Origin of the sequence: Sphingomonas sp. CV7422 (assembly GCF_027945725.1) — a bacterium.
In the GTDB taxonomy this organism is placed as follows: Bacteria; Pseudomonadota; Alphaproteobacteria; order Sphingomonadales; family Sphingomonadaceae; genus Sphingomonas; species Sphingomonas kyungheensis.
Genome location: NZ_CP115900.1, coordinates 228,714 through 283,876 on the forward strand (window position 1 = coordinate 228,714; position 55,163 = coordinate 283,876).

The window sequence follows — 55,163 nt, forward strand, 5'->3', positions numbered from 1 at the left end:
CGACGATCATCTGCGTCGACTGGCCGGCAGGGGCGAAGCGCGGCGCGGATTTGTACTTCCTGCGCGCGTCGCCGTTGTCGGCGATCGACGCCTTGACCTCGCCCATCGCGCCCTCGATCCGCGCGCCGTCCTTCTCGGGCGCGAGCCGCTTGAGGCCGCTGACCGTCGGCAGCTCGACGTTGATCGACACGCGATCGGCGTAAAGGCCGGCCTGATGGACCAGCTCGGGATCGGCGTCGGGGATCGTCTTGAGGTGGATGTAGCCGCGGAAGTGATGATCCTCGCGCAGGCTGCGCGCCACCTCGACCATCTGCTCCATCGTATAGTCGGAGGATTTGATGATCCCCGAGGACAGGAACAGCCCCTCGATATAATTGCGCTTGTAGAAGGCGATGGTCAGCTTGACGACCTCGTCGGCGGTGAAGCGGGCGCGGCGGACGTTGCTGCTCTTGCGGTTGATGCAATAATGGCAGTCGAAGATGCAGCTGTTGGTCAGCAGGATCTTGAGCAGGCTGATGCAGCGCCCGTCCGGCGCATAAGCGTGGCAGATGCCCATGCCCTCGGTCGAGCCCAGCCCCTTGCCGTCGCGGCTGTCGCGCTTGGCGGTGCCGGACGACGCGCAGGACGCGTCATATTTCGCTGCGTCGGCGAGGATCGCCAGCTTTTCCCGCGTGTCGAGCTGCGCCATTCGTTCGATATACGTTCCGCATCGGGTGGCGACAAGGTCGGCGGCGGACACATGATATTGATCGAGGGCAATATCACCGCAATGCGCGCGGTGCAGAACGCGTCTGGCAGGGGCTGGAGGAGGACGAGACCATGATCCGCAGCGACACGCCCTATCTGTCCGACCGGTCGTTCACCGAAGCGGTGCGCGCTATCCAGGCGGACCATCCCGCCGCCGCCGCGGTGCATCAGGAGATGTGTTTGCTCTACACCAGCCGTGTGATCGCGGGCCTGCTGCGCCGACCGCGGCTGCGCGGCCGGGCCTGACGCGCCGGCGGCGCGGCCCGTCACTCCGCGGTGAGCAGCTCGGTCGCGCCGCCGAGATCGACCGAGACCAGCCGGCTGACGCCGCGCTCGACCATCGTCACGCCGAACAGCCGGTGCATGCGGCTCATCGTCACCGCATTGTGCGTGACGACCAGATAGCGGGTATCCGTATCCCGCGACATCCGTTCGAGCAGGTCGCAGAAACGTTCGATATTGGCGTCGTCGAGCGGCGCGTCGACCTCGTCGAGCACGCAGATCGGCGCGGGGTTGGTGAGGAACAGCGCGAAGATCAGCGCCACTGCGGTCAGCGCCTGCTCGCCGCCGGACAATAGGGTCAGCGACTGGAGACGCTTGCCCGGCGGCTGGGCGAGGATCTCCAGCCCGGCCTCGAGCGGATCGTCCGAGTCGACGAGTTGCAGGTGCGCCGCGCCGCCGTCGAACAGGGTGGCGAACAGCCGGCGGAAATGGCCGTCGACCGCGGCGAAGGCGGCGAGCAGCCGCTGGCGGCCTTCGCGGTTGAGCGTGCCGATCGAGCCGCGCAGCCGGTTGACTGCCTCGCCGATCTCGTCGCGCTCGGCGGCATTGGCGGCGTGGCTCGCCTCGATCTCGGCGAGTTCGCGCTCGGCGACGAGGTTGACCGGGCCGATCCGCTCGCGATCGGCGACGAGCCGGTCGTGCGCCGCGCTTTCCTGATCGGGCGTCCGGACCTCGGCGACGGCGAAGGCGAGCCGCTCGGGCAGCACCGGCGCGGGGCAGCCGAACCGCTCGCCCGACAGGCGACCGAACTCGAGGCGGCGCTGCTCGTGATGCTCGCGCCGCGCGGTGCTGCCGGCGCGCGATTCGCGGGCGCGGCTCAGCGTCTCGATCGCCGCGCGCTGCGCCGCCTCCGCCGCGCGGGAGCGCTGCTCGGCATCGCGTTCGGCCGCCGCCTGCGTCTCAGCGTCGCGGCGGGCGGCGTCATGTCCGGCCGCTTGCGTCAGGATCGCTGCGTCGAGCGCGGCCGGGCGACCCTCCGCCTCCGCGACCTCCACGGCGAGGGCGGTATCGCGCGCGTCCATCGCGGTGATCCGTTTCGCCGCCTCGCCGGCGCGGGCGCGCCAGCTGCGCACGTCGGCCTGCGCCGCGGCGAGCCGCTCGCGCTGCGCCTGGACGCTGCGATCGAGCGTCGTGCGCCGGTCGCGCGCGGCCGCGACGGCGGCGCGGTGCCGGTCGGCGATCTGCGCCAGCGCCGCGACCGCGGCGGCACCGTCGCGGCCATCGGGCAGCGCATCGCGCGCCGCCTGCGCCGCGGCTTGGTCGGCGCGGGCCTCGTCGCGTTCGCCGCCGATCCGGGCGGCGCGCGCGTCGAGGTCGGCGCGCTGGCCGGCGAGCCGTTCGAGCGCGGTCGCGGCACGATCTTCCGTGCGCGCGGCGTCGCGCCCCGCGGTCTCCGCCTGCGCCAGCGCCGACCGTGCCTGCTGCGCCGTGCGCCGGGCCGCGGCGATCCGCTCCTCGACCGCCCGGCGCGCCGTCTCGGCCGCGTCGAGCGCCGCGGCGGCGGCAGGACGCGCGGCGGCCAGCGCCTGCAGGCGGTTGAGCCGTTCGAGCCGCTCCGCCGCCGCGGCGCCGCTGTTGCGCGCGACATAGCCGTCCCACCGCCGCAGCCGCCCGTCCGGCGTCACCAAGCGCTGCCCGACCGCGAGCGGCTGGCCCTTCTCGCTGCCGACGAACACCTGCGCCAGCCGCCGCGCCAGTGCTGCGGGCGCGGCGACATGCGCGCCGAGCGGCTCGGTCGCGGCGGGCGGCGGCGGATCATCGCCAGCGACTGCCGCACCGGTCCAGGCGGAGAGGTCGCGATCGAGATCGTCGCCCAGCGCCGCGGCGAGCGCGCGTTCATAGCCGGCGGCCGGCGCGACATGATCGAGCAGCCGGTCACGCCCGCTGCGCTGCGTCGCCTTGGCCAGCGCCGCCGCCTCGCTGTCGAGCGCGGCGAGCTCGGCGCGGGCGGCGGCACGCGCGCTCTCCGCGGCGTCGCGATCGGCGGCGGCGGTGCGCTCGGCATCCTCGGCAGCGGCGAGCGTCGCGCGGGCCGCTTCCGCAGCGGCGATCGCCTCGCGACGGTGCACCGCGGCCGCGTCGCGCGCCGCCGTGAGCGGTTCCGCATCCCCCAGCGCGGCGAGCGCCTGCGCGACCTGTGCCGCCTCGCGCTCCGCCCGATCGGCGCGCGCGCGGGCCGCGGCGAGCGCCGCGTCGGCGACGCGCGCCTCCGCCGCCTCGCTCGCCTGCCGCGCCATGCCCTGCGCGAGCGCGACCTCGGCATCGCGCGCGTCGCGCTCCGCCGCCGCCAGCGCCGCATCGCAATCGGGCATGGCCGCCGCCGCCGCGGCGATCGCGGCATCGAGCGTCGCGACCTCGTCCGCCAGCCGGGTGAGCGCGGCGGCGGCATCGGCGGCGAGCGTGCCTTCGCGGGCACGATCCTCGGCAATGCGCCGGCGGGCCTCGGCGAGCTCGCTGACGCGCCGGGCCGCGGCGGCGCGCTCGCTGCGCAGGCCGGCGAGGCGATGGCCTGCCTCGCCCGCCGCGTCGCGGGCGGCGAGTGCAGCGCTGCGGGCGAGCGCGACGGCGGCGGCGGCCTCGGCCTGCGCGGCGGCGGCCGCCTGTTCGGCGGCGGTGGCGGCGGCGACCGCGGCGTCGGCGGCCTCCGCCTCGGCGCGCGCGGCGTCGGCGGCGGCGGCGGCCTCGCGCCAGCGCGCGAAGATCGTCCGCGCCTCGGCGACGCGGATCTGGTCGGACAGCGAGCGATAGCGTTCGGCGGCACGCGCCTGCCGCCGCAGATGGCCGGCGCGCGAATCCTGATCGGCGATCAGCTCGTCGAGCCGCAGCAGATTGGCCTCGGTCGCGCGCAATTTCTGTTCGGCATCGCGGCGGCGGACGTGCAGGCCGGCGATCCCCGCCGCATCCTCCAGCATCGCGCGCCGTTCGGCCGGCTTGGCGGCGATCACCGCGCCGATCCGGTTCTGGCTGACCAGCGCCGGACTGTGCGCGCCGGTCGCCGCATCGGCGAAGAGCAGGCCGACGTCCTTGGCGCGGACGTCGCGCCCGTCGATGCGATAGGCGCTGCCGGCGCCGCGTTCGATGCGGCGCACGACCTCGCGCTCGGTGACCTCGCCGCCGGGGACGGGCGCGTCGAGCAGGATCGACACTTCGGCGAAATCGCGCGGCGGCCGCGTCGCGGTGCCGGCGAAGATGACGTCCTCCATCCCCGCGCCGCGCAGCGACTTGGCGCTGTTCTCGCCCATCGTCCAGCGCAGCGCTTCGAGCAGGTTGGACTTGCCGCAGCCGTTCGGCCCGACGACGCCGGTCAGCCCGCGCTCGATGACGAGGTCGACCGGATCGACGAAGCTCTTGAACCCGGCGATGCGAAGCCGCTTGATCTGCACCGGCTGCGGGTGCCGCTTCTGACGTGGCGTGGCAAGAGGGTGGCGTGTGGCCGCGGGGGATAGGGGTTCACGCAGAGGCGCGGAGGCGCGGAGAAGAAGGGCCGCGCCCGCAGAGGCGTAGAGAGCGCAGAGGATACGCGCGTGACGCGCTTTCCGAGCTCAAAGGTCGGGCACCACCTTTACCATCCCGTTCGCCCTCCGCTTGTCGAAGGGCATGAGACTCACCCGCCTTCGACAAGCGGAGGGCGAACGGTCGGGTAGGGCGGGCCGGCTCGAGGCGAGGCCGTCGGGACGACCCTATGCCTCTGCGGCCTCTGCGCCTCTGCGCGAAAAACCTTCGTCGCCGCGCCTCCGCGCGAACCCATATCGTCGCGCCCGCACGCCAATCGACACGACCGGTCAGGGGAAGTCGAGGCCGGCGAAACCTACCGCTTCCCCCGTACCCGCGCTTACGCCCCCGCCGCCTTGAGCAGCGGCTCGAGCTGGCCCCAGCTCAGCGCGTCGATCTTCTTGCCGTTGAGGATCAGCGTCGGCGTGCCGGTGACGGTGCCGTCGGCGCTCTTGTCCTGCGTCTGCTTGGTCCAGCGGTCGATCTGCTTCATATCGCCGAGGCACTGGCGCGCCTTGGCTTCGGGAATGCCGCGCTGCTTGGCGAAGTCGATCAGGCCCATCTGCTCGGCCATCATGCGGATCGCATCGACCGGCTTGGCGCTCTGCAACTGCTGCTGCATCGCCGCCGGCATCGCCTGCAGCTTGGTGTTGAAGCCTTCCTGCGCCTGATACATCTGTTCGAGGATCGGGAAGAAGGCGCTCGCATCGGTGCAATTGCCGAGCAGCGCCGGCGGCAGGTCGGGTGCGCCGTGGACGAGGAATTCGCGATATTCGAAGCTGACCTTGCCCGGCTTGACGTACTTTTCGAGCAACGGCGCGAAGCCCTCGCGCGCCAGCGCGCCGCAGGTCGGGCACAGCCGCGAGCCGTATTCGACGAGCTTGATCGGCGCATTGGGGTTGCCGACGATCGTCCCCTCGGCAGTGCGCGAGGCGGTCTCGGTCCAGCTCTGGCCGGCGGGTGCGGCGACCGCGGCGGCGGGGCTGGCCGGGGCGGACGGCGTACCGGCCTCCTTCGAACAGCCCGCCAGCGCGAGCGACAGCACGGCGAGCGAGGCAAACATCTTCATGAAAGGCTCCGTTATTGTGCGCCCGTGGCGCGCCTGTCTCTTATCGCGCGCCCTTGGCGCGCAGGGCGGGTTCGAGCTTGTCCCAGCCGGCAGGCGGCTGGAGTTCGCCGTTGATGTAGAAGGTCGGCGTGCTGTTGACCTCGATCGGCGCGTCGCCGGTCATCGCGGTGATCCGCGCCACCTCCGCCTTGTCGGCGAAACAGGCGTTGACCTTCGCCGGGGTGAGGCCGCGCTTGAGCATCGCCGCGGTGAGTCCGCTCGCATCGGCATAGCTGCGCGCCTGGACGATCAGCGGCTTGGCGGCGATGTCGGGATGCGCCTGCTGATAGGCGCCGGCCTTGTCCAGCCATGTCGCCTGCGTCGCAAAGATCATCGCATGCGCGCCGGCGAAACCGCGGGCGCCGCCGCATCGCGCGAGGATCGCCGCGCCGAGGTCGGCGGGGTCGCGGATCAGATGGCGATATTCCAGGCTGACCTTGCCCGAAGGGATCATCTGCCCCTTCAGCACGGGCGCGCTCTTTTCGGCGAAGTCGGCGCAATGCGAACAGGTGTAGCTGCCATATTCGATCAGCTTGACCGGCGCGGTCGGGCTGCCGATCACATAGGCGCCCTTGGCGGTCTGGCGCACGGTCTGGCCGCTGTCGGCGGCGGGCGCGGCGGCGACGAGCAGCAGGGCGAGCGGAGCGAGGCGGGGCAGGGTCGTCATGGCGATCATCCTATCCTGGGAAGGCCGCGGCTGGCGTGGACGCCCGCGGCGAGCGATTCGAGCACGGCGCGCAATTCGGGATCGGCGATCCGCTTCAGCCCCTCGCCGATCTCGGCGGGGGCGGGCTTGAGCGACGCAGGCGCGCTGCGCGGCATCGGCTTGGCGACCTCGCCCTGGCGGATGGTCAGCCGGGCCACCGCAACATAGCCGAAGAAGCGGTTGACCCGCTCGATGATCTCGGGCGCGATATGCTGCATCATCGGCGCATGGGCGCCGCGCACGACGATGGTCAGCACGCCGTCCGCCTTCTTGCCCGGCGGGAAGCGCAGCGATTCGGGGGCGGAGGCCGCGGCCCAGCGGGTGCCGACGATCTCCGGCCAGCGCGTGACCAAGGCACTCTGCACGAAGCCGAATCGCTTGAATGCGGCGCCGTGGATGGCGGGCAGCAGCTCGCTCACCGCGCGGGCGCGATTCTGGCGGGGGGGCTCGGCTTCGGGGGCGCGGATGCGCTTGCTCATCGCCGGCTCCATGCCATAGCCAAGTCGTGGACGCTACTCGCTCTTATCCCGATGCCGCGGCGATATCCGCGGTGCTGCTTGCCTGGTACGACCGGCACCGCCGCCTGCTGCCGTGGCGCGCGCTGCCCGGCGAGACCGCCGATCCCTATCGCGTCTGGCTGTCGGAGGTGATGCTGCAGCAGACGACGGTGGCGGCGGTGCGGCCGCGGTTCGCGGCATGGGTGGCGCGCTGGCCCGATTTCGCCAGCCTTGCCGCCGCCGAGGAAGCGGAGGTGATGGCCGCCTGGGCGGGGCTCGGCTATTATGCCCGCGCACGCAACCTCGTCGCCGCGGCGAAGGCGGTGGTCGCCGATCACGGCGGCGTCTTTCCGCAGGACGAGGCGGTGCTGCGGACCTTGCCGGGGCTCGGCGCCTATACCGCGGCGGCGGTGGCGGCGATCGCCTTCGGCCGGCGCGCGGTGGTGGTCGACGCCAATGTCGAGCGCGTCGTCGCGCGGCTGTTCGCGATCCGCCAGCCGCTGCCGCAGGCGCGCGTCGCCATCCGCGCCGCCGCCGACACGATCACGCCCGACGCGCGCGCCGGCGACTTCGCGCAGGCGATGATGGACCTCGGCTCGGCTATCTGCACGCCGAAGAAACCGTCCTGCCTGCTCTGCCCGCTCGCCGCCGAATGCCGCGCCCGCCACGAAGGATCGCCGGACGCGCTGCCGGTCAAGGCGGCGAAGAAGGCCAAGCCGCAGCGCCACGGCACGATCTTCTGGCTCGAACGCGACGGCGCGGTGCTGCTCGTCACCCGACCGGGCAAGGGTCTGCTCGGCGGCATGCGCGCGTTGCCGACCGGACCGTGGAGCGATGCGCCGCCGGGCCTCGCCGACGCACCGGTCACCGCCGACTGGCAGATGCGCAACGCGACGGTTGCGCATGGCTTCACGCATTTCGACCTCGAACTCGCGCTTGCCGTCGCCGGGGGGCAGGCGCATCAGGCGGCGGAGGGCGAATGGTGGCCGATCGCGGAACTCGACCGTGCCGGCCTGCCGACGCTGTTCGCCAAGGCCGCCGCGGCGATCATGAGGAAGGACGGATGACGCGATTGCACCGGATTGTCGGATCGACGCTCGGCCTCGGCCTCGTCGCGCTGCTCACCGCCGCCGCGCCGGGCGGGCCGCTGCCGTCCCCTGCGACGGCGACGGGAACCGCAACGGAGAACGCCGCCCTGCCGCAGACGCAGGCGCTGTTCGACGGCTATGTCCGGGACGGCAAGATGCCGGGCATCGTCGCCGCCTTCGGCATCGGCGACCAGCCGACGCGCTTCGTCGCGGCGGGCCGGCTCGCCAGCGATGACGATGCCGCCGCGGTCTCACCCGACAGCCTGTGGCGCGTCTATTCGATGACCAAGCCGATCACCGCGATGGCGGCGATGCTGCTGATCGAGGAAGGCAGGATCGGCCTCGACGATCCGGTCGCGCGCTACATTCCCGCCTTCGCGCATATGACGGTGGCGACGCATCCCGAAACCAGCCTTGCCGGCGTGCCGGCGGAACGCCCGATCACGATCCGCATGCTGCTCACCCACACTTCGGGGCTGAGCTATAACATCCTCGCCAAGGGGGCGCTGCTCAGGGAATATGAGCGGCTCGGCATCCTGCCCGCCGCGGTCAGCGCGAGCATCGAGCCGGCGATGCGCCGCACCCGCCCGGCGACGCTCGCCGCCTTCGCCGATCGCGTCGCGCAGGCGCCGCTGATCGCGCAGCCGGGCACCGCATGGCATTATTCGGTCGGGCTCGACGTGATCGGTCGGGTGATCGAGGTCGCCGGCGGCATGCCGTTCGACCAGTTCGTCAATCGCCGCATCCTCGCGCCGCTCGGCATGACCTCGACCTATTGGACGGTGCCGCGCGCGGAGGCGGGGCGGCTCGCGACCAATTACGCCTTCACCGGCGAGGCGCTGGTGCCGCTCGATCCCGCCGCGACTTCGGTCTTCCTCCAGCCGCCGAGCTTTCCCTATGGCGGCGCCGGGCTGGTCAGTTCGGCGCGCGATTACGACCGTTTCCTCCATATGCTGAGCGACGAGGGCACGCTCGACGGCGTGCGCATCCTCAAGCCGGAGACGGTGCGGCTCGCCCTGTCCAACCTGCTCCCCGCCGGCGTCAGCTATGGCGGCGTGCGCGGCGCGACCGGCGGGGCGAGCGGTCAGGCGACGCCGATGGGCTATGGCGCGGGCGGCTCGGTCTATCTCGCCGACGGGCCGGGCGGCATTCCGTCTAAGGGCACTTATGGCTGGGGCGGGGCGGCGGGGACGATCGCCTTCGTCGATCCGGTGAAGAAGATACGGGGTACGATCATGGTCAATTACTTCCCGGCCGACCGCTGGCCGGTGCGCGAACAGACGGTGCGCGCGTTCATCGCCGATATGGCGCGGGGGCAGCGATGACCCCCGGCTTCACCGGCGGCACGCTCGATCGTGCCGATGCGCTGCGCCACGATGCCGAAGCGCTCGCCGCCAAGCTTGCCGATGCGCGGGTGCTGGCGCTCGACGGGCTGATGCCGGCGGTCGCCGCGGACGGGCAGCTCGCCTGGATCGCGCGCGACGCGGTGCCCGCCGATGCCGAGCTGGTCCTGCTCGGGCTCGACGCGCAGGGCCGGGCGCATGCCGCGGTGCTGCCCGCGGCGGGCGAGGAGGGGACGGCGCCGGCGATGCGCTCGCCGGCGCTGATGGCGGTGCTCGCCGCGTTGCAGCCGGGCGAGGCAGCGACCTATGCGACGGCGCGCAGCCTGCTCGACTGGCATGCGCGGCATCGCTTCTGCGCGCGCTGCGGCGCGACGACGCACGCCTTCCGCGCCGGCTGGGGGCGGCTGTGCGATGCCTGCGGCACCGAACATTTCCCGCGTGTCGACCCGGTGGTGATCATGATCGCCGAACATGACGGGCGCGCGCTGCTCGGCCGCGGCAAGGGCTGGCCCGAGGGGCGCTATTCGGCGCTCGCCGGCTTCCTCGAACCCGGTGAATCGATCGAGGAGGCGGTGGCGCGCGAGATCGGCGAGGAAGCCGGCGTGCGCGTCGGCCAGGTCCGCTATGTCGCCAGCCAGCCCTGGCCCTTCCCCTCGTCGCTGATGATCGCCTGTGTCGGCGTCGCCGAGGACGATGCGATCACGCTCGACACCAACGAGCTGGAGGATGCGATGTGGGTGCCGCGCGAGATGGTCCGCGCGGTGCTGGCGGGCGAAGCGGGGCCGTTCCTGCCGCCGCCGCCCTATGCGATCGCGCACACGCTGCTGACCGTCTGGGCGGCGGAGCCGGCCGCCGGCTGAACCGCGGGCGACCCGTCACCGCATCGCCGCGACCAGTTCGTCGAGCGATGCGGTGGCGAAGCTCGTCATGTCGTCGGCGAGCGCATAGGGCAGCAGCAGCGTCCGCCCACGCACCAGCGCGCCGCAGGAATAGACGACGTTGGGCACGTAGCCGTCCCACGTCTCGCCGTCCGGCGCGATCAGCGGTTCGGGCAGGCGGCCGAGCACCTTGGTCGGATCGTCGCGATCGAGCAGCGCGGCGCCGATGCAATAGCTGCGCACCACGCCCACCCCATGGGTCAGCACCAGCCAGCCCTCGTCGATCTCGATCGGCGAGCCGCAATTGCCGATCTGCACGAACTCCCACGGATATTCGGGCGTCATGATCCGCACCGGATCGTCCCAGGCGAGCGGCGTGTCGCTGGTCGCATACCAGAGGTTCTCGTTGTCGTGGCGGAACAGCGCCGCGAACTTGCCGTCGATCCGGCGCGGGAACAGCGCCATGCCCTTGCCGCTCGCCACCGGCCCGTCGACCGGATGCATGTGGAACAGGCGGAAATCGTCGGTCTGCAGCACCTCCTGCCGCGCGCCCTGGCCGCCGACCGCGGTATAGGTGCCGATATAGGTCTCGCGATCGTCATCGTCGCGGAAGCGGACGAGGCGCAGATCCTCAATGCCGCGATTCTGGCTCTCGACCACCGGGAACAGCACCGTCTCCGACGGTTCGCGCGCGTCGCGGCAGTTGAGCTGGACCAGCGCCTTCGCACCGATTTCGCGGATCAGCTCGGGCGCGGGCTGCTCGATCACCGGCGGCACGCCCTGACCGCTCGGCGTGTCGATCACCAGCTGATCCTCCCCCGGCCCCCAGATGCCGGTGCGGAAGGTGACCGACGACAGATGCCCCTCGCCGATCCCGCGCAGCGACAGGACGAAGCGGATCGCGCCGTCCGGGCAGTCGCCCTGATCGGGATGGGGGACGATGCTGGGGTTGAACAGCGCCGCCGCCTCGAACGAATATTCGGCGCTGAAATAGGCGCCGATCAGCATCTTGCGCGAATCGGCGAGGGTCGGATCGAGCTTCAGTCCGGGCGCGACCTCGTCGAAGCGGCGCAGCAGCAGTCCGGGGATCTCGCGGTGGCGCGAGCCCAGCCCCTCGACGACGGTGGCGACCTGCGCGTCGATGGCCTCTTCGGGCATCGCCAGCATCCGCTCGACGATCCGGTCGCCGCGGGGCTTGCTCTCGACTCGGAACGGATCGGGGTCTTCGGGTAGGAAGGGGCGGATGACGGTGCGTTTGGGATCGGGCAGCAGCGTGGGCGTGAGGTGGCGGACGAAGGAAGCGGCCAAGGGACCCTCCGGATAAGCGATCCCGCCGGCGGCTGCCGGCGTCCCACGTCAGACGCGTAACCGGCCCGGTGGGTCCCTTTCTACCACGTCTGGTGTGTCAGGAATGATTGCCGGCGAGCAGGGCGTGCCAGTCGCGTGCGTCCGCGGCACGCGCCGCGGCGGTGATCGCGTCGAGCAAAGGCGGATCGCCGGCGATCTGCGGCGGCAGGCCGATGCCGGCTTCGGCGAGGCGGCGGACCAAGGTCGCCGGCTCCGCGCCCTGTGCCGCGGCGGTGAGCTGGGCCGCCGCCGGATCGATGATCGCGACCCCTTCACGGCTGCGCTGGAGCAGGAAGGCGATCCAGCCGCCGAGCGCGGCGACGACATGGCGCGGCATCCGTCCGGCGGCGCGATGCGCGGCGAGCGTGTCGCCGAGCCGGTAGGGCAGCTTCTGCGACCCGTCGATCGCGATCTGGTCGAGCCGGTGGACGATCGCCGGGTTGCGGAAGCGCGCGAGCACCGCGGCGCGATAGCCGTCGAGGTCGAGCCCCGGCACCGTCGGCAGCATCGGCATGATGTCGTCGCGGATCATCGCGTCGACGAACCGGGCGAGCGCCTCGTCCGCCATCGCCGCCGCGACGCTGGCATGGCCGCGCAGCAGCCCGAGATAGGCGAGCGTCGAATGCGCGCCGTTGAGGATGCGCAGCTTGGCCTTCTCATATCCCGCGACGTCGCCGGTCAGCGTCGCGCCCGCCGCGGCGAGATCGGGTCCCGCCTGCCCGACATCCTCGATCACCCATTGGGTGAACCGCTCGCGCTGGACCGCGGCGCGATCCTCCAGCCGGATTTCCGCGGCGACGCTGGCGTATAGCGCCTCGTCGGCTGCCGGGGTGATCGAATCGACCATCGTCGACGGCACCCGCACCTCGCCCGCGATCCAGTCGGCCAGTCCCGCGTCGCGCCTCCGCGCAAAGGCGACCAGCGCGGCGTGGAGCTTGGCGCCGTTGCTGGCGAGATTGTCGCACGGCATCGGCACGAACGGCCGCACACCCGCGTCGCGCCGCGCGGCGAGCCCGGCGACGATCCAGCCGACCACGCTCGCCGGCACTGCCGCCCCGGCGAGATCGTGGACGATATCGGGATGCGCCACGTCCAGCGTGCCGTCGCCGGCGAGGCAATAGCCCTTCTCCGTCACCGTCGTCGTCACCAGCGCGACGGCGGGATCGGCGAGCAGCCGGTGCGTCTCCGCCGCGGCATCGGGGGCGAGGAAGCGGCGGTGCGCGCCGATCACCCGCAGCGCCGGCTCGGCATCGCGGATCGCCAGCGTGTAGAGCCCGTCCTGCGCGGCGAGCGCGTCGATCGTCGAGCGGCTGCGCATCGACACCGCGGCGATCCCCCAGCGCGGATCATGGTGCAGGATCGTGTCGATATAGGCGGCCTGGTGCGCGCGGTGGAAGGCACCGGGGCCGAAGTGGACGATGCCGACGCCGTCGCCCGGCGGCGCGGGCGGCGTGACGCCGGCGGGCAGACGGTCGATCGTGCTGCGGGTCAATCGGGTCACAGGGCCTGCCTCTCGTCACTGTCCCGTCGCCGCGGGCGTAGATACCGGTGTCATCGCTCATGACGCACCGCCGCGGCGGGCGCAAGCCGCGGCGCTGGCGAAGCCCGCCGCGCGTCGCTACGGTCGCGCGATGCGCAGCTCCGGCCAGCCGACGATCAACGATGTGGCGCGGCTGGCGGGCGTGTCGAAGAAGACGGTGAGCCGCGTCATCAACGATTCGCCGCTGCTCCATGCCGAGACGCGCCGCCGGGTCGAGACGGTGATCCGCGAGCTTGGCTACGTCCCCAACCCGCAGGCGCGCGCGCTGGCGCTGCGGCGCAACTTCCTGATCGGCCTGGTCCACGACAACCCCAATGCGCAGACGGTGATGAACGTCCAGCAGGGGATGCTCGACGGCTTGCGCGGCACCGAATTCGAGCTGGTCGTCCGGCCGATCGACCGCGCCGCGCCGGCGATGCTCGACGATCTGCGCCACGTGCTCGAGCGCCAGCGGCTGTTCGGCGTGCTGCTGATGCCGCCGATCAGCGAGGATGACGCGATCGCCCGGCTGTGCGAGGCGCTCGGCTGCCGCTACGTGCGGATGGGGTCGGCGCTGCTCGACACGCCGGCGCGGATGGTCGCCTCCAACGACCGCGTCGCGGTGGCGGAGGCGGCGGCGCATCTGCTCGCCAGCGGCCATCGCCGCATCGGCTTCATCGGCGGCCCGGCCGGATTCCGCTCGGCGCACGAACGCCGTGCCGGCTTCGAGGCGGCGCTTGCCGCAGCCGGGCTGGCGTTGGGCGAGGCGCAGGTCGCGGCGGGCGACTATAGCTTCGCCGGCGGGCAGGCGGCGGCGGCGCGGCTGCTCGACGCCGATCCGCGACCGACCGCGATCTTCGCCTGCAACGACGAGATGGCGGCGGGCGCGCTGCACGCGGCGCGGGCGCGCGGGCTGGCGGTGCCCGACGATCTGTCGATCATCGGCTTCGACGACAGCGCGATCGCCGCGCACCTCTGGCCGCCGCTCACCACCGTCCGCTGGCCGAGCCGGACGATGGCCGCCGCCGCCGCGCGCAAGCTGATCGAGGACGAGGCCACCGTACCGACGCATTTCCCGTCGGCGCTGATCCCGCGTGGATCGGTCGCGCCGCCGCGGTGCTAGCTCGCCCCGGCACCATTGCCCTGACCCTCCTGCGCGCCGCAAGCCGGTTGCGCACCAACCTGACACCGGTTACCACGCCGGCCCATAACGCGACGGAGAGTGCGTCATGACCCGCAGCCTCGATCTGCATCCCGACCGGCTGTTCCCTGCCGACCCCGATACCCGCGCCATCGCGCGCACGCTCTACGCGACGGTCGCGGACCTGCCGATCGTCAGCCCGCACGGCCATACCGATCCTCTGTGGTTTGCCGACGACCGGCCGTGGACCGACGCGACCAGCCTGCTGCTCTCGCCCGACCATTATCTATTCCGCATGCTCTACAGCCAGGGCGTCGACCTCGACGCGCTAGCGATCCCGCGCAAGGACGGATCGGTCAGCGCCGATCCGCGCGCGGCGTGGCGCCTGCTCGCCGATCACTATCATCTGTTCCGCGGTACGCCGTCGCGGATGTGGCTCGACCACGTCTTCGCCGAGGTGTTCGGCTTCGACGTCGCCTTCGAGCCGGCCACCGCCGATCTCTATTACGACATGATCGCCGAGAAGCTCGCCACCGATGCCTTCCGGCCGCGTGCGCTGTTCGACCGTTTCCGCATCGACTTCCTCGCCACCACCGAAGGCGCGCACGACAGTCTCGACGCGCACCGGCGCATTCGGGAGAGCGGCTGGGGCGGGCGGGTCGTCACCACCTATCGGCCCGATGGCGTGATCGACGTCGAGCACGAGCAATTCCCCGCCGCGCTGCGCCGCTTCGCCGAGCTGACCGGCGAGGATGTCTATGGCTGGCAGGGCTATCTCGCCGCGCACCGCAAGCGCCGCGCCGATTTCCGCGCCGCCGGTGCGACCGCGACCGATCATGGCCACCCCACCGCCGCCACCGCCAATCTGACTCCGGCCGAATGCGAGGCGCTGTTCGCCCGCATCACCGGCGGCAGCTGGACGCCGGCCGATGCCGAGCTGTTCCGCGCGCAGATGCTCACCGAAATGGCGGCGATGAGCGTCGAGGACGGCATGGTGATGCAGATCCACCCCGGATCGGTGCGCAACCACAATGCCGGACTGTTCGCCAGCCACGGCCGCGACAAGGGTGCCGACATCCCCGGTCGCACCGACTACGTCCATGCCTTGAAGCCGTTGCTCGACCGGTTCGGCACCTCGACCGACCTGTCGATCATCCTCTTCACGCTCGACGAGAGCGTCTATGCCCGCGAACTTGCGCCGCTCGCCGGTCATTATCCGTGCCTCAAGCTCGGTCCGGCCTGGTGGTTCCACGACAGTCCGGAGGGGATGCGCCGCTTCCGCGAGATGACCACCGAGACCGCCGGTTTCTACAATAGCGTCGGCTTCAACGACGATACGCGCGCCTTCCTGTCGATCCCGGCGCGGCACGACGTCGCGCGGCGGGTTGATTGCGGCTTCCTCGCCCGCCTCGTCGCCGAGCACCGGCTCGCGGACTGGGAGGCGGCGGAGCTGGCGCAGGAGCTGACCAGCGGCCTCGTCCGCCGCGCCTATCGTATCGATCGCTGAGGGAACGACCATGGGCAAGCTGCTCGCCTTCGGGGAAATCATGCTGCGGCTGTCGCCGCCGGGGCGCGAATTGCTGCTCCAGTCGCCGCGTTTCGACGTGTGGGTCGCCGGGGCGGAGGCGAATGTCGTGACCGCGCTGGCGCGGCTCGACCATGACGTCGGGCTGGTCAGCATGGTGCCGGACAATGATCTCGGCCGCTCGGCGATCGCGACCTTGCGCGGCCATGGCGTCGACACGCGGACGATCCAGGTCGGCGGCGAGCGGATGGGGTTGTATTTCGTCACCTCGGGCGCGGGGATGCGCGCCACCGACGTCGTCTACGATCGCGCGCATTCGAGCTTCGCCGCGGCGCCGGTCGCGGCATGGGACTGGGATGCGCTGTTCGACGGCGTCGACTGGTTCCATTTGTCCGGCATCACCCCGGCGCTCGGCCCGGTGCCGGCGGAGAGTGCGATCGCGGCGGCCCGCGCCGCGGCGGCACGCGGCATCCCGATCTCGTTCGACGGCAATTACCGCGCCAAATTGTGGGAGCGGTGGGACAGCGACCCGCGCGGCATCCTCACCCGTCTGGTCGAACAGGCCGATCTGGTGTTCGGCAATCATCGCGACATCGCGCTGCTGCTGGATCGCGACTTCACCGGTCATGACGGCGAGCAACGCCGCCGCGACGCGGCCGAGGCCGCCTTTGCCGCTTTCCCCAAGCTGACCACGATCGCCTCGACCGCGCGGCATGTCGAGACGGTCGACCTGCACCGCATCTCGGCGCGGGTCGACACGCGCGACGGCCATGCGCAGACCGACGAGGTGGTGCTCGCGGGGATCGTCGACCGGATCGGCGGCGGCGACGCCTTTGCCGCGGGTGTGCTGCACGCGTTGCGCGGCGGCGGCGACAGTGCCGCGGCGGCGGCGACGGGCCTCGCGCTGACCGCGCTCAAACATTCGCTGCCCGGCGATGCGGCGCTGTTCCGCCAGGCGGACATCGACGCCTATCTCGCCGGCGGGCTCGACGTCCGCCGCTAGGCGGCGCGCGCCCGCTGGATGCTGCTCCATGCGTAGAGGCCGCAGCCGAGCCAGATCAGCGCGAAGGTGGCGAGCTGCGTCGCGGTGATCGGCTCGCGATAGACCAGCACCGCTTCGAGGAATTGCAGCGTCGGCGCGATGAACTGGAGCAGCCCCATCGTCGTATAGCGCAGCCGCTTCGCCCCCGCCGCGAACAGCAACAGCGGCGCGGCGGTGACCGGGCCGGCGAGCAGCAGCAGCGCGGTCAGCCAGCCGTCATGCCACAGCACCGCGCTGCCGCTCCGCTCCGCCTGGACGAGGATCGCCAGCGCGAAAGGCGTGAGGATCAGCGTCTCCAGCGTCAGCCCGCCGAGCGCGTCGATGTGCGCGACCTTGCGGATCAGCCCGTAGAATCCGAAGCTCAGCGCCAGCACCAACGACACCCACAGCGCCCCGCCGCCACCCGCCGCGAGGATCGCGACGCCGATCCCGGCGACGATCACCGCCGCCGCCTGCACGCGGCTGAGCCGCTCGCCGAGCAGCACCATGCCGAGCGCGACGTTGAGCAGCGGATTGATGAAATAGCCGAGGCTCGCCTCGACCAGATGATCGTTGCTGATCGCCCAGATATAGACGAACCAGTTGACCGCGATCAGCGCCGCGCTCGCCGCCAGCAACATCAGCACCCGCCCGCGCGCCGCGGCGAGCAGCGCCGGCCCGCGGCGCGTCGCGACGACGATCGCGAGGAGCAGCAGCAGCGACCAGAGGATGCGGTTGGCGAGCACCTGCACCGGCGCCACCGCCGCCAGCATGTGCAGATAGAAGGGCAGCAGCCCCCAGAGGATATAGGCGCCGCCGCCGTAGAGGAGGCCCTGGCGCGCGTCGGACGGTCCGGTCATGCGCCGGCTGTGCGACGTTCGTTGCCGCCGCGCAACAAAGTCCGACATGGCACTGGCGTTGGTTGACTTTGCCGCCCGCGCTTTTCCTCGATCCGATAGCCGTCTAGGGCGACCGGCATGACCAGCGGCATGCTCCACGACCTGTTCCTGTCGACGCTGATCAAGCAGGCGGGCGGCAACCGCCGTCGCTGGCGATTGGTGATCGGCGAAATCCGCCTCTACGATCCGGCGACACACGCGCATTGCAACTGGGCGGTGACGCCGACGGGCTCGGCGACCGAGAACGACATCGTCGAGCGGATCGCGGACGACCTGCGCCTGCGCCACCCGATCGTCACCGCCGGCTGACCGACGGCCGCGACGCGCGCGGTTCGTCGCCGAGGCCGCTACAATGATCCCGTGGGGCCGGCAGGGATCAGGTCGTCGCGAAAATCGGCAAGTTGTTGAGAGATGCCGTCTTGGTCATGGCGTCGGCCGGAGTCGCCGGTCTGATCGTGGTCTGTTCGACGGAACGCTATCAAGGGATGATCGGCGAGGTCGATCCGGACGGCAGCCGGCTGACCCCATGCACCATCCCGACGGATCCGGATTCGTCGCGCATGCCGGTATCCGTCGTGGTGCTGATACCCGCGCTGATGCTGGCGGGAATTAGCGCCCGTCCGGTGCGGCGCCGATATCGCATCGCTATCAGCCTGGCCGTGCTGGCGCTGTGGATTTATTGATTCTTCGTCCGGTTCGCCGGCTGTGCCGCGTGAGGGCACAGGCGGTCGTCCGCGGCGAGCGGGTCACGCATCCGACACAGGCCGGATGCGCCAGCCGCGGGGGATCAGCGGTCGAGCGACTCGCGCAGCGGCAGTGCCGCGATCTCGCCGAGCCAGGTGCGGATCGTGCTGCGGCCGAGCGGGCTCAGCGCCAGCATCGTCACGCGGCGGTCGCTGATGTCGTCGCTGCCATCGACCAGCCCGCGATCCTGCAACAGCTTGATCCACCGCAGCGCGGTGGTGCGCGGCACGCCGGCGGCGGCGCAGCAGGCGTTGGTCGTCACCGTCGCGCCGTCGATCCCCTCGGCGAACAGGAACAGCATGATGTCGAGCCCGGGATTGGCGAACAGCGACGCCTCGAGATGCGTGCCGAGCTTGCGCCGCGCCGCGGTGATGCTCGTCGCCAGCGTCGCGAGCCGGGCGACCTCCGGGTCCTGCCCGTCGATCATCGGCGAAGCGGGCAGGCCGGCGAACGATCTGCTACCGGCGTCGACACCGCCAGGAAATGTAAAATCGTCGCGTACTCCGGCACCCATCGTGATCGTCGCTCCCGTAGACGCAGCAGGGCATAGCCGGAGCAGGTCCGAAATCAAGCTGCTACGTCAGTATCGGCGCAGCGCGACCGTCGTGTCTGGCGGTCGCTGCCGTGCGAATCATAGTGCTAACGCTACCAGACGCCGCTGTCACCCGCTTGCTGCACTGGACGCCAAGGATGGCAAGGGATTACCGCCCGTTTGGCCGGATCGCGGCGGTGGGGAGGGTTTCGATGAGCTGTTACCGACTGGATGACGCCGCACCGGCGCTGGGAGAGGATGTATTCGTCGCGCCGGGCGCGCACGTCATCGGCCGGGTGACGCTGGGCGAGCGCGCGTCGGTGTGGTTCGGCGCCGTCATCCGCGGCGACAATGATCCGATCACGATCGGCGCGGAGAGCAATGTCCAGGACGGCGCGATGATCCACGCCGATCCGGGCGCGCCGGCGACGATCGGCTGCGGCGTGACGATCGGCCATCATGCGATCGTCCATGGCGCGACGGTCGGTGACCATAGTCTGATCGGCATGGGGGCGACGCTGCTCAACCGTGCGGTGATCGGTGCGGAATCGATCGTCGGCGCGCAGGCGCTCGTCACCGAGGGCAAGGTCTTTCCGCCGCGCACGCTGATCGTCGGGGCGCCCGCCAAGGCGGTGCGGCCGCTGACCGAGGCGGAGGTCGCGGGGCTGCGCGCCTCGGCGGCGACCTATGTCGCCAATGCGCGCCGCTATGCCGCGGGGCTGTCGCCGGCATAATGCGCCGCGGCGTCGCGGATGAAGGCGGCGGTGCGGTCGGGCTGGGTGATCGGCAGCATATGGCCGCCGTCGATCAGCTCGATGCGCGCGCCCGGAATCGTCGCCGCGGTGCGCGTGCCGTGCAGCGTCGCGCTGAGGATCGCGTCGCCGCGGCCGAACAGGATCGCCGTCGGCACGGTCAGCGTCGGATAGCGCGCGACGATCGCGGCGATCTCGTCCCCGGCGGCGGCGAGATCGGCGGCGGCGGCGGCGATCGCGGTGGGGCGGAGCGACAGCGCGCCGCCGCCGCGGGTGGCGAAATCGGCGGGTGCCTCCTCCGGCGCGAAGACCGCGGCGACCGTCCGCGCCGTGGTGAGCTGGCCAAGCGGCGTCGCCACCGTCTCCGCGACGATCCGGCGCAGCGCCGGCGGGATCACCGCCAGTCCGACGAAGGCGGCGGGGACGGACTGCGGCTGGGTGAAGGGGGCGATGAGCGCGAGGCCGCGGATCAGCTCGGGCCGCTGCGTCGCCAACGCCAGCGCGACCGCGCCGCCGAGCGAATGGCCGACGATCAGCGGCCGGTCGAGCCCGAGCGTGGCGATGAACCGCCCGACGATCTCTGCCTGCGCCGCGATACCCGGCGTCGTCCCCTCGTCGGCGGTCGAATAGCCCGATCCCGGCCGGTCGAGCAGGAGGACGCGATGCGTCTCGGCGAGCCGGTCGAGCAGGGCATAGCGGAAGTTGCGCAACTGTCCGCCGAGGCCGTGGACCATGACGATCGTCGGCCCGCTGCCGCGATCGACATAATGGAGCCGCGCGCCCTCCACCTCGAGATAGCGGCCGTCGGGCGGCACCCGTCGTTCGACCTCAGCCGCGACGTGGCGCGAATAGAGCGACAGGCCGATGCCGCCCGCGCCTGCGCCGGCCAGTGTTGCGAGACCCCAGCGTAACGCGCGCTTCATGACCCTGGCTCCTGTCGGCGGTGCGAGTCCTTCATTGTAGCAGCCGCGCGGGCTTTGTCAGGCCGGATCGGCTCAGGCGGTGGTGACGATCCCGTCCACGACCGTCACCGGCCAGGCGGTGAGCCGCTGGCCGACGCAGGGGCCGCCGACGCACAGGCCATCGTCGATCGTGAACAGCGCGCCGTGCCAGCTGCACGCGATCAGCGCGCCGGACGGATCGAGATAGTCGTCGAGCGTCTGCGCCAGCGGCACCCCGGCATGCGGGCAGCGATCGACATAGCCGACCACCTGATCGGCGCGGCGGACGACGAAGCCGTGGAAGCGACCGGCGCGCAATTGCAGCACGAAGTTGCGCGCGCCGCCGTCGGCGATGGTGGCGAGCGGCGCGAGCCCGACACCCGGCGGGGTTGCCGACAGCCGTTCGCTCATCGGTCGGCGTCGGGCTGCCGGTCGGGATGCGCCGCCTCGGCCAGCGCCGTGGTCCGCTCCGCCGCGGCGACGCAATGCGGATAGGGCGCGACATCGACCTTGAAGCGCCGCGCCGAATAGAGTGCGGGGACGAGGATGCAATCGGCGAGCGTCGGCCGGTCGCCGTAGGCGAAACCGTCGCCATGCCGCGCGACCAGCGTCTCCGCCGCGGCGAGACCGAGGATGAGCCAATGGCCGGTCCATGCCGCGACCTGCGCGTCGGACGCGCCGAACTGCTCGCGCAGCAGCGACAGGGTGCGCAGATTGTGCAGCGGATGCGTGTCGGTGGCGATCGTCGCGATCGTCGCGCGGACGATCGCCCGGCCCGTCGCATCGGCGGGCAGCAGCGGCGGCGTCGGATAGCGGTCCTCGAGCCATTCGAGGATCGCGACGCTCTGCGTCAGCACCTGTCCGTCGACCTCCAGCGCCGGCACCAGCCGCTGCGGGTTGAGCGCGGCATAGGCGGGGTCGGACTGGCCGCCGGTGCGCAGATCGTGCGTCACCTGCCGATAGGCCAGCCCCTTGAGCGCGAGCGCGATCCGCACGCGATAGGCGGCGCCCGACCGCCAATAGCCGTGCAGGATCACGGCAGCCGCGCCTTGGGGAAGTCCGCCCATACGGTATCATAGTCGAGCTGCGCATGATCGAGCGCGAAGCCGGTCGGGCGATAGGGCCAGCAGCTTTCCAGCATGAACGCCATCGTGCCGTCGATCTTGTGCGGCTTGAGCTCGGCGGCGGAGGCGGCCTGCCAGCTGGCGAGATCGGGGCCGTGGCCGGCCATCAGATTGTGCAGGCTGATCCCGCCCGGCGCGAAGCCGTGCGCCTTGGCGTCATAGGCGCCGGTGATCAGCCCCATCGCCTCCGACATGACGTTGCGATGGAACCACGGCGGGCGGAACGTGTCCTCGGCGACCATCCAGCGCGGCGGGAAGATAACGAAATCGGCATTGGCGCGGCCCGGCACGTCCGACGGGCTGGTCAGCAGCGTGAAGATCGACGGATCGGGATGGTCGAAGCTCACCGTGTTGATCGTGTTGAACCGCGCGAGGTCATAGCGCCACGGCGCGAGATTGCCGTGCCAGGCGACGACGTCGAGCGGGCTGTGGTCGAGCGTCGTCGTCCACAAAGACCCCATGAACTTCTGGATCACCTCGGTCGCCTCGTCGCGATCCTCGAACCAGGCGACGGGGGTTTCGAAGTCGCGCGGATTGGCGAGGCCGTTGGCGCCGATCGGGCCGAGATCGGGCAGGCGGAACAGGCTGCCGTGATTTTCGCAGACATAGCCCGTGGCGCTGCCGTCGGGGAGCCGCGCGCGGAAGCGCACGCCGCGCGGTACCAGCGCGATCTCGCCGGGACCGACGACGATCCGGCCGAGTTCGGTCAGCAGTTCGAGCCGCCCGGCCTGCGGCACGAACAGCAGCTCTCCGTCGGCGTCGGTGAAGACGCGGTGCGTCATGTCGGCGCTCGCCGCATAGACGTGCAGCGCCACGCCCTCCAGATCGGCGGGATCGCGGTTGGCGAGCATCGTCGTCATGCCGTCGATCAGATCGGTGCCCGGCGGTGCCGCGGCGACCGGGTCCCAGCGCAGCCGGTTGGGGGCGAGCGGCCGGTCGGCGGTGCCGGGGGCGAAGCGGGGCGCACCGGCATAGGGCGCATAGGGCGGGTGTTCGGCGGTCGGCCGCATCCGGTAGAGCCACGAGCGCCGGTTCTCGTGCCGCGGCGCGGTGAAGGCGGTGCCCGACAGTTGCTCGGCGTAGAGGCCGAAGGCGGGCCGCTGCGGCGCGTTGCGCCCGACCGGCAGCGCGCCGGCGACCGCCTCGGTCGAGACATGGTTGCCGAAGCCGGGGATATAATCCGGCTCCGCTCGGGGGTGATGGACTGTCATTGTTTTGGCGTCCTCTCCTGCTCCATCACCCCGGTCCGCTACTCAGGCGTCGACGGTGATCACTCCGCGGCGGATCTGGTCGAGCTCGATCGATTCATACAGCGCCTGGAAATTGCCGTTGCCGAAGCCCTGATTGCCCTTGCGCTGGATGATCTCGAAGAAGATCGGCCCGACCATCGTCTCGGTGAAGATCTGCAACAGCAATCCTTCCTCGCCGACGTTGCCGTCGATCAGAATGCGGTTGGCGCGCAGCCGTTCCAGATCCTCGCCGTGACCGGGCACGCGCTTGTCGACCAGCTCGTAATAGGTCTCGATCGTATCCTGCAGGCGGACGCCGCGGGCACGCAGCTTTTCGACCGTGGTGTAGATGTCGTCGGTGGTCAGCGCGAGATGCTGGATGCCTTCGCCGTTATAGTCGCGGATGAACTCCTCGATCTGGCTCTTGTCGTCCTGGCTCTCGTTCAGCGGGATGCGGATCGCGCGATCGGGGGCGATCATCGCCTGGCTGAACAGGCCGGTCGCCTTGCCCTTGATGTCGAAATACTTCTGCTCCTCGAAGCCGAAGATCTGACCATAAAAGGCCGACCAGGTGCGCATCTGGCCACGGCGGACGTTGTGGGTGAGATGGTCGAGCAGGTCGAGCCCGACGTTATTGGCGGCCTCCGCCTCGGCGGCGCCGGGCACCTGATCCCAGTCGTCGTAGAGGCTGCCGGCCGCGCCGTGCGTGTCGACGAGATAGAGCAGCGAGCCGCCGATCCCTTCCAGCGCCGGCAGGCCGTCGAGCGCGGCGCCGACGGGTGCCGGCTTGGCGCCGCGGGCGATCGCCGCGTCATAGGCGGCCCTGGCATCGGCGACGCGGAACGCCATCGCGCTCGCCGACGGGCCGTGTGCGGCGCGGAAGTCGGCGGCATGGCCGCTCGCCTCGCGGTTGAGCAACAGGTTGATGCGGCCCTGCTTGTAGCGGGTCAGCGCCTTGGTCGGATGCGTCGCGGCGGCGACGAAGCCCAGCGCCTCGAACTGCGCGGCGAGCGCATCGGGATCGGGCGAGGTGAATTCACAAAACTCAAAGCCATCGAGGCCCATCGGATTGACGTCGATCTGGTCGGCCGAATGATCGGTCATGGCGGCAGCTCCAAAATGGTATCGTCTGTTACCAAATCCCTGCGCCATTGCCAAACTGGTGTCAACTGATACGAACGGCCGTGGCCCCGACCGACCGCCCCCTCGTCCTCGACGACTTCATTCCCTACCGCCTGTCGGTGACCTCCAATCTCGTCAGCGATTCGATCGCGCGGGCGTATGAATCGCTGTTCGGCCTGACCATTCCCGAATGGCGGCTGATCGCGGTGATCGCAGAGACGGGCGGCATCACCCAGCAGGCGATCGGCGCGCGCACGCTGATGGACAAGGTGACGGTGAGCCGCGCGGCGATCGCGCTGGTCGGGCGCGGCCTGCTCGCGCGGCGCGACAATCCGGAGGATCGCCGCTCGCACCTGCTCGATCTGACCGACGACGGCCGCAGCCTCTATGCGGCGGTCGCGCCCAAGGCGCTCGATCTCGAACGGCGGCTGTTCGCCGCATTCGATCCCGCCGAGGTGGCGCAATTCGTCGCGATGCTGCGCCGGATCGAACGCGTCACGCTCGACCTCAATCGCTGAGTCACCACGCCGCACCGGCATAGTTGTGCGACAATTGCCGGTTAGCAGCGCCGATCCGTGTTCAGGGGTTCAGTCTATGCGTGTGGCGGTGGTGATGATGATGGCGGCGAGCTGGCCGGCGCTGGCGGTGGCGCAGCAGGCGCCGGCACCCGCCGGATCGCAGACGCCGACGCAGACGTCCGCCGCCACGCCCGCATCCCCCGCGACGCCGCCCGCCGCCACCGCGCAGGCCGGCACGCCGCAGAGCGACGCCGCGCCGCCGACGACCCCGACCGCTCCCGCGGCGGCGGATGCCGAGGACGAGGAGACGGACATCGTCGTCACCGGCCGGCGTCCGCCCGGATCGGTGGTCGGCGACATTCCCGCCGAACAGGTGCTCAGCCCCGCCGACATCCGCAGCTATGGCGTCAGCAGCGTCTCCGACCTGCTCACCGAACTCGCGCCGCAGACGACGAGCGGCGCGGGCGGCGCGCCGGTCATCCTGCTCGACGGCAAGCGCATCTCGGGCTTCCAGGAGATCCGCGACATCCCGACCGAGGCGATCCTGCGCGTCGACATCCTGCCCGAGGAGGTGGCGCTCAAATACGGTTACACCGCCGACCAGAAGGTGGTGAATTTCGTGCTGCGCCGCCGCTTCCGCTCGACCACCGTCGAGGCGGCCGACAGTGCCGCGACCGAGGGCGGGCGCAACAGCCCGCAAGGCGACCTCGACCTGCTGACGATCCGCAACGGCGCGCGCTTCAACCTCCACACCAAATATCAGCAGAGTTCGGCGCTGACCGAATCGGAGCGCACCATCGCCGCGGCGAGCACCGAAGGCGCGACGACCAGCTTCGACCAGCGGCCCTATCGCACCTTGCTGCCGTCCACCCGCAACGTCTCGACCAACGCCACTTATGCGCGGCCGATCGGCGGCATCACCGCCTCGATCAACGCCGAGATCGCGTCGAGCGAGAGCACCGGCCTCTACGGCCTGCCGACGACGACGCTGAGCCTGCCGGTCGGCAATCCGTTCAACACCGGCACGGCGGCGACCAGCGTCACCCGCGTGCTCGACGGCGGCGGTTTCAATCCGCTCAGCCAGGCGAGCCAGGGACTGACCGCGCATGTCGGCACCAGCCTCAACGGGCGGATCGGCCCGCGCTGGATGTGGACCGTCACCGGCGCCTATGATCGCGCCGAGACGCGCACCTTCACCGAGACCGGCGTCGACGCGAGCGGTTTCCAGGCGCGGCTCAACGCCAACGATCCGCTCGCCGACCCCAATGGCACGCTCGGCCTCACCGACATCGCCGCCGCCGCCGCCAATCGCGCCCGCTCGACGTCGAGCTCCGGCGAGGTCGAGGCGCTGGTCAACGGGCCGCTGTTCCAGCTGCCCGCCGGCGACGTGTCGACCGCGGTCCGCGTCGGCGGCACGACCAGCGACTTTTCCAGCCGCTCCTATCGCGCCGGGCTGACCAGCGCGGGGTCGGTGTCGCGCGACGATGCCAGCGGGCGGGTCAATCTCGACGTGCCGATCGCCAGCCGTTCCCGCGCGGTGCTCGGCTTCCTCGGCAACCTGTCGGTCAACGGCAATGCCGCGGTCGACCGCCTGTCGGACTATGGCACGCTGACCGCCTATGGCTATGGCCTCAACTGGTCGCCGGTGACGCCGCTGCGCATCATCGGCTCGATCAACCGGCAGGAGAATGCGCCGAGCGCCGCCCAGCTCGGCAATCCGCAGCTGGTGACGCCCAACGTCCGCCTGTTCGACTATGTCCAGGGCGAGACGGTGACGGTGACGACGCTGAGCGGCGGCAATCCCGATCTGCGCTCGAGCGACCGCCGCGTCACCCGGCTGGGGGTGACGCTCAAGCCGTGGAGCGCGACCGACCTGACGCTGATCGCCAATTACACCAAGCAGGACACACGCAACCCGATCCAGAGCTTCCCGTCGCCGACCGCGGCGATCGAGGCGGCCTTCCCCGATCGCTTCACCCGCGATGCGGCGGGCAATCTGATCCGGCTCGACACGCGGCCGATCAATTTCGCGCGCGCGGAGAGCGAGCAGATCCGCTGGGGGATCAACTTCTCCAGGCCGATCAAGTCGAAGGTGCAGAAGGAACTGGAGGCGTTCCGCGCCGGCACCGGGCCCAATCCGTTCGCGGGAATGCGCTTTCCCGGCGGCGGGCGCGGTCCGGGCGGGACGCGCGGCGGCGATGCTGGCGTCGCGCCCCGTGCTGCGGACGGTGCCGCACCGCCGCCGGCGGGTGGCGACGGGCCGCCGCAGGGTGGCGGTGGCGGTGGTCGCGGCTTCGGCGGTGGCGGCGGTGGCGGCGGTGGGCGCGGCTTTGGTGGCGGCGGCCGCGGGCAGGGCGGCGGCCGCATCCAGTTCGCGCTCTACCATACCTGGCATCTCGCCGAGCGGGTCACCGTCGCTGATGGCGGCCCGGTGCTCGACCTGCTCAACGGCGATGCGACCGGATCGAGCGGCGGCCAGCCGCGCCACGAGTTCGAGGCGCAGGCGGGCTATTCCAACAACGGCCTCGGGCTGCGGCTGTCGGCCAATTACGCGACCGGCACGCAGGTCAACGGCGGCACCGCCGCATCGCCGCAGACGCTCAACTTCTCCGGCCTCGCCACCGCCAACCTGCGCCTGTTCGCCGACCTCGGCCAGCAGCTCAAGCTGGTCAAGGCGCATCCCTGGGTGCGCGGCGCGCGGGTGACGCTGTCGGTGACCAACATCCTCAACACGCGCCAGACGGTGCGCAACGATCAGGGCGTGACGCCGGTCAGCTACCAGCCCGACTATCTCGATCCGCTCGGCCGGACGGTGCGGATCAGCCTGCGCAAGCTGTTCTTCTAGCGCGGCGCGGGCAGCGCGAGGCGGCGGGCGAGCCAGTCCGCCGCCTGTTCGGGCGTGCGCTTGGCGGTATCGCGATCGACCTGGTAATTGGCCTCGCGCATCGCCGTGACCGGGATATGGCCGACCAGTGGCGCGAGCGCGGCGGTGAAGGCGGCATCGCCCGCCCGGCGCGGTGCGACGAGCAGCAGCGCGTCATAGCTGGGGATCGCATGGCGCGGATCGGCGAGGACGCGGAGGTGCTCGGCGGCGATCCGCCCGTCGGACGAGAAGGCGGAGATGACGTCCGCCTCGCCGCTCGCTAGTGCGCGATACATGAAGGTCGGCGCATAGGGCGTCGTCTTGGCGAAGCGCAGCGGATAGGCACGGCGCACCGCCGCCCATTCGGGCCGTTCGAGGAATTCGAGATCGCTGGCGAGGCGCAGGTCGGGCGCCGCCGCGACCAGATCGGCGAGGCTGGCGATACCGCGCCGCGCGGCATCGTCGCCGCGCATCGCGAAGGCATAGGCATTCTCGAACCCGAGCGGCCCGAGCGAAGCCACGCCGCTGCTCGCCCGCGTCCAGTCGCCGATCGCGCGCACCATCGTGGCGGGCGCCGGCACGTCGCGGCGGCGCATCGGACCGGTCCACAGGGTGCCGGCATAATCGACATAGACATCGATCGCGCCGCTGGTCAGCGCGCCATAGATCACCGCCGATCCCAGCCCGTCGCGATAGCGGACGCAATAGCCGGCGCGGGTCAGCCGGTCGCCGATCAGCCGGGCGAGGATATATTGTTCGGAGAAGTTCTTGGCGCCGATCGTCACCACATTGCCGTCGTCGCTCCGCCACATGGGCGCAGTCGCCGCGGCGAGGCCGGCGAGCAGCGCCAGCGTCGCGCCGAGCCACAGCCAGCGCCGGCGGCGGGCGATGCCGCGCTCGACCAGCCCGATCAGCGCATCGACGCCAAGCGCGAGCGCGGCGGCAGCGGCACAGCCGGCGAGCACCAATGCCCAATTCTGCGTCTGCAGGCCGGCGAAGATCATGTCGCCGAGGCTCGGCTGACCGACCGTCGTCGACAGCGTCGCCGCGCCGATCGTCCACACCGCGGCGGTGCGGATGCCGGCGATCAGCACCGGCGCGACCAGCGGCGCCTCGACCAGCCGCAGCGCCTGCGCCGGCGTCATGCCGACCGCCTTGGCCGCCTGCTGCACGGCGGGATCGATGCCGGTGAGGCCGGCGACGCCGTTGCGGATGATCGGCAGCAGCGCATAGAGCGTCAGCGCGATCAGCGACGGCAGGAAGCCGAGCGCCGGGATCCCGCCGCCGACCAGCGCCGACAGCCAGAGCAGCAGCGGATAGAAGAGCGCGAGCAAAGCCAGGCTGGGCACCGTCTGGATAAGGCTGGCGATGCCGAGGATGACGCGGCCCGCATGGGGGCGGCGGGCGGCGAGGATGGCGAGCGGCAGGCTGATCGCGATGCCGAGCAACAGCGCCGCCGCCGACAGCAGCACATGCTGCGCGAGCAACGGCGGCACCCGGCCGAGCGCGGCGAGGAAGTCGCTCATGCCGCGGCTCCGGCGATCGCCCGCAGCCGCTCGGCCTGCTCGCGCGGCACCGCGACCAGCGCCTGCGCCGCCGCGCCGCCACCGCCGGCGAGCAGCTCCGCGGGGGTGGCATCGGCGACGATCCGCCCCGCCGCCATCACCAGGATGCGGTCGGCGAGCAGCAGCGCCTCGGCCATATCATGCGTGACGAGGATCGTGGTGAGGCCGAGCCGCTCGTGCAGCCGCCTGATCTCGCCGCCGAGCGCGTCGCGCGTCACCGGATCGAGCGCCCCGAACGCTTCGTCGAGCAGCAGCAGCTTCGCGCCCGGCGCGATCGCGCGGGCGATGGCGACGCGCTGGCGCTGGCCGCCCGACAGCGCGTCGGGCATCCGCCCGGCGAGTGCGGGCGGCAGCGCGACCATCTCGAGCAACGCGGGCACGTCGGCGGCGGGCAGGCCGGCGATGCGCGGCCCGATCGCGATATTCTCCGCCACGGTGAGGTGCGGGAACAGGCCGATGCCCTGAAAGACATAGCCGATCAGGCGGCGCAGCGCGGGGGCGGGTCCGGCGGCAACATCCACGTCGTCGATCAGCACCCGGCCCTCGCTCGGTTCGATCAGCCGGTTGATCGTCTGCAGCAACGTCGACTTGCCCGATCCCGAGGCGCCGACCAGCGCGACGAATTGGCCCGCTTCGATCATCAGCGTGACATGATCGACCGCCAGGGTGGCACCGAACCGCTTGGTGACGGCGTCGAAGCGGAGCGATTTGGCTGGCATCGCCGGCGAGGATGCGGGATGCCTGAGAGAAAGTCCAACAGGGAGAGGATCATGAGCGAGGTCCGGGCGATCTTCATCACCGGTGGCGGTTCGGGCATCGGCCGCGCGGTGGCACGGTTGTTCGCCAGCCGCGGCTGGCGGATCGGCATCGCCGACGTCGACGCCGCCGGGCTCGACGCCACCGCCGCACTGATCCCGAGCGGCATGGTCGAACGCTATGTCATGGACGTGCGCGACCGCGACGGCTGGACGCAGGCGCTCGACGCCTTCACGCAGGCGAGCGGCGGGCGGCTCGACGTCCTGTTCAACAACGCCGGCATCGGCACCGGCGGGCCGCTCGCCGAGGCGGATTTCACGGCGATCGACCGGACGATCGCGATCAATTTCACCGGTGTGGTCAATGGCGCGCGGATCGGCCACGCCTATCTGGCGCGCACGCCGGGATCGGTGCTGCTCAACACCGCCTCCGCGTCGGGCATCTACGGCTCGTCGGGACTGGCGACCTATTCGGCGACCAAATTCGCGGTGCGCGGGCTGAGCGAGGCGCTCGACGGCGAATGGTATCGCGACGGCATCAAGGTACGCTGCCTGCTGCCGAGCTTCATCGAAACGCCGCTGCTCGACGGGGTCGCCGGCGGCAGCAACCGGACGATCCGCGAGGCGGTGACCGGCGCGGGGCTCGAACTCACCCCGGTCGACGCGGTCGCCGAGGCGGCGTGGAAGGCGGTGCACGGCGACGCGGTCCACACCTATGTCGGCAAGACCGCGGCGCGGCTGCGCTTCGCCGCGCGCTGGTTCCCCGGGGCGCTGCGCAAGCAGATGCGCCGGTCGCTGCGCTGATCGGGGTGCCTGCTATCGGCGATGTGGGTGAGCCATGGGCGAATCTGCCCGAGGCGGGCGTCGTCCACGGGGCGACCAGCCCTTCGACGCGCTCAGGGCGAACGGTTGGGGTGATCGTCCCTTATCCCCAAGCGTCAGGACCGATTACACCCTATCGTCAGGGCCGAGCCTGTCGAAGCCCGGCTCCCTACCAGCGCAACCCGCGGGCCAGCCTGGCGATAACGCCCGCAGCCTATTCGTCGACGATTGCGTCGATCGCCTCGGCCATCTCGATGTCGCGCCCCGACAGGCCGCCCGCGTCGTGGGTGGTGAGCAGCACCTCGACGCGATTGTAGACGTTGCGCCATTCGGGGTGGTGGTTGGCCTTTTCCGCCATCAGCGCGACCTGCGTCATGAAGCCGAACGCCTCGACGAAATCGGCGAAGACGAGGCTGCGGGTGATCGCGTCGCGCGATTCGTCATAATCCCATTCGGGCAGGCCATCGAGCGCATCGGCCCGTTCGGCTTCGCTAAGGGGCTCGATCATCGGCGGTCTTCCTTGCTGGACGGAGAAGAGCCGCGGTATGGCGGGCGGCATGAACGGGCAAGATGCTTATGGGCCGCCACCGCAGGCCGACGCGATCGAAGGCCTCGCCCGCGACGCGATCGCGCGGCTGCCCGCCGCCTTCGCCGCACATCTCGGCGACGTCGTGCTGCTCGTCGAGGAGGAGGCGGATGCCGAGACGCTCGCCGACCTCGGCATCGATCATCCGCTCGATCTCACCGGCCTCTACCACGGCCGGCCGATCGGGGAGAAATCCTCGACCGATTCGGGCACCTTGCCCGATCGCATCCACCTCTATCGGCAGGCAATCCTCGCCGAATGGGTGGAGACGGGGGTGCGGCTCGACGATCTCGTCCGCCATGTCACCATCCATGAGATCGGCCATCATTTCGGCCTGTCGGACGACGACATGCACGCGCTCGAAGACGCGGTGGCCGATTGACCGCGCTGCGCCTCGCCGATGTCGCCTGCCGGCGCGGCGGGCGTGAGCTGTTCGCCGGGATCGGCGTGGCGCTCGATGCGGGCGAGGCGGCGCTGGTCAGCGGCGCCAATGGCGTCGGCAAGTCGAGCCTGCTCCGCATCGCCGCCGGTCTGCTGCGTCCGGCCGCCGGTACGGTGACGCGCGACGGCGCGGTGGCGCTGCTCGGCGAGGCGCATGCGCTCGATCCCGAACTGCCGCTGGCGCGGGCGCTCCGCTTCTGGATCGGGTCGCGCGTTTCGATGACGCTGGCGGCGCTGGCGCTCGAGCCGCTCGCCGAGGTGCCTGTCGCCATGCTGTCGACCGGGCAGCGGCGCCGGGCCGGAATGGCGCGGATCGTCGGCGCGGATGCGCCGATCTGGTTGCTCGACGAGCCCGCCAACGGGCTGGACAAGGCGGGCGTGGCGCGGATCGCGGCGCTGATCGCGACGCATCGCGCCGCGGGCGGCATCGCGGTGGTCGCGACGCATCAGCCGATCGCGCTGCCCGGCGCATTGCAGGTGGCGCTCGGCTGATGCGGGCAACCGTGATCATCGCGCGCGACCTCCGCCGTGCCTGGGCGGGGGGAGGGCTGTGGTGGCCGGTCGCCTTCTTCCTGCTCGTCGCGACGCTCTTCCCCTTCGCGGTCGGCCCCGATGCCGCGCTGCTGACGCGGATCGGCGGCGGCGTGATCTGGGCGGCGGCGCTGCTCGCCGCGCTGCTGCCGGTCGAGCGGCTGGTCGCACCCGATGTCGAGGCGGGGGTGATCGATCAATATGTCGTGCGCGGCGTGCCGCTGGCGCTGGTCGCGGGCGCCAAGATCGCCGCGCATTGGCTCGGCTTCGCACCGCCGCTGATGCTCGCCGGCTTGATCGCTGCGGGGCTGTTCGACCTGCCGGCGGCGGTGCTGCTGCGGATCGAGCTGGGGCTGGCGATCGGTACGCCGGGATTGGCGGCGCTGGGCGTCGCGACCGCCGCCTTGGTCGCCGGGCTGCGCGGCAGCGGCGCGGTGGCGGGGCTGGTGATGATGCCGCTCGCGGTGCCGCTGCTGATCTTCGGTGCGGGCGCCCTCGACGGCGGTGCGGCGGCGATGAAGCTGCTCGCCGCGGTCAGCCTGGTGTTGACCGCCGGCGCGCCGTGGCTCGCCGCCGCGGCGATCCGCAGCGGCATGGATTAGTCGACGCTTAAGACTTCGACCCGCCGTCCGAAGCATAGACCATCGCCGCCGCCGTCCCGGTCGCCGGCTTCAGGTGGAACCACTCCGGCCGATCGATCGCGGTCAGAAACGCCAGCACGGTCAGGCCGAACATCAACAGCGCAAGGCGGCCCCACAGCGGATTGGGCTCGGCATCGTCATGCGCGGTATTGGCGAAATCGTCCTGCGGTCGCATCCATTGCCTCCATAAAGCGGTCAGGCATCATATAGGCGGACAAGTCTTCCGGACGACGAGCGTTCCGTAACGTTTGTTTGCTGCGCTGCACCACGCGGCTCAGCGCCGCCAGCGCGCCCAGATCGCGGTCGGCAGCGTCAGCCCGCGCGCTTCCTCGCGGACGCCGAGCTCGCCCGCCTCGACGGTGCCGGGCAGGTCGGCGAAGGCCTGGCGGAGCAGCTCGCCGATCGCCAGCGCCGACATCCGCACCGCATAGACGGTAAGGAAGACGAAGCGGCTGTTGGCGTCGACCAGCTTGCGGCAGTCGGCGATCAGGCGCGGCAGATCCTCCTCCAGCCGCCACAATTCGCCCTCCGGCCCGCGCCCGTATTTGGGCGGATCGAGCAGGATGCCGTCATAGCGGCGCTGGCGACGCACCTCGCGTGCGACGAACTTGACCGCATCGTCGACGATCCAGCGGATCGGCGCCTCGGTCATCCCCGACAGCATCGCATTGCCGCGCGCCGCCTCGACCGATTTCTTCGAAGCGTCGACGTGCACCATCTTCGCCCCCGCGGTCGCCATCGCCAGCGTGCCGACGCCGGTATAGCCGAACAGGTTGAGGCATTCGGGCGTGTCGAGATCGGCGACCTGCTCGCGCATCCAGCTCCAGATCGGCGGCATGTCGGCGAAGAAACCGAGGTGGCGGAACGGCGTCGGCAGCGCGGTGAAGCGCACCTCGTTCCATTTGAGCGGCCAGCCTTCGCGCGGCACCGGTTCGCTGAACACCCAGCGGCCGCCGCCGTCCTCGTCGCTCGCCGGCACGAACTCGCCGTGTGCGCGCCACGTCTCGGTGGCGGGTGCCCACATCGCCTGCGGTTCCGGGCGGATGAAGCGGAACCGGCCATAGCGTTCGAGCTTGCGGCCGTTGCCCGAATCGACCAGCCCGTAATCGGCCCAGGGCTCGCCGATCAGCGTATCGAGCCTCATGCCCGTGGCACCGCGCGTGCGGCGATATAGTCGGTGACCGCCTCGAACGTGCCGGGCAGCGTGACGAACCGCTCCTCGCGCTCGAACAGGTCGCCGATCCGGCCGGGCAGCGCCGGCCGCTGGCCGGTGGCGCGCTCGACCGCGTCGCGGAACTTGGCGGGGTGGGCGGTGGCGAGCGTCACCACCGGCACGTCGCTGGCATGGCGGCGCGCGGCGGCGAGCGCGATCGCGGTATGCGGATCGATCACCTGCCCGGCATGCTCGTGCGCCCAGCGCATCGCCAGCGTCATGTCGTCGAGGTCGACGCGGTCGCTGGCGAACAGCGCTGCGCCCTTGTGCTGCGAATCGGTCAGCCGCATCGCGCCGGACGATTCGAAGCCCTGCATCTGCGCGGCGAGCGCGCCGCCGTCGCGGGCACCGAGATCGTAGAGCAGGCGTTCGAAATTGGAGCTGACCTGGATGTCCATCGACGGCGTCGGCGTCTGCTGGACGATGCCCTTGCTATAGTCGCCGGCCGAGATGGCGCGGTGAAGAATGTCGTTGACGTTGGTCGCGACGATCAGCTTGGCGACCGGCAGGCCCATCTGCGCCGCGACATAGCCGGCGAAGACGTCGCCGAAATTGCCGGTCGGCACCGAGAAGGCGACGCTGCGCTCCGGCGCGCCGAGCCGCACCGCGGCGTAGAAATAATAGACCACCTGCGCCATCAGCCGCGCCCAGTTGATCGAATTGACCGCCGACAGCGCGAACCGGCCGGCGAAGCCGGGATCGTTGAACATCCGCTTGACCAGCGCCTGGGCGGCGTCGAAATCGCCCTCGATCGCGATGTTATGGACGTTGGGGGCGAGTACCGTCGTCATCTGCCGACGCTGCACGTCGGACACGCGCCCGGCGGGGTGGAGCATGAAAATGTCGACCCCGGCGCGGCCCGCCAGCGCATCGATCGCCGCCGATCCGGTGTCGCCGCTGGTCGCGCCGACGACGGTCAGGTGCCGGTCGCTGCCGGCGAGGAAGCGTTCGAACAACAGCCCGAGCAATTGCAGCGCGACGTCCTTGAACGCCAGCGTCGGCCCGTGGAACAGCTCGAGCAGCCAGCGGTCATGGTCGAGCTGGACGAGCGGCGTCACCGCGGCATGGCTGAACCGGCCATAGGCCTGCGCGCACAGCGCCTTCAGCTCCGCGGGGGTGAGCGCGTCGCCGACGAACGGCGTCATCACCGCGACCGCGGTATCGACATAGGACAGATTGGCGAGCCCGGCGATCGCCTCGCGGCTGAGGTTCGGCCAATGGTCGGGCAGATAGAGCCCGCCGTCGGACGCCAGTCCGGCCAAAGTGACGTCGCGGAAATCGAGCGCGGGCGCGGCGCCGCGGGTGCTGACATAACGCATCGCCGCTGGGTAGCGGCCCGCAGCAGGCGGGGCAACGCCGGCGTGCTTGGGGGCAGGGGCGGTCCTGCTATCGACGCGCCGGCATAAGCGACGGGATTTGCCTACCGCCGCGGGGGCGCGGGCGGTGTGCGCCGACGCTGCGGAGACGCGCGTCCGCCCTTGCCGATCGCCGCAGACGGCATAGGGTGTGCATCATGGCCAATTTCGACGACAGCTACGATCCCGAACTCGGCGCCGCCTGCAACCGGCTCGCCGCCTTCGTCGAGCCGCTGCCCGCGGGCGGGCTGATCGATCCGGCGTCGGGCCTCACCGAAGCCGACCTCGCGCTGATCCTCCGCCGTCTCTACGCGACGCGTCATGCCGAGGCGCCGGGAACGCCGCCGGCGGCGCCGCGGCCGGTGTCGCGTGCCTCGGTGCCGATCACCGCGAGGGAGTGAGGGGGCTGCGCCAAGCGCCGTTCCGTGTCGCAGGCCTTCGCGGACAGCGTATCGACACCGAAGCGAGGCCCCGCCTCGCCTGCTGATTGCAAAATACGCCCGCCGAGTCCGGGCAATCGGTTGCTCACCTATAAAGGCATCAGGCACGGCAACGATCCGGCAGCCGTCGGATGGGATGGACCATGCGAGCCCGGCCGCTGCTTGCCTGCCATCGGCAATCAGGCCGAAGGAGGACGCAGGCGATGTATCCAAGTCATTGTGCGACGGCCGTTCTTCGGCAAGGCACCTCGCTGATCGCGATGCTGATCGCGCTCGCCGCGCCGGCCTACGCGCAGGAGGGGGCGCCGGGGGCGCAGACGGCGACCGATCGGCAAAGGTCCGAGCCGTCTGAGACGATGGAAAAACCTTCGCAGCCGACGCAAAACAATGGCGATCATCGCAGCGACATCATCATTACCGGTACGTTGTTCCGCGATTCGAACGTCACGTTGATCTCGCCGGCGACGGTAATCACCGCGGCAACGCTGGAGCGGGCAAACATCACCACCGCGCAGGAGGCGGTGCGTTCGGTGTCGGCGGACAGCGCCGGATCGATCTCGACCGCATTCCGGTCCGGTTTCTCGGCGGGCGGCGCGGCGGTGTCGCTACGCGGTCTTGGCGTTTCGTCGACCGTGATACTGATCGACGGGCTGCGATCGGCGAACTTCCCGCTGCTCGACGATGGGCACAATGCGTATGTCGACCTCAACTCGATCCCGTTCAGCATCGTCGATCATGTCGAGGTGCTGAAAGACGGCGCCTCATCGACCTATGGCGCCGACGCGATCGGCGGCGTGGTCAATTTGATCAGCAAGAAACATTTCGAAGGGGTCGAGGGGGCGATCCAGGGCGGCACGACGGCATATGGCGACGGATCCCATTACCGAGCATCGCTGACCGTCGGTTATGGCGATTACACCGCGAAGGGATGGAACCTCTATCTAAATAGCGAATATACTTCCGACGGATACATAACCAATCACGCGCGAGGGTATCCGTTCAACACGATAGACTTGCGGCGGAGTGGATTAAGCGATGGCAACGGGAATCACAGTTCGCTGCTGATACCCAATCCGGAAGCGGTCGTTACCCGGGTTCGGCAGCGCGATCTCAACAATCCGCTCGCCGGCTACACCGGCAAGCAGGACTTGGTCCATCGTTATCAACTCCTCGACCCCGCCAGCTGTCCCCGTGGTACCTTCATCGTGTCTGACGGACCCGCGCAGGGGACGGGCTGTACGCATGATTTGATCGACGAATATGCGATCCTCCAGCCGCGGCAGCAACGGTATTCGACCACAGCGCATTTCACCACACGGCTCGGTGAGCATTACGAAGCGTTCGCAACCGGCAGCTATTCCCATTCGGAAGTCACGATCCCGGGCTCGCCGTCGTCGATCCGCCAAACGCAGCCGTTCGCGGCGTCACCGTCATTGGCATCGAACAATCCAGGGATCGTCCTTCCCGTCTATGTCTGCTCGGCAGGAGTCGATTGCTCCACTGCTGCGGATCGACGGTTGAATCCGAACAATCCCTATGCCGTCCCCGCGGCCGATCCTCATAACAGTGCCGCGCGCATCTATTATCTCTTCGGCGATATTCCCCGCAGCAGCTATCGCTATGTCGACGTCTTTCGCGGGTCGGCGGGCCTGTCCGGTCAACTTGGCAACGGCTTCAGCTTCCGACTCAATGGCGTTTATGCCCGCGACGATTTCAGCATCACGCAATATGGCGCTTTGCACATCCCGGGGCTGCTCCAAGCCATCAATACTGGCGCCTATGACTTCGTCCATCCAGATCGCAACACCGCCGCGGTACGCCGGCAAATCTCACCCGATCATACCACCCGATCCAATTCGACGATCGCCACCGTCGGGGGTTCGCTGATCAAGGTTTTGACCACTCTGCCGGGTGGCGATTTCAATGTCGGCGCCGGTTTTCAGCTTCGCCGGGAAACCCTCCTCAACCGCAATCAGAATGCGGGGATGGACTATTATGGCCTGAACTCATCTTCGGCCAGTGGCCGGCAGACCGTGATGGCCGGGTTCTTCGAGGTCGATGCACCCTTTCGCCAGGCCATCGACCTCAATATATCCGGCCGTTACGACCACTATTCTCAAGGTTATAGCCACTTCTCTCCAAAGGTCGGCATCAAAGTAACGCCAAAAGAGGCGATCGCGTTTCGCGCTACCTATTCGCAAGGGTTCCGTGCGCCGACCTTTGCCGAAAACAATCCGGTGAGTAACTATGCAGGCTTCTCGCCCTACACACCCGAGGGCAGCTTCGTCGCGGCACATCAGGCTAACCCGGTTTATGCCTATAAATATTCTATCGGCAGTGCAGCCCGCGGAAATGCGAACCTCCTTCCGGAAGTGTCGCGTAGCATAACCTTCGGCACGATACTCAGGCCGACCCCATGGTTCAGCCTTACGGTCGATTATTACAACATAAAAAAATCGAATTTGATTGTCAGCGGCCCGCTGCGCGCCGACGCGATCGCCGCTTATTACAGACAAACCACTCAAGCCGCCGGTTGTGCGGCGCTCGCTGCGGTCGGTCCAGGCTATCGATGCAATATCGTCGATGTACCTGACCCACTCGCCCCCGATACGTTGCCACGCCTGCTCGTTTTCGACGTGCCCTTCGTCAACGCAAATTATGAGGTCAGTTCCGGTCTCGACATGCAGGGGGCGCTCAACGTTCCGCTTTCTCAGGACGTTCGGCTGATCAGCCGTATCGACGTCACCCGGGTATTGCGGCTCGACCTCGTCACCCCTGCGGGCGTCATAGAGAAATATGCCGGAACGCTCGGGCCCAACGACTTGTCTTCGGGAAGCGGCACCCCGCGCGTGCGTGGCAACTGGCAGAACGCAGTGGAGATCGGCGCCTTCTCGCTCGCCGCGACCACCTATTACGTAAGTCGCATCAAGCAGGTTGCTGCCGACGAGATCACACCGGTCGATGGTGTTATCGATCTGTCGTGCCAGCATACGTTGGTACCGTTGCTGCCGGGCGCCGACCCCAGACAGCATTGCTTCATTCGCCCCTTCATCTACGTCGATCTCAATGCCGGGGTGAAGGTGGGCGATCAGATGCGTTTCTTCGTCAACGTCCAGAACGTGACCAATGCACGCGCCCCGCTGGCGGCGGGCGCCTATCCCAGTGCACCCAATTATCTCATCAGTTGGCATTATGCCGGCGTCGTCGGACGGAACTTCAGCGCTGGCGCCAGTTTCACCTTCTAACCAGTCGCTGTTGGGCTACTGCGAGATTCTTCCATGACCGCATAGCCTCTCATGTCTTGCTCAGGGACGGCGTTGTATTTGCGCTGGTATTACCGTCCCGCCCGCGGCAGTCTCGCGCCGGACGCTCAGCGCGCGCCGAGCTTTGCCGCAGGAGACAATCGATCCCCATTCTCTTCCTCGCAGTCGTTCAGGCCGTGGCGGCCATTGCTGCGCCGCCGGCGGCGCCGGCGGAGGATATCGTCGTCCTCGGGCGCAGCATCGACGCGGCGAAGACATCGCTGGCGGCCTGTATCGCGCGCCAGTGTCCGCCCGACGAGGAGATCAAGGCGTCGCTGCTCGTCGCGTCACGCCAATTCCTCGCCGGCGATTATGTCGGGGCGCGCAGCGGCCTGCTTGCGACGCGGCGGCGCAACGCGCGCTTCGATTCGCGCTATCCCCATGACGTTGCCGACCTGCACCGCGCGCTCAACCTCATGTCGACGCTAGACGGGCGTGGCGAGTCGGCGCGGCTTTCCGGCCTCGACGCGACCGACGCGCTGCGCAGTGGCCTTGCCGCCGACGATCCGGCGATCCTGCTGCAACGGCTCGACAGCGGCAGCCAGCTCGCGCACGACGGGCGGATCGTCGGCGCCCGCCAGATCTTCAACGACGTCGCCGCCCGCGCGCATCGGGCCGGTCAGATCGACGTCGAGGCCCAGGCGCTGTTCCGCGGCGCCGCGACCTATGCCGCGCTTGCCGAGGTCGACCCCAGTTACCGCGCCACCGCGCAGAGCTGGGTGAGCCGGATCGAGTCACGGCGCGAGCCCGGCTTCGACCGCTATCGCGATGGCCTGCTGCTGCTCAAGGCGCGACTGGCCGCGGGCCGGCAGCACGGCAAGGCCGCAGCCCGGGCGCTGCGCGATGCCCCGGCGGTCGCCGAAGCGGTGCTGTTGTACGAGCCCGACTTCACCTACCAGGCCCCTGCGTTGGCGACGAACCTCGGCGGGACCAGCAATGCGTCGCCGGAATGGGCCGACGTCGCCTTCTGGGTGGCGCACGACGGATCGGTGGCCGATCTGCGCCTGGTCGGCCAATCGCAAAGCCCGCCCGGGTCGTGGCTGGCGCGCAAGATGAAGGCGGTCGAGCAACGGCGATATGCCCCGGTGACTCCAGGCGGCGATGCTCGCGGCCTTTATCAGGTCGAGCGCTATTCGATCGTCTATCCACTGGCGCCGACCAGCGAATCGCGCATCCCAACGCGCTCTCCGCAGGGGCGGATCGAGACGACCGACCTCACCGCCATCTCCACGCCGCCCGCGCCATGACGGCTCCAACGAACCGGCGCGCCATCCACCGGGTCCAGGCGCGCGCAGCAGGCGCGCCGCCGCGCGCGCGGGTCCGACGCCTGCTGCTCGGCCTCGGCGCCCTGCTCGCCTGCCTGCTGCCGCAGGCGGTCGCGGCGCAATGCCGGATGGCGGCGCTCGCGGCGTTGCCCGAGCGGGCGCAGCTCCATTGGCCCGCGTCGGCGGGATCGCCGCCGCTGCCGCTCGTCCTGCTGCTTCACGGCAGCACCGGGACGGGCGCGGAGATGCTGCGCGACAGCCGTCTCGCCGAGACCGCCGATGCGCGGGGATTCGCCGTCGTCGCGCCCGATGGCGGGATCGCGGGGACGCGCGGCTTCGTCTGGAACATTCCCGGCGTGCCGACGGTCAGCGGCGCGATGCCCGCGGCAGGCGCGCGCGACGACGTCGCCTATCTGACCGGGCTGATCGGGCGGCTGGTCGCGACCGGCTGCGTCGATGCGACGCGCGTCTATGCGACCGGCCTGTCGGGCGGCGGGCGGATGGCGTCCTGGCTCGGCTGCGTCGTGCCGGGCCGCTTCGCGGCGATCGCGCCGGTGGTCGGCCTGCGCGCCGGGCGACCGCGGCGGGAGGATCCGACGCAGCCCGATCCGGCGAGCTGCCGCCCCGACGTACCGTTGCCGGTGCTCGCCTTCGCCGGCGATGCCGACACGACCAATCCGATCGGCGGCGGCGGCGCACCCTATTGGCGCTATCCGCAGGCCGCCGCCCTGCAGCGCTGGGCGGCGCTCGACGGTTGCACGCGGGCCTATGCCCGGGCGCTCGACGCGCGCCATTACGAGCAGGGCTATGCGGACTGCCGCAATGGCACGAGCGTCGCGGTGCGCGTGCGGCGCGGCGGGACGCACAGCTGGTCGGTGGTCGACAACGACGCCTTATGGACCTTCTTCGCGGCGTATCGCCGCTAGACCGCTTCCCTCACCCCTGCCGCTGCAACGCCTGCGCGGCGCCGGTCAGCGGCCCCTGGTCGAGCGTCGCGATCGCCCGCGGCACGGTGGCGAGCAGCCGCGCATATTTGCCGGTGCCGGCGAACACCGTCTGCATCCGCGGGGCGGCGAGCATCTGGCGGAGCGCCGCGGCGAGCTTGCCGGTGACGATCACGCCGTCCCAGCTGCCATAGGTCAGCACCAGGCTGCTCGCCTGCGTCCAGAACGCCTCGCACAGCATCTCGCAGGCGTGGCGGGCGAGCGGGTCGCTGCTGGCGGCGCGGGTGATCTCCTCGGGCGTGGTAAGCCGCGGCGGCAGCGCCTGCATCGCGGCGAGGCCGGTGTAGATCGCGACCAGCCCGCTGGCCGAGATCAGCGGCTCGGCGAGCACCGGGTGACGATCGGGGAACAGCCGCGCGGTCAGCGCCGCCATCGCCGGTGAGCCGGGCGCGAAGCCGCCATGGCCGGCTTCGGTGGCGAGGACGTGTACCGCGCCGTCGGGCTTGCGGACCAGCACCGCGGCGCCGAGCCCGGTGGTCATGCCGAGCACGCAATAGGTGCCCGGCCGGTCGAGCATCGGCAGCGACCCCGCCGCCGGGGTGAGCATCGCATGGCCGCCGCTCAGCGCCCAGGCCTCCGCCTCGAAATCGTTGAGGATCAACGGCGGCTGGCCGAGCATCGCCTGCAATCCCGAGCGTGAGACGAACCAGCGTGTCTGCGTGATCGAGATCGCGTCACCGCGCGCCAGCCCGGCGACCGCGATCGCCAGCCGCTCGGGCAGGCGCGACAAGGCGAGGTCCTGCTGGAATGCCGACAGCGCGCCCGACACGCTCGCGCCACGGTCGGCGCCATAGTGGCGCAGGCTGTCGGCCTGAAAGCCCGCCGCCGCATCGGTCAGCGCGAAGCGCAGCCCCTTGCGCCCGACATGCCCGACGATCCCCGTCGCCTCCATCCCCGCCCCCCGTGGTATCGCTATCGTTGCCGGGGGTATGCCGATAGGGATCGGGTGGTGGAAGTATTTTCTTCGTTTCCGTGCAGATTAGTCGTCAGACTAGTCGGCCGGATCGCAGGAAATCGTATTTGATATCTTTGCTTTCCGGCGTGAGCCGCGCGGCAATACGAAGAAGATTTGCGCGCGGAAGCGCAGAGAACGCCAGGCCTGTGCCGATCGGAAGTTCGCGCCGACGCATGGCTGGTCAGGCTGCCGCGTCCTCTGCGCCGCAACGCGACCCTAATCGTCGTCCAGGGCGGCGATACCGTCGGCATTGCCCGCCGGTGTCGCGGCATAGGCGTTGATGATGCCCGGCAGCAGGCCGGGAAAGCGCGCCTCGATCTCGTCCCAGCGCGAATGGTTGCGCACCTCGACGCCGGCGCGCTCGCTGCGGATCAATCCCGCCTCGCGCAGGATCTTGAAATGGTTGGAGAGCGACGATTTGGGAATGACCCGGTCACCGACCGCCGCCAGCGCCGAACAGGCCTCGACGCAGCCGGCGCGCATGATCCGCGCGAAGATCGCCGCACGTGCCGGATCAGACAGCGCATGCAGGATCGCCTCGGGCCGGACGTCGTCGATCGCGGGGTGAATCAAGGGCCTCATCTTTTTTGCATATAGGGACTTGATCGCGACAGCGTTAGTTCCAGATTCCCGAACTATCGGAATAGCGGTGCCGCCACGGTGCCGGGCCGAAACGGAAGGACGGACGTATGGCAAGGCTTGCAGGCAAGGTCGCGGTGGTGACGGGCGCATCGAAGGGGATCGGCGCGGCGATCGCCGGCGCGCTCGCGGCAGAGGGTGCGTCGATCGTGGTCAATTACGTGTCGAGCAAGGCCGGCGCGGATGCGGTGGTCGCCGGCATCGCCGCGGCGGGCGGCGAAGCGATCGCGGTGCAGGGCGACGTCTCGCAGGCCGCCGAGGCGCAGGCGCTGATCGCCACCGCGGTCGATCGATTCGGCCGGCTCGACGTGCTGGTCAACAATTCGGGCGTCTATGAATTCGCCGCGATCGAGGACGTGACCGAGGATCACTATCGGCGCCAATTCGACGTCAACGTGCTCGGCGTCCTGCTCGCGACGCAGGCGGCGGTGCCGCATCTCGGCGAGGGAGCGAGCGTCATCAACATCTCGTCGGCGATCACGCACGTCCACACGCCGCATGCGGCGGTCTATGCCGGAACCAAGGGCGCGCTCAACGCGATCACCGGCGTGCTTGCCAACGAGCTGGCGCCGCGCCGCATCCGCGTCAATGCGGTCAGCCCCGGCTTTGTCGTCACCGAAGGCTCGCGTGCCGCGGGCGTCGTCGGTTCCGAGATGGAGACGTCGCTCGTCGCGCAGACGCCGCTCGGTCGCGCCGGTCAGCCCGACGATATCGCCGGCGTGGTCGCGTTCCTCGCCTCCGACGACGCACGCTGGCTGACCGGCGAGACCATCACCGCGAGCGGCGGCATCCGCTGATCCGCAGCCGCCACGCCCGCATCGCGCCGGCGTGGCGGCTCATCCGCCGAACAGTTGCGCCAGCCGCACGTCGGCGCGCAGCCCGAGCACCACGGCGCTCGGCACGTCGGTCCGGCGCTTCGGCGCGAACATCGGATCGGGGTGGAGGACATATTGCACCACGGGATAGATTTTGAATCCGTGCAGCGCCGCCCAGCCATAGCTGAACTCGCCGACGATCTCGTCGTGATGCGGCGCGCCGTGGCCCCCCGCCCGGGCGCGCAGGTCGCGCAGATTGCCGATCTGCTGGTCGCTGAAATGCGCGTCCGACAGGATGATGCCGACCGTATCCTCGTCCCGATGCCGGAAGGTGCCGGTCTTGACGAAGCCGGCGGAGACGAAGCTGTCGAGCATCTGGACGTTGCCGACATTCCAGAAGCCGCGTGCGAACAGCGCGAGGTTGCGCGTGCCCGCGCCGGGCGCGCGCGCGATCGTCCGGTCGATCAGGCCGTAGAGTGCGACACGACTGCCGCCGAGCGCGGCCCGCGGCCGGCCGCTCAGCGCCGCCGATGCGCCGCTGCCGTCATAATAGGGGCTGGTACCGCCATCGGTGTTGACGAAGACGCCGAGCTTGTACCGGCGCGGCAGCCGCTCCTGCGCGAAGCTCGTCTGATAGGCGAGTTCGCCGGCGAGCAGCACGCCGCTGCCCTTGCCGAGCGAGAAATCGAGCCCGCCCTTGCCGGGGGCATGCAGCGCCATATTATGCTCGGTGATCATGACCTGGACGTAACGCCGGTCGTCCACCGCGTAGCGCGCCTTCGCCGCCCAGGCCGAGAACGGGAAGCCGGTGATGCCGATGACGGGGATCGCGCCATAGCCGGTCAGGCAGATGATGCTGCTCATGAACGAGCAATTGAGCGGCGAATTGTTAAAATAGCTGTTCTCGTCGGCGCGGCCGGCCAGCAGGTTGAGCCGGCCGAAATCATGTTCGATACTGAGCTGCGTCAACCGCGGGCCGGGGACCGGGCGGAAGGTCGATTGCAGGCTGATCGAATTGCCGATCACCTCGCGGCCGAGGCTGTCGCCGGTGAACCATGCGCCCTGGATATGCACGCGCGTCTTCGACAGGCCGAACAGCCGCTCGAGATCGAGATTGGCGGTGCCGACGATGAAATGCGCCTCGCGCACCCCCTGCCGCGCACCGCCGATCGGGTTGCCGGCGACATTCTCGACGCCGTCGAAGCCGAGGTCGACGCCGTCCGCCTGCAGGCCGCGCAGCGCCTTGCCGACCGCATTGTCATGCTGCCAGCGGGCGACGGCGGCGCCGTCCGCGGCGACGGGCGGTGGTGGCTGAACGGCGGGCGGTGCAGGGGCGGCGGGCGGCGATACGATCGCCTGCGCGGCGAGCAGGACTGCGAGGCTGGCGGACATCCACGTCTCCCTCGCCCGGTGCAGCGAAGCGCGGCCGGGCCACGCTTCCGATATAGACGCGCGCGGCGATGCACGGTCGCGAGGCGCTCCGATGATGGCGATCGGGGCGTTCTCTCATCCCGGATGCGCCGCCGCGACGGGAGAGGTTGCCCGGACGGGTTATGGCCGGCACCGCCGCTGGCCACCGCACGCCGTCATGGTTAAGATGGCGGCCATCGAAGCGGGAGACGGTGTTGACCAGACGCAGGCTGGCGGGTGTGGGGATCGCCCTTGCGGTGATGTCGGTGAGCGCGGCGTCGCCGCAGCGGATCGAGCGGATCACGGCGGTGCCCGCGCCGATGGCGGTGCTGCCGGTGGCGGTGCACGGCCGCGTCGTGCGTGACGGCGACGCCTTCGTCCGCCAATGGCCCGGAAGCTATTTCGAAGCCGGGTTCGCCGGGCCGGCGGTGGTCTTCCGGATCGGCAGCGGCGAGGTCGCCCTGCATCTGTCGGTCGACGGCGTCGCGGTGGAGACGCTCGTCAAGCCCGCGCCGGGTCTCTACCGGATCGACGGGCTGGCGCGCGGCCGGCATCGGCTGCGCATCGAGGTCGCGTCGGAGAGTCAGGCGGGGCCGACGCGGATCGGGCCCTTCTACGCCGCGCAGGCCGCCGCCCCGCCGGCGCCCCGCACCCGCCGGATCGAGTTCATCGGCGATTCGCACACCGTCGGCTATGGCGTGACGTCGGCGACGCGCGACTGTTCGGAGGATGACGTGTGGCGGACGACCGATACGTCGCAGGGGTTCGGCGCGCTGCTCGCCCGCCGATATCGCGCCGACTATCAGGTCAATGCGATCTCCGGCCGCGGGGTGGTGCGGAATTACGACGGCTTTGCGGCCGATCCGCTGCCCGACGCCTATCCCTATGCGCTGTTCGATCATCGCACCCCGGCGGCGGCGGTCGACTGGCACCCGCAGGTGATCGTCATCGCGCTCGGCACCAACGATTTCACCACGCCGCTCCACGCCGGCGAACGCTGGCCCGACCGGGCGGCGCTGCATGCCGATTACGAGGCGCGCTATGTCCGCTTCGTCCAGGACCTGCGGCGGCGCGCACCGCAGGCGCTGATCGTGCTGTGGGCGACCGACATGGCGCAGGGCGAGATCGAGGCGGAGGTCGCCAAGGTCGCCGCCCGGCTGCGCGCCACGGGCGAGCGGCGGATCGCCTATGTGCCGGTCGACGGCCTCGCTTTCGCCGGCTGCCACAATCATCCCTCGCTCGCCGACCAGACGGTGATCGCGACGCGCATCGCCGCGGCGATCGATGCGCAGCCGCAGGTCTGGACGGCGCCGGCGGTCAGGCGATCAGCGCCTCGATCCTGATCGGCAGGTCGCGGACGCGGATGCCGGTGGCGTTGAACACCGCGTTGGCGACCGCCGCCGCGACGCCGATGATGCCGAGTTCGCCCAGGCCCTTGACCCCTTCCGGATTGACCGCGTCATCCGCGTCGGGGACCATGACGACGGTCTGGCTGCCGATATCGGCGGCGGTCGGCACCAGATAGTCGGCGAGATCGCGGTTCATGTAGACGCCGGTGCGCGGATCGATCTCGGTCTTCTCGAGCAGCGCCGAGCTCAGCCCCCAGCTCATCCCGCCGAGATACTGGCTGCGCGCGGCGAGCGGGTTGAGCACGCGGCCCGCGGCAAAGGCGCCGACGTGGCGCGGCACGCGGATCGCGCCGGTCGCGGCATGGACCGCGACCTCCACCATATGCGCGCCGAACGCCCAGGCGAGCGCATCCTCGGGCAGCGTCAGCAGCTTGATATGGCCGGCGCGGAGATCGTCCACCGCCGCCGGCTTGGCGCCCGGCGGCAGATAGTCGAGCCGGACGCTGCGCGCGCCTTCGGGCTGGCGGCGCAGCGCGGTGCAGGCGTCGGCGAGCGCATTGGCGAGCGAGGTGGTGGTCGACGACCCGCCCGAGATCCCCGCCGGCGGCAGCGCGGTATCGCCGAGCGCGACGGTGACGCGATCGAGCGGTACGCCGAGCCGCTCCGACGCGATCGTCGCGAGCAGGGTATAGAGGCCGTTGCCGATCTCGTGATGCGCGGTTTCGATCCGCACCGTGCCGTCCGCATTCTGGCTGAGGCGCAGCGCGACCGGGCCGATCTTGACCGGGCGTGCCGCCGCGGCGCAGCCATGACCGATCCACCAGCCGTCGCGCAGCCGCGCCCGCGGCCGCGGCGACCGCTCCGCCCAGCCGAACGCCGCCGCCGCGGCGTCGAAACAGCGCAGCAGCGGGCGCGTCGTGAACCGTTTGCCGGAGACCGGATCGACCGCGGTCTCGTTGCGACGGCGCAGCGCGACCGGATCGATCGACAGGGCATGCGCCAGCTCGTCGATCGCGCTTTCCATCGCGAACAGGAACGGGACCTCGGGCGGCGCCCGCATCGGCCCGGGCGTGTTGCGATCGACGCGGCCGAGCCGTTCCTCCGCGGCGACCGCCTCCGCGGCATAGAGGGCGGTGGAGACGTCGGCGCCTTCCATCGCGAAATCGTCGAAGCGCGAACTCGCCGTCGCCGCCTGATGGCCGACGCCGAGCAGCCGGCCGTCGGCATCCGCACCGAGGCGGATGCGATGCCGCGTCTCGGTACGGTGGTTGGCGATCGTGAACTGGTCGCGGCGACTGATCTCGAGCCGCACCGGACGGCCGAGCCGGCGCGCGGCGAGCGCGCAGATCGCGCTATGTTGCGACAGCGCGAGCTTGCCCCCGAAATGGCCGCCGATGAAGCGCGCGATCACCCGCACCTGCTCCGGACGGAGGCCGAGCTGGGCGGCGAGGCCGTGCTGCGCCGCGACGACATAGCGCGTCGGTTCGTAGACGGTAAGCCGGTCGCCCTCCCACAGGCAGGTCGTGCTCGGCAGTTCGATCGGGTTATGGTGCTGGATCGGCGTCGTATACTGCGCGTCGATCCGCACCGCGGCGGCGCCGAGCGCGGCATCGAGATCGCCGCTGCGGCGATCGTGATGCTCGGTCTTGATCGTGGTCAGCGGAACGGCCGCGCTGCGCGGATCGGCGAGGCAGGCGACCGGCGCTTCGCCGGCATAGCCGATGCGCAGGGCGGCGGCGGCGGCGGCGGCGATCTCGGCGGTTTCCGCGACGACGAGCGCGACGATCTGCCCGGCATAGCGGATCTCGGGCGAGGCGAGCGGCCGCCAGCTGCTGTTGGCATAGCCGCCCTGCATCAGATGATCGACCGGGCGGATCGCCCCGCCGACCTCGTCATGCGTCAGGATCAGCAATACGCCGGGCATCGCCTCGGCGGCGTCGCGATGGATCGTGGTAACCCGCCCGCGTGCGATCGCGCTGACCGCAATGGCGGCATGCGCCATGCCGGGGACGCTCACGTCGCCGGGATATTCGGCCTGACCGCAGACCTTGAGCGGCCCGTCGATGCGCGGATGCGGCGCGCCGAGCCGGGCGACGGTATCGTCCCGGCGGGCGCGGACGCCCGGTGCATCGGAGGGAGCGGTCATCGCGATACCTTTCGTCGGTCCGCATGGCGCAACGTGCGGACGGGCGGAGACGCTCCGTTATGTCGTTCAAGCAGTTGGAAGAATCGGATATTCCTTTTCGCTGCCCGAGGGCGTCGGCCTCGGCGGACGCGCCGCTAGGCCGAGCGCCGCCGCAGCGCCAGCACGTAGATCACCGTCGCGACCGCGGCGAACAGGAACCATTGCACCGCATAGGACAGATGGTTGTTGGGCACCGAGGCGAGATCGGGGCGGCCGTTGGCGGCCAGGCCGAGCGGCGGCGTATCGGCGACGAGCAGCAGTGGCTGCGGGTGCCGGTCGAACACGATGCCGATCAGCGAACGGGCGTCCGGCGCATGGCTGATGAAGCCGCGCACCGGCCCGCCCGGCCAGCGCCGCGCGAACATCGGGTCGGGCGTGGTGCCGAGCTGGACGAGCAGCCCGTCGCCGCAATCGGCGATCAGCCGGAACCCCGCCGCGCCGGCGCCGGCGAGGCGCTGCGCCAGCGGGTGGGGGCAGGCGGCATAGCTGCGGCGGAACAGCAGCCGGTCGTCGGTGCGCCGCGGGAAGGCGATCGCCGGGCGTGCCGGATTGGCGGCGAGCTGCGCCAGATAGGCCTGTTTCTGCGGTGCCCGATCGAGCCATTGCCACAGGCCGAGCGCGATCATCGCCGCGACCGCGAGCGCGACGATCACCGTCGGGAGCAGCGGCACGCGCCTCATGGTCGCGGATCGATGCGGCCTTCGCGCGCGGCGTTGCGGAACTCCGCTGACATCAGCGCGCCCTTCGCCAGTCGCAGCGACCAGATCACCCCGGCGAGCGTCACCGGGATCCAGATCAGCATATGCAGCCACAACGGCGGGTGGAGCGTCAGTTCGAGCGTGATCGCGCCGATCACCACCAACGTGCCGAGGATCAGCGTCAGAAAGGCGGCGGGACCATCGCCGACGTTGAAGCGGCTGAAATCGAGTCCGCAGGCGGAGCAGCGATCGGCGAAGCGGATCATCCCGGCGAACAGCGTCGGCTTGCCGCAGCGCGGGCAGAGCCCGCCGAGCGCGGCCTGGACGATGCTGGGCTGCACCGGGCCGGGCTGCGCAGGGGCGGACGGCACAGGGCCGGATGGCTCGGGATCGGTCATCCTCCGGTCGGTCCGCTCACCCGCGCCCGCCTCAGCCGGCGTGGACCGGCGCGCCCCAGCCACCCCAGACATAGATGGTGACGAACAGGAACAGCCACACCACGTCGACGAAATGCCAATACCAGGCCGCCGCCTCGAAGCCGAAATGCTGGCGTGGCGTGAAGTCGCCCTTGTAGGCGCGGATCAGGCAGACTGCGAGGAAGATCGTGCCGATCAGGACGTGGAAGCCGTGGAAGCCCGTCGCCATGAAGAAGGCGGCGCCATAGTTCAGCCCCTTGAACGGGAACGGCGCGTGCATGTATTCATAGGCCTGGATCGAGCTGAACAGCACGCCGAGCGCCACCGTCAGCCACAGCCCCTTGAGCACGCCGTCACGATCACCGACGCCGAGCAGGCCCCACAGGCCGCGCTTCTCGCCGCCGCGCTGGTTGTGGATCAGCGCATGGTGCGCCCAGGTGACGGTGGTGCCGCTGGTCAGCAGGATCAGCGTGTTGAGCAGCGGGAATTCGAAGGCGTTGATGACCTCCAGCCCCTTGGGCGGCCATTGCGCGGCGATCGCCGCCGCCCCTTCCGCGGCGCGTTCGACCTGACCGTCGATGAAGCTCATCGCGGTCGGGAACAGCGCGAAGTCGAAGAAGGCCCAGAACCAGCCGACGAAGAACATCACCTCGGAGGCGATGAACAGGATCATGCCGTAGCGGAAGTGGAGCTGGACGACCGGGGTGTGATCGCCGTGATGCGCCTCGCGCACCACCTCCGCCCACCAGCTGTACATGGTGAACAGCACGCCGCCGAGCCCGGCGAGGAAGATCCAGCCGCCGCCATTGGCCTTGTCGGCGGCGAGATGCGCGCCGTGCATCCACATGATCGCACCCGACGCCATCACCAGGGCCGACAGCGATCCGAACAGGGGCCATATGCTGGGGGGCAGGATATGGTAATCGTGGTTCTTGGCGCCGGCCATGGTCGTTTCCCTGTTCTCTATCCTCTTGCGCTAACGCTTAGCCCGCCGATTTCGCGGAATCCACCGGGTAAAACGTGTAGGAGAGGGTGATCGTCTCGACGTCGTTGGCGTCGGGATCGTCCATGATCTTCGGGTCGACGAAGAAGATCACCGGCATGCGCTGCGTCTCGCCCGGTGCCAGGGTCTGCTGGGTGAAGCAGAAGCACTGGATTTTGGTGAAATATTTGCCCGCCTGGCTCGGCGTGACGTTGAACGTCGCGCTGCCGGTGATCGGCTTGCTGTCCATGTTGGTGGCGGTGAAGAAGGCGATGTCGCGTGCGCCGATCTTGACCGTCTCCGACCCTGCTTCGGGCCGGAAGCGCCACTTCATCCCGGGCGCGACATTGCTGTCGAAATCGATGCGGATCAGCTTGTTGACCGCACCCGGTGCTTCCTGCGCGCGCTGCGTCGTGCCGTTGAGGCCGGTCACCTGGCAGAACAGGCGGTAGAGCGGGATGCTCGCCCAGGCGACGCCGGTCATGAAGCAGATGCCGAGCACCGCGAAAAAGGCGGTGCGCAACTGCCGCCGCGTCGACGCATCGTCGGGGCGCGGCGGCGCGTTCATGCCAGCCCCTGGCGGATCTTGGTGATCGCGATCGCGAAGATCAGGATCACGAACGCACCGAGCAGCAGCGCCATGATCCGCGCCCGCGCCCGCTGGCGCTGGCGGACGAGGTCCTGTTCGTCGGGCGTCATGCGAACATCCAGCGGTCGACGACGAGCGCGCCGAACACGACGAACAGATAGAGGATCGAATAGCTGAACAAGCGCTTCTCCGGCTTCATGGCATCGTCGGCCGTGGTGGTGCGGGTCGCGACGACGAGCGCGAGCGCGGCGAAGACGAGGGTGGTGACGCTGGCGACGCCGCCGTAGAGCGGCCCGGTCAGGCCGAGCGGCCAGGGCAGCACCGCGGCCAGCGCCATCGGGATGGTGTAGAGCCCGATCTGCCGCCGCGTCACCCGCTCGCCGGCGACGACCGGCAGCATCGGCACCCCGGCATTGGCGTAATCGGTCTTCACGAACAGCGCGAGCGCCCAGAAATGCGGCGGCGTCCACAGGAAGACGAGCGCGAACAGCAGCAGCGGCAGCAGCGCGACCTGTCCGGTCGCCGCCGCCCAGCCGATCAGCGGCGGAAATGCGCCCGCGGCGCCGCCGATGACGATGTTCTGCGGCGTCCGGCGCTTGAGCCAGACGGTATAGACGAGGACGTAGAACAGGATCGAGACGGTGAGGATCGCCGCCGCGGCGAAATTCACCGCGAAATACATCAGGATGACGGAGAAGGCGGCGAGCCCGACGCCGAAGTGCAGGGCCGATTCGCGCTCCATCCGCCCGGCGGGCAGCGGCCGCTTCTGCGTCCGCCGCATCTTGGCGTCGAGGTCCGCCTCATACCATTGGTTGAGCGCCCCCGCCGCCCCCGCGCCGAGCGCGATGCACAGGATCGCGGTGAAGCCGAGCACCGGATGGATGAAGTGTCCGTTCACCGGCGGCGCAGCGAGCATCCCGCACAGCCCGGTGAAGACGACCAGCGTCATCACCCGCGGCTTGGTCAGCGCGAGGAAGTCCCGCCAGTCAGCGGGGGGCAGCAGGGGCGTCGCGACCGTCATCGCCATGGCTATACGCCGCGCGGGCGCTTTGAGCAAAGCCGATCGGGCTTGCACCGATGACCACCCAACCAATCCTCCCCGGCACGGGGAGGGGGACCAGCCGAAGGCTGGTGGAGGGGGGCTTCCGCTGACGGCAGCGCGTGTGGATACCCCCCTCCACCACCGCTTGCGCGGCGGTCCCCCTCCCCGTGCCGGGGAGGAGTTGGACCTAGACGAACCCCAGGTTCAGGCTCGCCGCATCGTAATTGCCCGCATTGGGCAGCACCGTCCGGAGATCGCCCGCGCCGACGCCGAACCAGCTCGCCAGCGTCGCGGCATATTGATCCACCGCGATCGTCGGCAGCAGCCGGCCCTGGCCGACGTCGTCGGGCGTGCCGTTGCCGAGCTGCGGCGCGGTGCCGTAGAAGCGCTGGCCGCGCACCGCGCCGCCCATCACGAGATGATGGCTGCCCCAGCCGTGATCGGAGCCGTCGTCGTTCGATTGCAGGGTGCGGCCGAAGTCGGAGGCGGTGAAGCTCGTCACCGTGTCGGCGACGCCGAGCGCGACGGTGGTGTCGTAGAAGGCGCGCATCGCGTCGGCGACCTTGCCGATCAGCCCGGGATGCTGCGCGACCAGATTGTCGTGCAGATCGAACCCGCCGATCGACACGAAGAACACCTGCCGCCGGGCGCCGAGCTGCGACGAGACCGAGATCAGCCGCGCGACCATCTTCAACTGATCGGCGAGCGCATTGCCGGTCGGGAACAGGGTGAAGCCGCTGGCCGGCGCGCCGGTCAGCGCGCTGCTCACCTGCGCATAGGTGTCGAGCGCGCGTTTGCTGACGCGGGCATGTTCGTCGGCGAGCAGATTGGTGTTGCCGCCGGTCATCAGGCTGCGCAGCGTCGTCGCCGCCGCGGTCGATCCGTACAGCTTGGTCTGGTTGTTGAGCAGCGCGACCGGACCGCCGGCGCCGATCGCATATTGGACCGCGCTCTTGCCGGTGAGATAGACCGCATTGCCGCTGGTGTTGATGCAGGTCAGCGTCGCCGCGCCATTGCCCGACTGGAACAGGTCGCCGATCCGCCCGCCCCAGCCCGAGGTCGCGCCTTCCGGATTGGACGCCTGGAAATAGCTCTGCTGATCGTTGTGGCTGAACAATTTGGGCGGCAGCCGCACTGCATTCTGCTGGAATTGCAGCTTGCTGGTCGGCTGCACCAGCGTGCCGACGTTGAGCGCCACCGCGAGCTTGCCCTGATCGAACAGCGGCAGCAGCGATGCCATCGTCGGCGCCAGCGCATAGCGGCGCGCCTCGGGCAGCGCCTGCGTCGGCTTCAGCACGGTCGCCGCCAGCGTTTCCCGGGTCAGCGCGATATTGGATCGCGCGGCGAGATAGGCGGCGTAGCTCGCCTCGTCATAGGCGGCGACGGTATTGGCGTAATCGTTACCGCCATAGAGGAAGATGCAGACCAGCGCCTTATAGTCGGTCGACACCGCCGCCGCCGCCTCGCCGATCGCGGCGAGGCTGGTGACGAAGGGCGTCGCCACCCCCGCCATGCCGAGCGCGGCGGAGCGTTTGAGGAAGGCGCGGCGCGAGGCATCACGCGTGACGTCCATCATGCTCACCGCAGGGTCAGGAATTCGGGGGAGGCGAGCGTCAGCAGCAGCGCGATGCCGACGCGGTTGATCGGGCCGTCGGTCGCGGTGGCCGCGACGCTGTCGACCGCGGCGCGGATCGCGCTCACCGTCGCCGTGCCGAGCTGGCCGGCGGCGAGCACCGTGTTGATCTCGTCGACCAGCGCGGCGCTGTCGCCCGCCTTGGCGATGAGGTCGGCATAATCGGGCTTGGCGTCGCCGGCGCCGTTGGCGATCAGCCCCTGCATGTAATTGACGTAGGCGACGACGCTCTGTTCGTTGGTGATCTGGAATTCGGGGGCGACCAGCCCGGCGCTGCCGATCGCGCTGGCGGGCGGCGTGTAGGCGGGGCGGAAAAAGTTGAAGACGGTCTGGCTGCGTCCCATCGACTGGGCGAGCCGCGTCGACTGGCTCGACGTATCGCCGAATGCCCAGGCGTTGGACGGCGAGTTGACCTTGGCGAGCCGCGCCCAGGCGGTGAGCCGCATCACCGGCTCGCGCAGCTTGCCCGCGCTGGCACTGGTCAGCGCGGTATCGCTGCGCGCCTCGCTGTCGAGCAGGATCGCCTTGATCACCGCCTTCATGTCGCCGCGCACCCCGGCGCCATTGTCGGCGAAGGCCGCGGCGACGCGGCCGACATAGGCGGGGCTCGGATTGCTCGTCACCAGCCGCTGGATCAACTGGCGCGAGACGAAGGGCGGCAGATTGGGATGCGCGAAGATCGTATCGAGCGCGGTCTTGATCGCCGCCATGCCGCCGCCGCTCACCGTCGCGCCGAGGAAGCTCGTGGCGCCGGTCTCGTTGATCGCGCTGTTCATCACCAGCGGCTTGCGCAGGCGATCGGGCGTGCTGTTGTCGCTGGTGGCGAGGCTCAATCCGGTGAACACGCGGGCGAGGCCGCTGACGTCGGCGGGGCCATAGGTTTCGAGCGGAACGCCGTTGGCGGTGCGGACGCTGCCGTCCATATTGAGCTGGTAGAGGCCGAGCGTGAACAGCTGCATCAGCTCGCGCGCGTAATTCTCGTCGGGCTGCGCGCCGGTCTTGGCATTGGCCTTGCGGTTGCCGAGGAAGGTGAGGAACGATGCCATCGCCGCATTGGTGGTGATCGCGTCGAGGATTGTGCGGTAATTGCCGAAGGCATTGTCGAGCAGCAG

The 55,163-nt window shown here is 70.1% G+C and carries 54 protein-coding genes (2 of these 54 cut by a window edge); 22 read left to right on the forward strand and 32 right to left on the reverse strand.

What is annotated here, in order from left to right; translation table 11 throughout:
* Window positions 1–688, reverse strand: the 5' portion of a protein-coding gene (locus PBN85_RS01175) for a putative DNA modification/repair radical SAM protein (protein WP_271299881.1). 560 nt of this gene lie to the left of the window's left edge; the window shows 688 of its 1,248 coding nt (coding positions 1–688); it begins with the start codon at window positions 686–688; its stop codon lies off the left edge, out of view.
* 131 nt (window positions 689–819) lie between these two features.
* On the opposite strand from PBN85_RS01175, the gene PBN85_RS01180 reads away from it, so the two are divergent.
* Window positions 820–993 (forward strand): hypothetical protein, encoded by a 174-nt coding sequence (locus tag PBN85_RS01180; RefSeq protein WP_271299882.1) that lies wholly within the window; start codon window positions 820–822, stop codon window positions 991–993.
* A 20-nt stretch (window positions 994–1,013) separates the two neighbouring features.
* On the opposite strand, the gene PBN85_RS01185 is transcribed toward PBN85_RS01180, so the two are convergent.
* The 4 genes from PBN85_RS01185 to PBN85_RS01200 all read right to left on the reverse strand — a co-directional run bounded on the left by PBN85_RS01185 (window position 1,014) and on the right by PBN85_RS01200 (window position 6,814).
* Complete coding sequence (locus PBN85_RS01185; protein WP_271299883.1) at window positions 1,014–4,412, reverse strand: chromosome segregation SMC family protein; 3,399 nt, start codon at window positions 4,410–4,412, stop codon at window positions 1,014–1,016.
* A 449-nt stretch (window positions 4,413–4,861) separates the two neighbouring features.
* Window positions 4,862–5,590, reverse strand: a complete 729-nt coding sequence (locus PBN85_RS01190; RefSeq protein WP_271299884.1) for a thioredoxin domain-containing protein — start codon at window positions 5,588–5,590, stop codon at window positions 4,862–4,864.
* A gap of 40 nt (window positions 5,591–5,630) precedes the next feature.
* Window positions 5,631–6,296 (reverse strand): DsbA family protein, encoded by a 666-nt coding sequence (locus PBN85_RS01195; protein WP_037531683.1) that lies wholly within the window; start codon window positions 6,294–6,296, stop codon window positions 5,631–5,633.
* A 5-nt stretch (window positions 6,297–6,301) separates the two neighbouring features.
* Complete coding sequence (locus tag PBN85_RS01200) at window positions 6,302–6,814, reverse strand: DUF721 domain-containing protein (RefSeq protein WP_235199495.1); 513 nt, start codon at window positions 6,812–6,814, stop codon at window positions 6,302–6,304.
* Window positions 6,815–6,840: 26 nt separating this feature from the next.
* Between PBN85_RS01200 and PBN85_RS01205 the strand changes: the two genes are divergently transcribed.
* The 3 genes from PBN85_RS01205 to nudC are packed head-to-tail and all read left to right on the forward strand — an operon-like array spanning window position 6,841 to window position 10,123.
* A complete protein-coding gene (locus tag PBN85_RS01205) occupies window positions 6,841–7,899 on the forward strand; it encodes an A/G-specific adenine glycosylase (protein WP_271299885.1) in 1,059 nt (352 codons plus the stop codon).
* Entirely contained in the window at window positions 7,896–9,245 is a 1,350-nt protein-coding gene (locus tag PBN85_RS01210; RefSeq protein ID WP_271299886.1) for a serine hydrolase domain-containing protein, read from the forward strand. The genes PBN85_RS01205 and PBN85_RS01210 overlap by 4 nt, the downstream gene beginning before the upstream one ends.
* A complete protein-coding gene (nudC, locus tag PBN85_RS01215) occupies window positions 9,242–10,123 on the forward strand; it encodes an NAD(+) diphosphatase (RefSeq protein ID WP_037531559.1) in 882 nt (293 codons plus the stop codon). Before PBN85_RS01210 ends, nudC begins: the two co-directional genes overlap by 4 nt.
* Before the next feature lie 15 nt (window positions 10,124–10,138).
* Here the strand turns inward: nudC and PBN85_RS01220 are convergent, their stop codons facing one another.
* Window positions 10,139–11,449, reverse strand: a complete 1,311-nt coding sequence (locus PBN85_RS01220) for a glycoside hydrolase family 130 protein (RefSeq protein WP_271299887.1) — start codon at window positions 11,447–11,449, stop codon at window positions 10,139–10,141.
* A 97-nt stretch (window positions 11,450–11,546) separates the two neighbouring features.
* A complete protein-coding gene (locus PBN85_RS01225; protein WP_271299888.1) occupies window positions 11,547–12,989 on the reverse strand; it encodes a mannitol dehydrogenase family protein in 1,443 nt (480 codons plus the stop codon).
* 130 nt (window positions 12,990–13,119) lie between these two features.
* Between PBN85_RS01225 and PBN85_RS01230 the strand changes: the two genes are divergently transcribed.
* The 3 genes from PBN85_RS01230 (at window position 13,120) to PBN85_RS01240 (ending at window position 16,676) form a co-directional block, all read left to right on the forward strand.
* The gene (locus tag PBN85_RS01230) at window positions 13,120–14,130 is read left to right on the forward strand and encodes a LacI family DNA-binding transcriptional regulator (protein ID WP_271299889.1); all 1,011 of its coding nucleotides are present in this window, start codon (window positions 13,120–13,122) and stop codon (window positions 14,128–14,130) included.
* Between the two features lie 106 nt (window positions 14,131–14,236).
* Window positions 14,237–15,655, forward strand: a complete 1,419-nt coding sequence (uxaC, locus tag PBN85_RS01235; RefSeq protein WP_271299890.1) for a glucuronate isomerase — start codon at window positions 14,237–14,239, stop codon at window positions 15,653–15,655.
* 10 nt (window positions 15,656–15,665) lie between these two features.
* The gene (locus tag PBN85_RS01240) at window positions 15,666–16,676 is read left to right on the forward strand and encodes a sugar kinase (RefSeq protein WP_271299891.1); all 1,011 of its coding nucleotides are present in this window, start codon (window positions 15,666–15,668) and stop codon (window positions 16,674–16,676) included.
* Here the strand turns inward: PBN85_RS01240 and rarD are convergent.
* Complete coding sequence (gene rarD / locus PBN85_RS01245; RefSeq protein ID WP_271299892.1) at window positions 16,673–17,554, reverse strand: EamA family transporter RarD; 882 nt, start codon at window positions 17,552–17,554, stop codon at window positions 16,673–16,675. The genes PBN85_RS01240 and rarD overlap by 4 nt on opposite strands.
* A gap of 117 nt (window positions 17,555–17,671) precedes the next feature.
* Between rarD and PBN85_RS01250 the strand changes: the two genes are divergently transcribed.
* Together PBN85_RS01250 and PBN85_RS01255 are read left to right on the forward strand one after the other, a co-directional pair.
* Window positions 17,672–17,902, forward strand: a complete 231-nt coding sequence (locus PBN85_RS01250; RefSeq protein WP_037531569.1) for a hypothetical protein — start codon at window positions 17,672–17,674, stop codon at window positions 17,900–17,902.
* A 116-nt stretch (window positions 17,903–18,018) separates the two neighbouring features.
* Window positions 18,019–18,276, forward strand: a complete 258-nt coding sequence (locus PBN85_RS01255; RefSeq protein ID WP_271299893.1) for a hypothetical protein — start codon at window positions 18,019–18,021, stop codon at window positions 18,274–18,276.
* 104 nt (window positions 18,277–18,380) lie between these two features.
* On the opposite strand, the gene PBN85_RS01260 is transcribed toward PBN85_RS01255, so the two are convergent.
* The gene (locus PBN85_RS01260) at window positions 18,381–18,764 is read right to left on the reverse strand and encodes a hypothetical protein (protein ID WP_271299894.1); all 384 of its coding nucleotides are present in this window, start codon (window positions 18,762–18,764) and stop codon (window positions 18,381–18,383) included.
* Between the two features lie 317 nt (window positions 18,765–19,081).
* Between PBN85_RS01260 and PBN85_RS01265 the strand changes: the two genes are divergently transcribed.
* Window positions 19,082–19,603 (forward strand): gamma carbonic anhydrase family protein, encoded by a 522-nt coding sequence (locus PBN85_RS01265; protein WP_271299895.1) that lies wholly within the window; start codon window positions 19,082–19,084, stop codon window positions 19,601–19,603.
* On the opposite strand, the gene PBN85_RS01270 is transcribed toward PBN85_RS01265, so the two are convergent.
* From PBN85_RS01270 to hppD, 5 genes are all read right to left on the reverse strand, one after another.
* Entirely contained in the window at window positions 19,576–20,544 is a 969-nt protein-coding gene (locus PBN85_RS01270; RefSeq protein WP_037531575.1) for an alpha/beta fold hydrolase, read from the reverse strand. The genes PBN85_RS01265 and PBN85_RS01270 overlap by 28 nt on opposite strands.
* Before the next feature lie 72 nt (window positions 20,545–20,616).
* Window positions 20,617–20,973 (reverse strand): Rieske (2Fe-2S) protein, encoded by a 357-nt coding sequence (locus PBN85_RS01275; protein ID WP_271299896.1) that lies wholly within the window; start codon window positions 20,971–20,973, stop codon window positions 20,617–20,619.
* Window positions 20,970–21,599: a maleylacetoacetate isomerase gene (gene maiA / locus PBN85_RS01280; protein WP_271299897.1), complete on the reverse strand. Its 630-nt coding sequence runs from the start codon at window positions 21,597–21,599 to the stop codon at window positions 20,970–20,972. The genes PBN85_RS01275 and maiA overlap by 4 nt, the downstream gene beginning before the upstream one ends.
* On the reverse strand, window positions 21,596–22,897 hold the full coding sequence (gene hmgA / locus PBN85_RS01285) for a homogentisate 1,2-dioxygenase (RefSeq protein ID WP_271299898.1): 1,302 nt from the start codon (window positions 22,895–22,897) through the stop codon (window positions 21,596–21,598). Before hmgA ends, maiA begins: the two co-directional genes overlap by 4 nt.
* A gap of 42 nt (window positions 22,898–22,939) precedes the next feature.
* Window positions 22,940–24,019, reverse strand: a complete 1,080-nt coding sequence (gene hppD, locus PBN85_RS01290) for a 4-hydroxyphenylpyruvate dioxygenase (RefSeq protein ID WP_271299899.1) — start codon at window positions 24,017–24,019, stop codon at window positions 22,940–22,942.
* 80 nt (window positions 24,020–24,099) lie between these two features.
* On the opposite strand from hppD, the gene PBN85_RS01295 reads away from it, so the two are divergent.
* A complete protein-coding gene (locus PBN85_RS01295) occupies window positions 24,100–24,555 on the forward strand; it encodes a MarR family winged helix-turn-helix transcriptional regulator (RefSeq protein ID WP_037531583.1) in 456 nt (151 codons plus the stop codon).
* 76 nt (window positions 24,556–24,631) lie between these two features.
* Window positions 24,632–27,400 (forward strand): TonB-dependent receptor, encoded by a 2,769-nt coding sequence (locus PBN85_RS01300; RefSeq protein ID WP_271299900.1) that lies wholly within the window; start codon window positions 24,632–24,634, stop codon window positions 27,398–27,400.
* On the opposite strand, the gene PBN85_RS01305 is transcribed toward PBN85_RS01300, so the two are convergent.
* Together PBN85_RS01305 and PBN85_RS01310 are read right to left on the reverse strand one after the other, a co-directional pair.
* On the reverse strand, window positions 27,397–28,944 hold the full coding sequence (locus PBN85_RS01305; RefSeq protein ID WP_271299901.1) for an ABC transporter permease/substrate-binding protein: 1,548 nt from the start codon (window positions 28,942–28,944) through the stop codon (window positions 27,397–27,399). The two genes, PBN85_RS01300 and PBN85_RS01305, sit on opposite strands and share 4 nt — an antisense overlap.
* Window positions 28,941–29,702 (reverse strand): ATP-binding cassette domain-containing protein, encoded by a 762-nt coding sequence (locus tag PBN85_RS01310; RefSeq protein ID WP_271299902.1) that lies wholly within the window; start codon window positions 29,700–29,702, stop codon window positions 28,941–28,943. Before PBN85_RS01310 ends, PBN85_RS01305 begins: the two co-directional genes overlap by 4 nt.
* 51 nt (window positions 29,703–29,753) lie before the next feature.
* Here PBN85_RS01310 and PBN85_RS01315 point away from each other — a divergent pair, with 51 nt between their 5' ends.
* Window positions 29,754–30,542, forward strand: a complete 789-nt coding sequence (locus PBN85_RS01315) for an SDR family oxidoreductase (RefSeq protein ID WP_271299903.1) — start codon at window positions 29,754–29,756, stop codon at window positions 30,540–30,542.
* 232 nt (window positions 30,543–30,774) lie between these two features.
* Here the strand turns inward: PBN85_RS01315 and PBN85_RS01320 are convergent, their stop codons facing one another.
* Window positions 30,775–31,068: a 4a-hydroxytetrahydrobiopterin dehydratase gene (locus PBN85_RS01320; RefSeq protein WP_037531590.1), complete on the reverse strand. Its 294-nt coding sequence runs from the start codon at window positions 31,066–31,068 to the stop codon at window positions 30,775–30,777.
* A 49-nt stretch (window positions 31,069–31,117) separates the two neighbouring features.
* Between PBN85_RS01320 and PBN85_RS01325 the strand changes: the two genes are divergently transcribed.
* Genes PBN85_RS01325 through PBN85_RS01335 form a run of 3 tightly spaced genes read left to right on the forward strand, consistent with a single transcriptional unit; the run spans window position 31,118 to window position 32,720 of the window.
* Window positions 31,118–31,528: a metallopeptidase family protein gene (locus tag PBN85_RS01325; protein ID WP_271299904.1), complete on the forward strand. Its 411-nt coding sequence runs from the start codon at window positions 31,118–31,120 to the stop codon at window positions 31,526–31,528.
* Window positions 31,525–32,079 carry a heme ABC exporter ATP-binding protein CcmA gene (gene ccmA / locus PBN85_RS01330; RefSeq protein WP_271299905.1) on the forward strand — a complete coding sequence of 185 codons (555 nt, stop codon included), beginning with the start codon at window positions 31,525–31,527 and terminating at the stop codon, window positions 32,077–32,079. The genes PBN85_RS01325 and ccmA overlap by 4 nt, the downstream gene beginning before the upstream one ends.
* The gene (locus tag PBN85_RS01335) at window positions 32,079–32,720 is read left to right on the forward strand and encodes a heme exporter protein CcmB (RefSeq protein WP_271299906.1); all 642 of its coding nucleotides are present in this window, start codon (window positions 32,079–32,081) and stop codon (window positions 32,718–32,720) included. The genes ccmA and PBN85_RS01335 overlap by 1 nt, the downstream gene beginning before the upstream one ends.
* A gap of 7 nt (window positions 32,721–32,727) precedes the next feature.
* Here PBN85_RS01335 and PBN85_RS01340 read toward each other — a convergent pair whose 3' ends face one another.
* The 3 genes from PBN85_RS01340 to thrC form a co-directional block, all read right to left on the reverse strand.
* Window positions 32,728–32,934 (reverse strand): hypothetical protein, encoded by a 207-nt coding sequence (locus PBN85_RS01340; protein ID WP_037531597.1) that lies wholly within the window; start codon window positions 32,932–32,934, stop codon window positions 32,728–32,730.
* Window positions 32,935–33,033: 99 nt separating this feature from the next.
* Window positions 33,034–33,903, reverse strand: coding sequence for a class I SAM-dependent methyltransferase (locus tag PBN85_RS01345; RefSeq protein ID WP_271299907.1), 870 nt, complete (start codon window positions 33,901–33,903; stop codon window positions 33,034–33,036).
* Window positions 33,900–35,291 carry a threonine synthase gene (gene thrC, locus PBN85_RS01350; protein ID WP_271299908.1) on the reverse strand — a complete coding sequence of 464 codons (1,392 nt, stop codon included), beginning with the start codon at window positions 35,289–35,291 and terminating at the stop codon, window positions 33,900–33,902. Before thrC ends, PBN85_RS01345 begins: the two co-directional genes overlap by 4 nt.
* Window positions 35,292–35,485: 194 nt before the next feature.
* Between thrC and PBN85_RS01355 the strand changes: the two genes are divergently transcribed.
* The 4 genes from PBN85_RS01355 (at window position 35,486) to PBN85_RS01370 (ending at window position 41,260) form a co-directional block, all read left to right on the forward strand.
* Window positions 35,486–35,728: a hypothetical protein gene (locus PBN85_RS01355; protein WP_037531601.1), complete on the forward strand. Its 243-nt coding sequence runs from the start codon at window positions 35,486–35,488 to the stop codon at window positions 35,726–35,728.
* Between the two features lie 299 nt (window positions 35,729–36,027).
* The gene (locus PBN85_RS01360) at window positions 36,028–39,012 is read left to right on the forward strand and encodes a TonB-dependent receptor domain-containing protein (protein ID WP_271299909.1); all 2,985 of its coding nucleotides are present in this window, start codon (window positions 36,028–36,030) and stop codon (window positions 39,010–39,012) included.
* A 194-nt stretch (window positions 39,013–39,206) separates the two neighbouring features.
* Window positions 39,207–40,316 (forward strand): hypothetical protein, encoded by a 1,110-nt coding sequence (locus tag PBN85_RS01365; RefSeq protein ID WP_271299910.1) that lies wholly within the window; start codon window positions 39,207–39,209, stop codon window positions 40,314–40,316.
* The gene (locus tag PBN85_RS01370; protein ID WP_271299911.1) at window positions 40,313–41,260 is read left to right on the forward strand and encodes an alpha/beta hydrolase family esterase; all 948 of its coding nucleotides are present in this window, start codon (window positions 40,313–40,315) and stop codon (window positions 41,258–41,260) included. Before PBN85_RS01365 ends, PBN85_RS01370 begins: the two co-directional genes overlap by 4 nt.
* Window positions 41,261–41,270: 10 nt before the next feature.
* On the opposite strand, the gene PBN85_RS01375 is transcribed toward PBN85_RS01370, so the two are convergent.
* The gene (locus tag PBN85_RS01375) at window positions 41,271–42,230 is read right to left on the reverse strand and encodes a glucokinase (protein ID WP_037531603.1); all 960 of its coding nucleotides are present in this window, start codon (window positions 42,228–42,230) and stop codon (window positions 41,271–41,273) included.
* A gap of 279 nt (window positions 42,231–42,509) precedes the next feature.
* Complete coding sequence (locus PBN85_RS01380) at window positions 42,510–42,875, reverse strand: ArsR/SmtB family transcription factor (protein ID WP_037531605.1); 366 nt, start codon at window positions 42,873–42,875, stop codon at window positions 42,510–42,512.
* A gap of 107 nt (window positions 42,876–42,982) precedes the next feature.
* On the opposite strand from PBN85_RS01380, the gene PBN85_RS01385 reads away from it, so the two are divergent.
* Window positions 42,983–43,729: a glucose 1-dehydrogenase gene (locus PBN85_RS01385; protein ID WP_271299912.1), complete on the forward strand. Its 747-nt coding sequence runs from the start codon at window positions 42,983–42,985 to the stop codon at window positions 43,727–43,729.
* Window positions 43,730–43,768: 39 nt separating this feature from the next.
* Here PBN85_RS01385 and PBN85_RS01390 read toward each other — a convergent pair whose 3' ends face one another.
* Window positions 43,769–45,139 (reverse strand): carbohydrate porin, encoded by a 1,371-nt coding sequence (locus PBN85_RS01390; protein ID WP_271299913.1) that lies wholly within the window; start codon window positions 45,137–45,139, stop codon window positions 43,769–43,771.
* A gap of 233 nt (window positions 45,140–45,372) precedes the next feature.
* Here PBN85_RS01390 and PBN85_RS01395 point away from each other — a divergent pair, with 233 nt between their 5' ends.
* Window positions 45,373–46,500, forward strand: coding sequence for an SGNH/GDSL hydrolase family protein (locus PBN85_RS01395; protein WP_271299914.1), 1,128 nt, complete (start codon window positions 45,373–45,375; stop codon window positions 46,498–46,500).
* Here PBN85_RS01395 and PBN85_RS01400 read toward each other — a convergent pair.
* The 9 genes from PBN85_RS01400 to PBN85_RS01440 form a co-directional block, all read right to left on the reverse strand.
* Complete coding sequence (locus PBN85_RS01400) at window positions 46,475–48,652, reverse strand: xanthine dehydrogenase family protein molybdopterin-binding subunit (protein WP_271299915.1); 2,178 nt, start codon at window positions 48,650–48,652, stop codon at window positions 46,475–46,477. The genes PBN85_RS01395 and PBN85_RS01400 overlap by 26 nt on opposite strands.
* 134 nt (window positions 48,653–48,786) lie before the next feature.
* Window positions 48,787–49,371 (reverse strand): SURF1 family cytochrome oxidase biogenesis protein, encoded by a 585-nt coding sequence (locus tag PBN85_RS01405; RefSeq protein WP_271299916.1) that lies wholly within the window; start codon window positions 49,369–49,371, stop codon window positions 48,787–48,789.
* The gene (locus PBN85_RS01410; protein ID WP_081792882.1) at window positions 49,368–49,787 is read right to left on the reverse strand and encodes a DUF983 domain-containing protein; all 420 of its coding nucleotides are present in this window, start codon (window positions 49,785–49,787) and stop codon (window positions 49,368–49,370) included. The genes PBN85_RS01405 and PBN85_RS01410 overlap by 4 nt, the downstream gene beginning before the upstream one ends.
* 31 nt (window positions 49,788–49,818) lie before the next feature.
* Entirely contained in the window at window positions 49,819–50,751 is a 933-nt protein-coding gene (locus tag PBN85_RS01415) for a cytochrome c oxidase subunit 3 (RefSeq protein ID WP_037531614.1), read from the reverse strand.
* Window positions 50,752–50,788: 37 nt separating this feature from the next.
* Window positions 50,789–51,355, reverse strand: coding sequence for a cytochrome c oxidase assembly protein (locus PBN85_RS01420; RefSeq protein ID WP_037531616.1), 567 nt, complete (start codon window positions 51,353–51,355; stop codon window positions 50,789–50,791).
* Complete coding sequence (locus PBN85_RS01425) at window positions 51,352–51,486, reverse strand: hypothetical protein (RefSeq protein WP_268747101.1); 135 nt, start codon at window positions 51,484–51,486, stop codon at window positions 51,352–51,354. Before PBN85_RS01425 ends, PBN85_RS01420 begins: the two co-directional genes overlap by 4 nt.
* Window positions 51,483–52,397, reverse strand: coding sequence for a heme o synthase (locus PBN85_RS01430; RefSeq protein ID WP_271300817.1), 915 nt, complete (start codon window positions 52,395–52,397; stop codon window positions 51,483–51,485). The genes PBN85_RS01425 and PBN85_RS01430 overlap by 4 nt, the downstream gene beginning before the upstream one ends.
* Before the next feature lie 208 nt (window positions 52,398–52,605).
* Window positions 52,606–53,991: a DUF1501 domain-containing protein gene (locus PBN85_RS01435; protein WP_037531618.1), complete on the reverse strand. Its 1,386-nt coding sequence runs from the start codon at window positions 53,989–53,991 to the stop codon at window positions 52,606–52,608.
* Between the two features lie 5 nt (window positions 53,992–53,996).
* Window positions 53,997–55,163, reverse strand: the 3' portion of a protein-coding gene (locus tag PBN85_RS01440) for a DUF1800 domain-containing protein (RefSeq protein WP_235199500.1). The gene runs 504 nt beyond the window's last position; the window shows 1,167 of its 1,671 coding nt (coding positions 505–1,671); its start codon lies beyond the right edge, outside the window; it ends in the stop codon at window positions 53,997–53,999.

Excerpts from the sequence above, each read along its gene's own strand:
- PBN85_RS01240 (WP_271299891.1), top strand. The coding sequence starts at position 15,666 with ATGGGCAAGCTGCTCGCCTTCGGGGAAATCATGCTGCGGCTGTCGCCG.
- PBN85_RS01200 (WP_235199495.1), bottom strand. The coding sequence starts at position 6,814 with ATGAGCAAGCGCATCCGCGCCCCCGAAGCCGAGCCCCCCCGCCAGAAT.
- PBN85_RS01325 (WP_271299904.1), top strand. The coding sequence starts at position 31,118 with ATGAACGGGCAAGATGCTTATGGGCCGCCACCGCAGGCCGACGCGATC.
- PBN85_RS01435 (WP_037531618.1), bottom strand. The coding sequence starts at position 53,991 with ATGGACGTCACGCGTGATGCCTCGCGCCGCGCCTTCCTCAAACGCTCC.
- PBN85_RS01420 (WP_037531616.1), bottom strand. The coding sequence starts at position 51,355 with ATGAACGCGCCGCCGCGCCCCGACGATGCGTCGACGCGGCGGCAGTTG.
- PBN85_RS01300 (WP_271299900.1), top strand. The coding sequence starts at position 24,632 with ATGCGTGTGGCGGTGGTGATGATGATGGCGGCGAGCTGGCCGGCGCTG.
- hppD (WP_271299899.1), bottom strand. The coding sequence starts at position 24,019 with ATGACCGATCATTCGGCCGACCAGATCGACGTCAATCCGATGGGCCTC.
- PBN85_RS01360 (WP_271299909.1), top strand. The coding sequence starts at position 36,028 with ATGCTGATCGCGCTCGCCGCGCCGGCCTACGCGCAGGAGGGGGCGCCG.
- PBN85_RS01250 (WP_037531569.1), top strand. The coding sequence starts at position 17,672 with ATGACCAGCGGCATGCTCCACGACCTGTTCCTGTCGACGCTGATCAAG.
- PBN85_RS01315 (WP_271299903.1), top strand. The coding sequence starts at position 29,754 with ATGAGCGAGGTCCGGGCGATCTTCATCACCGGTGGCGGTTCGGGCATC.
- PBN85_RS01410 (WP_081792882.1), bottom strand. The coding sequence starts at position 49,787 with ATGACCGATCCCGAGCCATCCGGCCCTGTGCCGTCCGCCCCTGCGCAG.
- PBN85_RS01335 (WP_271299906.1), top strand. The coding sequence starts at position 32,079 with ATGCGGGCAACCGTGATCATCGCGCGCGACCTCCGCCGTGCCTGGGCG.
- hmgA (WP_271299898.1), bottom strand. The coding sequence starts at position 22,897 with ATGACAGTCCATCACCCCCGAGCGGAGCCGGATTATATCCCCGGCTTC.
- PBN85_RS01345 (WP_271299907.1), bottom strand. The coding sequence starts at position 33,903 with ATGAGGCTCGATACGCTGATCGGCGAGCCCTGGGCCGATTACGGGCTG.
- rarD (WP_271299892.1), bottom strand. The coding sequence starts at position 17,554 with ATGACCGGACCGTCCGACGCGCGCCAGGGCCTCCTCTACGGCGGCGGC.
- PBN85_RS01370 (WP_271299911.1), top strand. The coding sequence starts at position 40,313 with ATGACGGCTCCAACGAACCGGCGCGCCATCCACCGGGTCCAGGCGCGC.
- PBN85_RS01230 (WP_271299889.1), top strand. The coding sequence starts at position 13,120 with ATGCGCAGCTCCGGCCAGCCGACGATCAACGATGTGGCGCGGCTGGCG.
- PBN85_RS01355 (WP_037531601.1), top strand. The coding sequence starts at position 35,486 with ATGGCCAATTTCGACGACAGCTACGATCCCGAACTCGGCGCCGCCTGC.
- PBN85_RS01340 (WP_037531597.1), bottom strand. The coding sequence starts at position 32,934 with ATGCGACCGCAGGACGATTTCGCCAATACCGCGCATGACGATGCCGAG.
- PBN85_RS01385 (WP_271299912.1), top strand. The coding sequence starts at position 42,983 with ATGGCAAGGCTTGCAGGCAAGGTCGCGGTGGTGACGGGCGCATCGAAG.
- PBN85_RS01405 (WP_271299916.1), bottom strand. The coding sequence starts at position 49,371 with ATGAGGCGCGTGCCGCTGCTCCCGACGGTGATCGTCGCGCTCGCGGTC.
- PBN85_RS01265 (WP_271299895.1), top strand. The coding sequence starts at position 19,082 with ATGAGCTGTTACCGACTGGATGACGCCGCACCGGCGCTGGGAGAGGAT.
- thrC (WP_271299908.1), bottom strand. The coding sequence starts at position 35,291 with ATGCGTTATGTCAGCACCCGCGGCGCCGCGCCCGCGCTCGATTTCCGC.
- nudC (WP_037531559.1), top strand. The coding sequence starts at position 9,242 with ATGACCCCCGGCTTCACCGGCGGCACGCTCGATCGTGCCGATGCGCTG.
- PBN85_RS01320 (WP_037531590.1), bottom strand. The coding sequence starts at position 31,068 with ATGATCGAGCCCCTTAGCGAAGCCGAACGGGCCGATGCGCTCGATGGC.
- PBN85_RS01430 (WP_271300817.1), bottom strand. The coding sequence starts at position 52,397 with ATGACGGTCGCGACGCCCCTGCTGCCCCCCGCTGACTGGCGGGACTTC.
- PBN85_RS01255 (WP_271299893.1), top strand. The coding sequence starts at position 18,019 with ATGGCGTCGGCCGGAGTCGCCGGTCTGATCGTGGTCTGTTCGACGGAA.
- PBN85_RS01390 (WP_271299913.1), bottom strand. The coding sequence starts at position 45,139 with ATGTCCGCCAGCCTCGCAGTCCTGCTCGCCGCGCAGGCGATCGTATCG.
- PBN85_RS01190 (WP_271299884.1), bottom strand. The coding sequence starts at position 5,590 with ATGAAGATGTTTGCCTCGCTCGCCGTGCTGTCGCTCGCGCTGGCGGGC.
- PBN85_RS01180 (WP_271299882.1), top strand. The coding sequence starts at position 820 with ATGATCCGCAGCGACACGCCCTATCTGTCCGACCGGTCGTTCACCGAA.
- PBN85_RS01275 (WP_271299896.1), bottom strand. The coding sequence starts at position 20,973 with ATGAGCGAACGGCTGTCGGCAACCCCGCCGGGTGTCGGGCTCGCGCCG.
- PBN85_RS01270 (WP_037531575.1), bottom strand. The coding sequence starts at position 20,544 with ATGAAGCGCGCGTTACGCTGGGGTCTCGCAACACTGGCCGGCGCAGGC.
- PBN85_RS01260 (WP_271299894.1), bottom strand. The coding sequence starts at position 18,764 with ATGATCGACGGGCAGGACCCGGAGGTCGCCCGGCTCGCGACGCTGGCG.
- PBN85_RS01415 (WP_037531614.1), bottom strand. The coding sequence starts at position 50,751 with ATGGCCGGCGCCAAGAACCACGATTACCATATCCTGCCCCCCAGCATA.
- PBN85_RS01425 (WP_268747101.1), bottom strand. The coding sequence starts at position 51,486 with ATGACGCCCGACGAACAGGACCTCGTCCGCCAGCGCCAGCGGGCGCGG.
- PBN85_RS01380 (WP_037531605.1), bottom strand. The coding sequence starts at position 42,875 with ATGAGGCCCTTGATTCACCCCGCGATCGACGACGTCCGGCCCGAGGCG.
- PBN85_RS01375 (WP_037531603.1), bottom strand. The coding sequence starts at position 42,230 with ATGGAGGCGACGGGGATCGTCGGGCATGTCGGGCGCAAGGGGCTGCGC.
- PBN85_RS01210 (WP_271299886.1), top strand. The coding sequence starts at position 7,896 with ATGACGCGATTGCACCGGATTGTCGGATCGACGCTCGGCCTCGGCCTC.
- PBN85_RS01195 (WP_037531683.1), bottom strand. The coding sequence starts at position 6,296 with ATGACGACCCTGCCCCGCCTCGCTCCGCTCGCCCTGCTGCTCGTCGCC.
- uxaC (WP_271299890.1), top strand. The coding sequence starts at position 14,237 with ATGACCCGCAGCCTCGATCTGCATCCCGACCGGCTGTTCCCTGCCGAC.
- PBN85_RS01310 (WP_271299902.1), bottom strand. The coding sequence starts at position 29,702 with ATGCCAGCCAAATCGCTCCGCTTCGACGCCGTCACCAAGCGGTTCGGT.
- PBN85_RS01400 (WP_271299915.1), bottom strand. The coding sequence starts at position 48,652 with ATGACCGCTCCCTCCGATGCACCGGGCGTCCGCGCCCGCCGGGACGAT.
- PBN85_RS01305 (WP_271299901.1), bottom strand. The coding sequence starts at position 28,944 with ATGAGCGACTTCCTCGCCGCGCTCGGCCGGGTGCCGCCGTTGCTCGCG.